Source organism: Pseudomonas salicis (assembly GCF_057128705.1).
The window spans coordinates 1-57,671 of record NZ_JBSKHU010000001.1 but is presented as its reverse complement, the minus strand read 5'-3'; the positions used below and the strand labels follow the sequence as shown (position 1 = coordinate 57,671).

Below are 57,671 nucleotides of genomic sequence, written 5' to 3'. Positions count from 1 at the left end.
CGATCCGATCGATCCAGCCACAATAAGTACGAGCGATTCGATCGCACGCCTGCATCGTGAGCTATACAGCGGGCTTCCCAAAAAGCACTTGCGTATCAAGATCGGGACTGGCGGCAACGCTGTCTCACTTGCACCAGGCGAATTCCGAGCTCAAGGCGTAAGGGTGGGCCATCACATTCCGCCGCCCGCCGAAGAGATCCGATCTCACCTTAAGTGGTTCGAAAAGGCTTACCAAATCAACCGACTACACGGGCTGGCGCCCCTATTGGCAGCTGCAGGTGCTCACCATCGTCTCCTCTGGCTGCACCCCTTCCTTGATGGAAACGGTAGGACAAGCCGCCTATTCACCGATGAATATCTTAGGGCGGGCGGCTTGAAGGGTTATGGATTGTGGTCAGCGAATCGCGGATTCGGTCGAGGTACAGACTCCTACTACACAGCCCTGCACGCTGCCGACCATATCCGTAAAGGCGATCTGGACGGCCGTGGCGCGCTCTCCGACAAAGGATTGCTCAAATTTACCGAGTACTTCATAACGACGGCGCTCGAACAGGTGCGATTTGTCAGCGCGCTTTTGGACCCTCGCACGCTTAACCGCCGTATCGATCATTACTTTCAGACGCGTCCTCACACAACGGGACCAACGGCAAGCGGAAAAGAACTGCCGAGACTACGTATTGAAGCCCTTCACCTCTACCGCGGCTTGCTTGAACTCGGCCCGATGCAACCTTCAAAAATCCAAGCTTGGCTAGGTCTGCGCGAATCCACAACGCGTGATCTACTCGACCAAATGGCAAGCGAGGGATAATCGCCTTAGGTGAAGAGATGCAGGTGTCGATGAGGCTTCCTGGGCACGCCATTATGACGCTATTTCCTGACTTGCTCTGACCTCAAGCAAGCCGCAAAGGCGGCCTGCGCATCGATTAATTACTATCCATTCCCCAGGTCATATTCTTGCGACATCAGCAGGTGAGCTGTTCGACTCTCTATCGGTTTGATAGCCTGAAGGGCTCTGCAGTTTAGGGCAAGCACGTAATTACGCGCTTCATTAGCCTTGGCCCTATCATGAGCAGAAGCCGACGCAAAACACCTGTCTGCGGTATCACTACCGCAGTTAGCGAGCATTTCGACAAACAAGTCTGGCACAGACGCTACCGCAAGGCCGTACGCCAGCGGCTCGTAAAAGACCCTGATGCAGAACCTCCTCACCTGCGTGAATTCTTCAATCCCTGGTGCATGAGAAAAGACGGAAAACGTTACTACGGGGTCAGGCGGCTGAATGAGAGGTTTCTGAGGAAGTAGTACCTGCGCTGATCGCGCACGCTGCTTGAATGCACCAGCGTGCACACCCATTCACTTACAATTTGACCGATCGATACATTCGGCTTGACCAGCAAGGCTGAGAAAGTGATCACGCTGTTAGTACCCGAACGCAGAGAGGCTTTTCCCTCGTAGCAGTAGCCCTCACTTCAGATCTAAAACCCCATCCCTATTGTGGCCAAAGCCGAGCACGCGGCTTAAACAAAAAAGCCACCCAATAGGGCGGCTTTCTACGTCAAGATTGTCAATCACCGGGCGAGCCAGGACTCGACTTCATCGCTACCGTGCTCAGCTTTCCAAGCCTTTAGAGTCTTGTGATTCCCACCCTTCGTTTCGACGATTTCGCCATTATGCGGGTTCTTGTAAACCTTGACGGTACGTGCTCGCCGAGCCACTTTCTCAACCACAACTGAAGCTCCTTTGCGAGTGGCAGCATGCGGATCAAGAATGTTGATCACATCCTTCAGGCTGCAGCCGTACTCGCCAAGCAAATCGCGCAGTTTGGCTTCAAACTCGATTTCCTTTTTCAGGCCATTGTCATTTTTCAGCGTTTCAAGCTCAGCCATTTGAGCGGCGAGTTGTTGCTCGAGCTTGCGGAATTCTGCGAGACGCGACATGTAAAGCTCCAAGTGCTTAGATAATGTCAGTGATGTTAGTTGATGCTAGGTACGGAGTCATTCAAGGTATAAGAAAAGATTTATCGTCCGACCAATGCGAGTCTGCCAGCAAAACTCAAAAGGACCTACAGTTCTTCACCTTCGGCGTCGAGGGACACGATCCACCAAGCCGTTCGTCACTGACTGTCCGGTCAGAACCTGCAGCTCGACAGTCCGACTTACCACAGCCGTCACTACACCGATTCGATGCTAGCAAGACCAGGCTAACCAATGTCCCTCTGTCTGAAGCCCATTCCTAAGCCCTTTCGTGTTCTACCCGCCTCAACGCAGGAATTTCGTGTCGTCACCGGAGGTCGTTTACAATCACCTTCCGATTCCATCAGGCGTTTCCATGAACCTTACAGACGCAGTTCTCATCTTGCTACTTGCTGCACGCATTCATGGCACTGACGAAGGCGTTCGCGCAGCGGCGAAGAGCGTGGTGAAGAAGCTCCCTCGTAGCAAGCGGGATGCAGTCTATAAAGTGATTCAGAGCAAAAGCCCGCTTCAAGTGGTGGGGTTAATCGCTCAGAATCTTGATTATTAAAATTTTCTGGTCGTGAGGCAGGCAGGGAATCAACAACTCATTCAAGGTGGTTATTGAGGATCGGGATGGTGATGGCGCGATTCGGATCCCCGACGAAGCCCTTCTAGAGTTGGGGCTTGATGTCGGCGACTCACTGCATCTGCTCGAAGATTTCATAGGCGAGACGCGGTGCATAGTTCTTTCGACAATCCCAAGATGCCCGATAGGATTGATGAGTTGGTGGAGGCCTGGGACAGCAAACCCTCAAAACTAGACTGAGCCTTCTCCCCAAATAACTATCGAGAGAGCGAAAACTGATGTCATTGTGGGCGGCAACTTTCGGCCCAGAGTGTGTCAAAACCTCGAATCAATCCCTTGCTATGATTCCCCAGGATTTCATCGCAAGGGCTGCCCATGAAGCGCTTCATTCAAGGTGAACATCGAAGTCAAAGTACCTTACTCCCCGAGAGCCTGGACGATTACGTCAGCGATACCAACCCGGTGCGCGTTGTTGATGTCTTCGTTGACGAGCTTGACCTGATCACCTTGAGTTTCGAAAGCGCCGAACCGGCTGAAACCGGTCGGCCCGGCTATCACCCTGCCGTCATGCTGAAAATCTACATTTACGGTTATCTCAACCGCATCCATTCGAGCCGGCGCCTTGAGCGCGAAACGCAGCGCAATGTCGAGCTGATGTGGCTGACGGGGCGTCTGATGCCGGATTTCAAGACCATCGCCAACTTCCGCAAAAACAACAGCAAGGCCATTCGAGGCGTGTGTCGTCAGTTCGTCGTGCTGTGCCAGCAACTGGGGCTTTTCAGCGATCATCTGGTTGCTATCGATGGCAGCAAGTTCAAGGCGCTCAACCACCGGGACCCCAACTTCACCAGCGCCAAACTGAAACGGCGGATGGAGGAAATCGAAGCGAGTATCGCGCGTTACATGGCAGCTCTTGATGCGGCTGATCGAGACGAATCCAAGCCTTCAGGCCCCACGGGTGGCGGCCTGCAAGAAAAAATCGCCTAGCTCAAGGAGCAGATGAAAGAGCTTCAGGCAATTGAAGTAACACTTGAGGCATCGCCAGACAAACAGGTCTCACTGACCGACCCGGACGCGCGCTCGATGTTGTCGGGCGGCAAGGGGATCGTGGGCTACAACGTACAGACAGCGGTTGATACCAAACACCATTTGATCGTGGCGCACGAGGTCACTAATGAAGGCCACGACCGATACCAACTCAGTTCGATGGCTGAACAGGCCCGAGAGGCGATGAAGCTTGAGTCGATATCGGTGGTGGCCGACAAGGGGTACTTCAAGAGTGAAGAAATCCTGGCGTGTCACCAAGCCGTATCACGGCGTATGTGCCCAAAGCGATGACCTCCGGAGCTAAGGCTGACGGGCGTTTCAACAATGACAAATTTGTCTATGACGGGTTGAAGGACGAGTACACATGCCCTGCCGGGGAGACGCTGATCTATCACTATTCCTACGTTGAAAAAGGCATGACGCTACGCCGTTATTGGACCCATAACTGCGAAGGCTGCGCACTGAAATCACAATGCACACCGGCACGGGAAAGGCAGTTAAGGCGCTGGGAACATGAAGAGGTACTGGAAAAAATGCAGGCCCGGCTCAATGAAGCGCCGCAGATGATGGGTATCCGTTAACGCACCGTTGAGCATCCCTTCGGGACGCTCAAACAGTGGATGGGACCGGCGCACTTCCTGACTCGGAGGCTTGCTGGGGTGGACGCCGAAATGAGCCTGAATGTGCTCGCCTATAACCTGAAACGGGTGCTGAAGATCCTGGGCACTCAAGGTCTGATGAAGGCGATGGTGGTCTGAGAGGATCGTGCTGTTACCCGCACCGTGGCCGTTGAGGCTGTTTTGATGGCCACAGCTTTCGCTGGGCAAGCCATGGCCTTGCAGACGGCGGATAGCGAGCAACAACAGCCGGCGCTTCGCGCCGACAATGTTCAGGGCTGTTTTTACACACTCTGGGCCAGAAGCGGCCACTCGCGTAATAGACTCCAGATCATGCCAGCCCAAAACCGGATGCTGAGCCATTCCAGAAGGCTGCTATCGTTGTACCCTCATAATGAAGGCAATAAGTCATGGGGCCAGTGACATGTTCCAAAGCGTCGCTCCGCATCCGCGGACCGGATCTTGATGTCGGTGAGATAACCACGCTTCTTGGGTGCCAACCAACCTTCGCGAGAACCAGAGGGGTAAGACAGCCCACGTGGCAGCCCTTTATAGCAGCTTGTAAACCACTGTTTTCGCTGAAAACACTGTGGATTACAGTGAAAAAAGGTTTACAAGCCAAGCGCCACGGGGGGGGTTGAAGACCCAACTGATCCTGCGCCCAGCCGCTGGGTAACCCTCAAGCAGGTGATTAGAGGATCGAAGCCTGTGATAATAGCCAACCGCCACCAAGAAATGTACTGACCATGGCACGAAAGCCTACCTATGTAACCCCTCCGCAGCCGAAGCTCACGCATACCTCTCCATCTCCGACTTATTGATGCAGGGGGCGAAGTAGAGATTTCATAGGCAACTGCCTGCGAACTCACCTTCCGCCCCGTAATTAAAGACAATAGTGATCGCGTCTTTTAACCAGATGCCGAAGCTACGGGAGAATAGTAGGTGCCGGCCTGATTTAAGCAAAATAATGTGAGCGACGCCTCTTCAGCTCAAGTGCATCGGCAGAAACATCAGCGAACAATTGAATTACATGTTGGGCATTTTGCCCGTACGCTCAAGCTGCAAGGATGAAGGTTCTGGAGAGTAACTATGAGTCAGGATAATGGCTATTCCAATTGGGAATCGAGGATCCAGCAGGGTCTTAATTTGTGCGATCAGATGCTGGCAAATGGGGAGGTAGGGGCAGCCCTCGCGCATCTCCGTGGCCTGGAGCTTGGTGATGAGGCGGATACTAGGGCTGTAGCCATTCAAATGCTTCATAGCGCTGGTTTGGCGGATCACGCCTATGACGAGTTCAAAAAGCTGATACTCCCGGCTGATCCCGAACCAGAAGTACTGCTACGGATGGCTCATGTTTGTGCGGACGCTGGAGCTGACGCTGACGCTATGGATTTGCTAGACAGAATTGTCCATGATGAACTCATGTTGAGCTCTCTCTATATTGCTTCCCGCATCGCCGAACGAATTGGCGATGCAAATCTGCGGGCACAATTCGAGTTGCGCATGATCACTGAACACGCTTCCGATAGTGGTGTTCGGAACTTGGCCTTGGAGCGGGCATTAGCCGACGAACGTTTCGCTGAAGCGGCAGGTCTGCTTCACCCCGATTTCATGAGCTCGCGCGAGTATCTCTATCAACTGCAGTTGCTGGCCGATTCCGATTCGCTTGATACTAAAGAAATGGTGATACTGGCTGAGCGTTCATCTGGCAAGCTAGTGCCACTAGCTATTCTTCGATACTTGATTGCAAGACATGAGGTGGTCGCTGCGATCAATGTCGCACACTTACTCGCCGGATCGGAAAAGGAGGAAGAAGTCAGGGAATTGTTGGCCGTTCTCGACGCATTTCTGCTGAGAAGAGGCTTAATTGACTTCTCGTTGGTTGAGGACAAGGTTGCGAGAATCATCAAGGAGATCGTTGGGTACTTAGCTGTCCGACCGCAGCATGGCTTCGTTCGACAGCGCCTGATAGAGTTGCTGTCGGTAGATCGTAGTGGCGACACGGGAATTCCGCTCCTCTTGAAAGTTGTCTTCGATCTTATCGAAGAAGGAGGACTTATCCTCGGACCAGACATATCTCCGGCGTCTAGTTCGATGAAAGCTCTATTAGAGAGCAGAATCCCGGAAATTTGCACGCAATGGCTTAAGGATCGTGAGCCATGCATCCCCGGCAAAACTACACTTCCACGCGAGCTGATCTCAATCGACCCAAACGTCTGTATGGCAACCATCTGCGAGATGATGAGCTCGGGGGCAGTTGCACTTGAGTCACGTCAGGACGTAGAGATCTTGAAGCACTGGCTACTTCTTGGATGCGGCATTGCGCCTCATACATCTTCGCCTGATTTCACTACTGTGTTGTTCCGGGTAGCAATGACACGACTAGGTAACGCTGGGTACCCGCAGCAGGCCAGAGACCTTTGCGAAGAGCAGCTTTCTCAATGCGGTGATTCACGATCTCGGGCCCAGGCCGCGTGGTTCAGCATGGCCGATGTCTACAGCCGCCTTCAGGACCGGCGCACCAGTTTGGTTGCTTTTGCGTGTGCTATTGCGGGTCCCAATCTGGGGCAGACACCGTCGACTAGCTTCAATGAGATCAATCTTTGGGTACGGCTGCTTAGGGAGTCTGGATTGCTCGACCATGCCTTGGAAGCTCTGGAGATATCCAACAAGGCCCTGCAGGCCCGCGGAAGCTATGACAAGCATCGACATGAGCAGCTTCATATCAGACTGACTATCGAACTTGAAATGGTTCTCCGCGACCTTCCAGCCCGAGCTGGCGAGATCCCGGATCTGCTCCTACGTACCGCCGAAGCTGGTCAAGAGGCGCTTGATCGCGGCCAGGACGGTGTTCAAGCCATGGTTCTGCTTGGCCAGCTCATGAAGATTTCCAAGACTTTCAACGTTGAGGTCCCGGCAAGCGCAGCTCAGACGATGAAGGTACTCGCTGGTCACACATTCTCATCAAAGCCGTTCGTCCAGACCTTAATGGATGGGGAGAACCCTATTCGCGACCTTTGGACGCAGTACGCATCAGTAGAACCCGCAAAGTTCGCCAACGATGCCGCATATGACTCAACGCAGTTGACCGTCGCCGCGAGAACGTTGCTGACTCTTGAACGCGATAGCATAGAGCCTGCCGAACTCTTGCTGCCGTTTGAGCTTCTAGCCGACAGAGGCGTCGCCGCTCCGGGATGGACGCGACACCCAAGCCCCCCTTCCGGGTTTAGGTCCCTTTCGCAGATTGTGGCGGTAGCTGAACATCTGAGTGAACGCGGCATAGCATTGGTGCTGGCCGCGTTCGACAACCTCGGTCAGCTATTATCCCTCAGATATGAGGGAGGCCAGCTCACTTTCGTGGAAGAGAAGGAGTTTAGCTACGACAGCTTCAAGAGCTGGTCGAAGTTGTACCCCTATGACTACTGCAAAGACGTTGGAACGCAAAGCTGGGAAAAGGAGCATGCAATGCATCAGTCCCTGGCCGAGTGCAAATGGCAGACACTTCCGGCGAGCGCGACCCTGGTCATAATGGAGTCAGAGCTACGCTCGATGCCGAGCAATCTGCTATGGACCAGCAATGGTTTTTTCGGAGCGTCTCAACCTGTTGGTGCCGCACCTTCCATGGCTTGGCTCGCAGAATCGTTCAGCCGTCGCCCTGCTGACGAGCCGCGACTGAACGCCTGGATATCCAATGCAGGTGATCCGACCCAGACCCTCAACGTTCTACTCGGTTATCTGGAGGGAGAGTTTCAGGAATACGGAGTGGCACTGGATACAAGCAACCATCCGCCCGCAACACTTGCGGGCTCAGACTTAGTAATTATAGCGGCACATGGACAGGTCTCCCCCGAAGGCAATTACTTCCATACCTTAAATGACGAGGGGTCGCTAAAGGTTCCTGCTGATGTGGTCGCGACAGCTGTTCGCGACTCACGTGTTGCGGTGTTGTTTGTATGCAGCGGTGGCCGCTCGGATAAGGTGCCGGATGCTAACACTACGAGTGGTTTGGCAAAGGAGCTTCTTTCTAATGGGTGCTCGACAGTCATCGCCTCGCCTTGGCCGATGGAAGCAATGGTCGCAGCCAGCTGGGCGCCAAAGTTCCTCAAGCACTGGAAGTCAGGCAAGACCGCGATTCAGGCCTGCCACGATGCCAACAGGGAGATTAGTGGTGATCCCTCTCGAGCCTTGGCGATGAATCTCTACGGAGATCCCTGCCAGATCTGGTCGTAGCCCAGTGGCGATAACGCTTTGGGACTTGGAAGCCGAACGATCATAAGCTACAACGATTTCACCCCAACCCTAACCAAGGACGATGGTGTCCACCAGTAAACACCTGGACACCATCGTCTTCAATGTCTGAGTTCGGAGGGTGAGTCGGACGATTATTTTCGTCGGAAAAATACTTGACCACAAAGATCATTGACTAATTGAACCGCTCAAAGATCGCCCTGGCGCTAGCGATGCTCACTGGAAGAATCCGGCGAAGCGAAGCGGTAGATCACCTTTGAAAAGCCTTCACGGGTACTTGCCATAAGCCACTTACCCTCACTTGGAAATCCATTTCAGAAGCGCACAGCCTATACATACATGGCTAGGGCTTCTATCTGACTGTCCGCAAAGGGTCGGAAGCCGCCGCTGGGCGAGTTCCGCGTAGCGGGTTTACCAGGTATGTACCGCTTGGTGAACGAGATCAGGCTCTGACTGCTTGCTTTACCCATTGTTGTAAACAGCGGAATTGGAATGAAGCAGTCAAGGAGGTGCCTTTCGGATCTCTCTCCACACAGGCGCGGCGGTCAAACCGGCTCGTTTTGCTGTTTCTTCATATAGCAAAAGTTGGTGTACCCGCCGGGGGGAAGCCAGCTGGAGGATCTACGTATTTTTCCCAACAATCCCATACTCCAGCCTAGGAATTGAGTATCCAGTTGCTTCATTGCCGGAAAAGGTCTATCCATAGGTGTCGCCCATGCGCTCACCTGCATCGGTCATCCCGCTTGCCTGCTGCGTGATTGTCAAAAGCACCCTTCCACAAATCTGCGAGCCTCAGCCATCCCAGTGGCTTCGTAACCAGCCCCCTCAACGAACCAGTGTTGCCTCCGGATCACATATGAAAAGCGCAGACCATTGGCTGAACTACCTCGTCTCCGAAGACGTTGTCCTGGCACGCTCAAAGCTGAAAGGGGATTGGGGGGTTCAGTTAGAACAAAGCGAGGGTGCCTACTTTCACTTCATCAGTGACGGCACTGCGTACGTCCAGATCGAGGGCGAACCAGAAGTCACTTTGGAAGCTGGCGACCTCGTCGTCTTCCCCCAAGGGTCACCTCACTACCTTCGCAGCGCTCCTGGTAGTAAAACGCTCCCTTTGACCGAATTTATCGGAAACACCGAAGCGAGAAATAGCAAGGACCCACACGCTACGGGGCTGCTGTGCGGTGCCTTCGGAATAGCTCGGTATCTGACAACGCCGGCGGTTAAATCTCTGCCAGCGCTTATGCACCTGCAAGCACAATCCGCCGGAGCAAGCGCCCCCTTTACGGTGACGCTCAGGCAGCTATGTGAAGAGGTTGAAAACGTCAGGATTGGCACTGAAGTTGTGGCAAGACATCTGCTCTCCACGCTGTTCGTGTACGTCATGCGGCAATGGTTTGATGCCCATCCTACGTTGGAAACAAGCTGGTTTTCTTCGTTGCAGAACCAGCAAATCGCAAGAGCATTGGCGTGTATCCATCAGAACCCCGCGGCAAGCTGGTCAATTGATACCTTGGCGCATGAGGCTGGAATGTCACGTTCCCTATTCGCCAAGCAGTTTCATGACACAGTCGGAGAAACGCCGCATTTGTATCTGACACGATGGCGTATCGGCATCGCAGTTCAACTGCTCAACCAGACAGACATCACCGTCAGCGAGCTTGCTCAACAGACGGGCTACCGTTCTGAATACTCGTTCATCCGCGCCTTTAAACAGATTCGCGGTATTACTCCCACTCAGCACCGGCTGACTCGGCTCGCCGCGAAGGCCATCCCGGTCGCACCGTGTGCGCATACAGCCCAGCTGCAAGTTCTTTCCCGGTGAACAGAAGCCTCCTCATTCCTTTATCCATCCGACGTAATACCCTGATTCAACCTAAAGACCTGGGTACGCCATCGACACCTCATTGCTTCGGGAGGAAGAGAAATTGACCTCCCGTGTGGGTAACCCGGGCAACAGATCTTTCTGAAAAAACGCCTTCTTTCACTCCAACTAGGCGATCAGCCAGCAGCTCGAATGGAACCTCCTTTACAACGTCTTTCTTCCACTCTCCCCTGCCGAGGCTGTGAAGAACTTCCTCCCCTACGGACACCATCTGTCGCCAACTGTCGTGATCAGAAACCGGGACGTTTGCCCAGTCGTCTATCCAGATAGCTTCTCGGTCGACCAGAGCCCGCGACTCAGCCACCGCGGAGCGAGCATTTCCTCCTATCACCATCACAGTGTCAAAGGCTGGGGCATTCTCTTCCGGGTCATTAAACATTTGTGCGCCGGCGACTACATCATCGAGCCGTGTGCCTGACTTTGTATCGATTCGGCGTCTGATGACTGTGGTGAAGATGTTCTTTTGCTCTGCTAACTGGACGAGATGATGCGCGACTGCCCCCTCAATGTCGCACACCAATAGACGCTTGCAGGCGAGAGGCAATTGGATGAATCCCAGCCAGGCACTGAATGCAGCGCACGGCAAGCTCGCCGCATCTGACCAGCTCACTGTTGAAGGGACTCGCATGAGGACGTTTGAGGGGACCGCCGTATACTCGGCGAATGCACTAGCTCTTTTCCAGTTCTGATGGTAGGCCACACGCCTCCCTAACCACTCCTGAGATACACCCTCAGCAACAGCTACAACTACGCCAGCGCCGTCGACACCAGGTACATGCCCCAAACGCCACTCGGCAAAAGTGCCTTCCAATGATCTCCAATCGAGAGCGTTCAAACCGACTGTCACGTTGCGTACGAGCACATCGCCGGACGCCAGCGAAGGGAGGGGCAGCTCGATCAAAAACAGGTCATCAGGATCGGCGCTGCCTTCCCAAACCCAAGCGCGATGTGTCATTGGCTCCATAGCTCACCTACCCAAAAAACCGATCACAACATTAGGTCTCTACCCTCCCCCGCATGGGTCATTAGCAACCCACAGACCAAGAGGATGGACTGATGCTCAGGGATTTAAATACAGATTAAGCATGATAGTTATCATGCATGATTCGCCAAACCGCGTACAATAGTTCGAGGCCATTCCGCGACTCGGGACACTGGCAACACATTTCCCCAGAGCGGCAAATCATTGCCCACTAGCCGGTTGGTTTTGGCTGAAAAACCGATGCGCGGACCAGGATTTGTTGAGGAAGAAAACTGGCCCACGACTTGCTTTATATGCTACTCAACATACTAGCCCTGGAGGTCAGAAATGAATGGAGTCACCGGAACCAGCAGCGTCCATCATGTTGTTCGCCACAAGGTGGAAAAAACTGAGCCTAAAACGGATGCCGATGCATTTGCAGCCGCAGCGGCTCAAGGCGCTGGGGGGATTGAACGGAATCAGGCGAACAACTCGGCAAGCGCCGAAAGCGACGAGCGAGTCAACGAAGCGTTCGCCAAAATGAAAGTCGCTATGCAGAACACTGCACCGACCACTCAAGACACAACCGACGTGACTGAAGCTGCTGGCCAAGGCAAGAAGTCGGCATCTCAACAGTTCATGGATTTCATGCACCTTACCCCGCGTGAAAAAATCAGGGCCGGCATGCTCGCAGAACTGGGAATCACCCAGGAAGAATACAACGCCATGTCTCCTGACGATAAAGCCAAGATCGACAAGAAAATTGAGGAGATGGAGAAGAAAGAGGCACAACAAAAAATTGTCGAGGCATCAACCTCTGAACCTACTTCCCATACCTCGAATTCGTCATTGAGCAGCACTAGCAGCGAGCAGTCAGCGTCGAACAGCGACCAAGACCAACAAGGCAAAGATAAGAGCCTTGCGGACCTCCTCGCGTCTTGACCACTTAGCTAAAGGACAGGCCGGCGTTGCGGCGCCAATGCATGCCGGCGATGTCTTGCCTCCCGCCCCGATCAGGAACGCTGCTGAAGCTCGGGGTGCTCACCCCAATACTGCCTGGCTACAGTGGCACCTTGGGCCATAAACGAGTCAAAAGCCTCTGGGCTGTATTTTCCGCTTTCATCTGACGTATAGAATGAATACAGATCCTGGAAAACACTGTCACCTTTCGCATTGGTGGCAACGACGCCTTTAACGAATTCATCAATAGAGAGGCCCGAACTCTTCGAGGTATTGATCTCGTCGAAGAGCTTGGCGGCAGCGTCCGACGATACGCCTACCCGCTTGAGTTGCTCGGTAAACTCTTCAAGGCTGAGGGCATTGTCGTGATCCGCGTCTCCTTGAACGAAAATCTCTGGAGCAGTTGCGACGCTCATCGGCATGCTGCTCAGCTTTCCTGAATAAGTCGACACCTCTGAAACTGAGCCATCACTTAACGTAACGACGGTTGAAGGCTGAGGCTCAGAAGGTACGCTTTTGGCCGGTGTCGACGCAGCCTGCTCGTCCGCTTTGGCAGCCGCATTGGCCGTGTACGAGGATGTGGATGTGGATGTGGATGTGGATGTGGATGTGGATGTGGATGTGGATGTGGATGAGTTGATCCCTGAAATCGTCATATTCGAACTCCCTGAGATTAGATTGCAGTCATCAGGTAATCGTCAGCGTGATGGAAATCTTGAGATAAAAATAGCCTGCGGATCGAGCACTGTACGCCGCAACCGATGAGGTTTCACACCACATTAGTGATGCGTTCACCACCTCCAGGTATTTACGCAAAGAGGTGGTGTGCGTGCACCTTTGCCACAGCGCCGGGGCAAAGTTGAGAGGAGCGCTGAGGTGATCAGAACTCTTGCGCAGTGGGACGCAGCACGATTTCGTTGATGTCAACTTCAGCCGGCTGCTCAATGGCGTAGGCAATCGCACGAGCAACAGATTCCGCCGGAATTTCAAAGTTTTTCCAGAACTCCTGCACGCTCGCGGCCGTTTCTGGGTCGGTGCTGTTGTGCTTGAGTTCCGAACGGGTAGTGCCCGGCAGAATGACGGTGGTACGAATGTTTGGACCCACCTCGGCGCGCAGGCCTTCCGAGATCGCGCTCACTGCAAATTTGGTCGCGCTGTACACCGTACCGATAGGTGCAAAGACTTTGCGGGCAGCGACAGAAGAAATGTTGATGAAATGGCCCGAATCACGTTTCTGGAAATGCGGTAGTGCAGCGGCAATGCCATAGAGGACGCCTTTGATATTGACGTCGATCATCTGGTCCCACTCGTCAACCAGCAGCTTGCTCATAGGTGACAAGGGCATGATGCCGGCGTTGTTAACCCAGACATCGATGTGCCCGAACTGGGTGATCGCCTTTTCAGCCAGAAGGTCGAGATCATCGCGATGGGTGACGTCGGTGGCTACGGCGATTGCCTGGATATTCTGGCTTTTCAAATCTGCAATGATCGCCTCCAGCTTGTCGATACGACGTGCGGCCAAAACGAGTTTGGCGCCCATGCTGCCAAGGTGGCGAGCTGTGGCCTCGCCAAGTCCGCTGCTTGCACCTGTGATGACTACGACTTTGTCTTTGATGCCGATATTGGACATGGAAAATTCTCACTAAAAAAGATCGGGTGTACGAGACAAGCCTGATGCGAGGTGGCAAAGACGGCCGGGGACCAAACGTCGAGCCAGAAAAAAGGCGCCCGCTGCAACGGGCGCCCTCGTCTTTCAATACCGACTCACAGCAGGCGCGGCTTACAGCTTGGCCAGGAACTGGTCGACGCTCAGATCGGCGTGACCGATCAGGGGGAAGGAGTAGGTCAGCGCAGCAGCATGTTCACCGCGGTTAAATTCGGCGGTGGCATCGTGAACAAACGTGACGTGGTAGCCCTCTTCGAACGCATGGCGACCGGTGCTCTCAACGCATTTGTGCGAAGTCAGGCCGCACAGAACGACTTTCTGGATGCCACGGGCTTGCAGTTTTTCCTGCATGTCGGTGCCGCGGAAAGAGTTCCACAGACGGTGTTGGCTGATGATGATGTCGCCTTCCTGAGGGCGGAGCGGCTCATAGAAATCTGCGCCCCAGGTGCCTTTCCAGAAGTACTGCTGATCACGGGTGTTTTTGTGCAGGTACGAGTGCAGGAAAGGGACGTCGTCGAAGCTGTGCTCATCCACACCATGCGGTGCATAAATGATTTGCAGGCCAGCCTTACGTGCGCCTTCAACCAGACGCATCAGGTTAGGAAGGAAGCTCACGCGCTCCATTTCGTCCTTGATGCCGTCGTGGAGCTTGCCGCCTGGCGAGAGGAAATCGTTCAGGGGGTCAATGATAACCAGGGCAGAAATGTCGCGTGGATATTCAGTACTCATCTCAATTCACCTTTTGCATTAAGAGCATCATTTAATGAGCCGACACAGGCTCGGTTTTCCGGAGACATCGACGCTCCGGAACAGTCGCTTATGCTGCATATACAACATATAAAGCTTAAAAAGGCCACACGGAGTGCTGCATATACAACTAAACGAGTAAAAAAGGTTACTGCCCGTAGAACATTTCGTTGCCGACATTCATGACAGCTGCGGCACCGCCCTCGCCCAACAAAGTTCGAGCCTGTTCCTGCGCAGCTTGCCAGGCGGGATAAACATCGTGCAGTAGCTTCGTCCCCACCTTCGTCAGCACCACCGGCCGGCGGCGCCCGCCTTCATCACTGGCCGATTCCTCGATCCAGCCACCGTCGAGCAGCAGCTTGATGTTGCGCGTGAGCGTCGAGCGATCCTGATGGGTGAAGCGCCCGATTTCCGCTCGGCTGGCCGACTTCAGGTTGAAGATCGCGACCAGCAGGGCGAACTGTGCAGAGCCAATATCGTAGGGGCGGAGCACGTCGTCATAGACGCTGGACAGCACCCTGGCGATCAGTCGCGTTCGCGAGATCATGCAGTCATTGACCATCTCATTGAGAACTGTGTCTGACATCACGAACACCTGGGCAAATACGCCGACAACAACCTATGGACTGAAATGCTGGTTCTTTCAGTTTCAGAACCGAGCTGACGATCTATAGTTGCATATGCAACACGCATTGTCAAAAGGTTTTTCATGCGGCCCTCTCCTTCCATCCAACCGTCGCCGGCGCTAGTCGGTTACGACACACGGACAGTTCGCCAACGAGGCTGGAGGGCTATCGGTCAAGCGCGTCACGGACGGCAGAAGATGTGGTTAGTAGCTTCGAGGAAAGCTTGGTCCCCAGCTTTTCTTGTACCTCAACCTGTGCTTGGGCCCATCCGTCGTATGCTGTTCTGTATTTGAGTGCACCTGTCGGTGTCAGCTGGAGCCCGAAGGAACGCTTGTCGATGACGACTCCTTCCGGCATATCCACCGTTTCAACGAAGCCTGCCGAGATCAGGGGTTTCAGGCCACGACTCAACGTGCTCCTGTCCATACCCATCAAGTCCGCAAATTCGAGATTCGCAATAGGCCCCACCTGGTGCAAACGCTGAAGAAATGAAAACTGCGGTGCGGTGACGCCATATGGGGACAGATGGGCCTCGTAGATGGCAGTCATCTGACGGGCAAGCTGCCTCACATTCGAACAAAGACACACACTGTTAATTGATTGGCTGCTCATCGTCCTCAACTACTCGAATCTGGTGGGCGCATCTTGTTGTTGAGAGGCGCCGAGGTCAACGCTTGCAATCGGCATCCACTCACTCACCCGCAACAAAGGCAGACTCTGCTGAAGTCTTCAACCGAGCTTCGATCATCAGCCAACGGGTAAGAACAAGTGCTGCGATTGCAACTGCCGATGCCACCCATGCCGCTGCTCCGAAGCCAGACTGGAAGGCGGTTCTCAACGCTGCTAAAACAGGCTCTCCAGAAGCCACGGGCAGCGTGGCAAGCAAAGCCGTCGTGTCCCCTGCGGAGAAACGTTTAGCGATCAATGCGGCGCTTGCTGATGACATTCCAAGACTCTCAGCCATTGGAAGGAATCTGATCAGCATGAAGGAAACCAATACCGCTCCCAGCGCAGCGACAGAAAACAGCAGGGACGTGAAGCGAACCGTGGAAGCAATTCCCGACCCTACCCCGGACTGATTAGGAGGAACAGCGCCCTGCACAGCCTTGGCGGTCTCTCCATTCAGGATTCCAGCGCCTGTACCAGCGACAATCATGGCGAACGCAAACGCGTAGTAGGGAGCCTGCGTGTCCGCGAGTAGCGCCATGGCGATATTTCCCATGGCAGTGATGCAAAGCCCCGCTGAAAGGATAGTCCGCGGCGTCACGGCCAGCTTCGCACCTAGCCGTGGAACCAAGAACATCGGTAACGCGAATGGCAGCATTGAAATTCCAGCGATCACGGGAGCAAAGCTGAAGGCGTTTTGCAGGTAAAGCGGCAGGTAGAAGATCATTACCTGAGCGCCCGCGGCATAACCGACCATTGCAAACGCTGCCCCGGCAAAATTGGGAGCGCGGACGATATCGAAGTTGACCATTGGGCTGGACTGGTGCTTCTCAACGATTCCGAACACCAGCAGAAGCACCAAGCCTGCAAACACCCTCCAGAGGATTCCCAGAGTGAACCAACCGACCGTATTTCCATCGATGACGGCCCAGATGAGTAAAAACAGCCCTGAACTCAATGTGAGTATCCCTAAGTAGTCCAGCCTCTTGGCATCGGGGTCTCGCGACTCAGGAATGATTTTCAGCGTTGCAACGACAAGAACGGTGCAGATGGGGACATTGATCAAGAACGCCCAGATCCAGCCAAAGGCGCTGGATATCACACCTCCCACGATTGGACCGCAGGTAATAGCCGCTCCCATGCACGCGCCCCAAAACGCATAAGCCTTGGCACGCTCCGTTCCTTGGAAGGTGTGATTGATGATAGCCATTGATGCCGTTAGCAAGAGGCTGGCACCCACACCCTGGACCGCTCGCGATAGATTCAACATCAACGGCGATACAGCTAAGCCACATGCCAGCGACGCCAATCCAAAAATGATCATGCCGATTACAGCCGATAGGCGACGGCCGACTTTGTCGCTGAACGAACCAGCAGCGATTAGCAGCGCGGCGAAAGGCAATACATAACCCGTAATGACCCACTGTAGATCAGAGAAATCGGCGTTCAGTGAAGCCGCTATCGTCGGCAGAGCCACCGCCACCACGTTGTTATCGAGCATTACCAGGCAGGAAACCATGGCGATGACGATCAGGATCATTCGGCTATTGGGTAGGTCGGAGACGGTGCTGCTCACGGTTGATTCCTTTGGGCAAATACGTTGTTAGCGGGTCAACCTGCTCGCCCTGAGGAGAACGATACGGCGTCGAAAATGATGCTAGACGGCCGGTGAAAGCAGGCAAAGATCCAGGCGAGGAAAACCACAACAGAAAAGTAGATGCATATACATCGATGCATATGCACTTATATTTCCCTTTCCAAGAGTTGTCCAGCCTCACGCTCATCGATCAGATTGCGAATTCCGGAAAGGGGCAGATGTTCAAACTCTGTGTGGCCGGCTGTGCGGCGGGCCTCAGCCCGCCGCACATAACCTGTCATCGCGTGCTTGCGGCTTGCTCAATGGCATGCACAACACCGTTCACGTCAGTGAGGAATGGAGTGTGCCCCGTATCGAGGGTGACTTCATCCTTGACAGGCGTTGAGGCGACCATACCGGCCTGAAGCCATGGGCTGACGACTTGGTCCTTGGAGGTATGGACGTAGAACTTCGGAACCGTACCGTACGCGCCTGAGGTCAATTTCACAGGGGTGGCCAACGGCCCGAGAGGCTCATCCAGGATCAGGCCGGGAATGGCCTGACGCAGCTGCGCGCTGCCATCGTTAGCGAACAGATCAGCGCGAGCGGCTTGCGCGACCGAAGCGATCCCGTGTTCCTTATCGATGTTGAGCTGAGGTCCGATTTTCGCATCCTTGTCCCCCGTTGCCAGAGACAGCAGCGAATCACCGTCCTTGGGCAGATAGGCAGCCAGGTAAACCAGCGATTGGATCTTCTTGGGCTTGGCCTCGGCAACGTCAGAGATGACGATTCCGCCGAAACTGTGGCCAACCAGGACAACCGGTGCCTTGGCACTGCTTATGGATTTCAGGACGGTGTCGCGGTACAGATCAAGACTTACCTTGTCCGGACCGGCTGGGTTCCCGACACGCCCAGGAAGCGTTGGTACGATGACTTGATAGCCGTCGGCTTTGAGGCCGGCCTCGACGCCTTGCCAGATGCCTGCGTTTTCAAAAGCGCCATGCACCAGTGCAATCGTGGGCTTGGTGTCGGCATGAGCAGTACCGAGTGTGGCAAGGCTGCTCAGTGCCAGAAGTGCTGCAAATTTCTTCATAAAAACCTCAGTGTAATTGCCCGCCTTTGGCCGACAGCAACTCGTCCGGCGCGAGAGGCGACGGATTGAAGTGTCTGGGAAAGGCAGAACGAGTAAGACAAGGCCTTCGTCTGCGAGTGAAGACGAAGGCCGTTTGTGGCCCGGCTCAGGCGATCGCGTTAACCTCTCAAACGCGCGGTAGGCACAGTGATTTCGACCTTGCCGGTCGTCACGTCATAGACCAGCCCCGTGACCGTCGCGTCGCCGGGCATATTCGGATTGGCTTTGAGTGCCGCCACGTCGATCTCGACCGATCTGTAGGGATCATCGATTGCCAGGGCTTCCAGCTTGTCCTCTTCCACGCCCATGTACTGCGCAAGCAGATGGGGCGCATGACGGAAGCAACCCGTAATACCGCACTGGGTGTGGTGCAGCACAACCAGATTCCAGCCTTCCCCGATGGCATTGCCACCGACTTTCGAGACGGTGCCGAGAATCGCCATGGTCTGGAACAGCTCAGGTGTCACGCGTCCACCCACGTTGCGGATGATCGCCGCCTCGCCCGCGTTGAGTTTGAGAACATCCATCGGATCTACGCGGGGATCCACGCAGCCAATGATCATCGTCTTCTGCGAAGGGATGATTTTGAGATCTGCGGAAAAGCCACTCTCCGCATACTCAGCATTGCGTTCGGTCAGGGTCTTGATGAAGTCCATGATTGCCTCCGTCGTTCGACTGGTGAGGGATTAGCGCGGCTGAGGCAGCTTGGTCAGCATCATTGCCTGGACCTGCTGCGGGTTCGCGGTGAACTTCTCGTGAATACCGCGCGATTGGGCGCCTGCAACGATTTCATCGTTGGTACCCGCTTCGATGGCATTCAGGGCGTCCGTCACCACTTCCAGCGGGCTCAGGCGAGGCTCAGGCAATTTGGCGCCCATCGCGGTTTCGGTTTGAACGGCGAGTACGCCAACAACTTGGGTACCCTGCCCGGCCAGTTCGGCGCGGATACTACGGTTCAGCGACAAGCCAGCGGCCTTTGAAGCGGCGTAAGTGCCGGCCATTGGCAGGCTGATCAACGAGAGCATCGAAAGCATGTTCAGAACGGCGCCGCCAGACTTCGCCAATACCGGAGTGAAGGCGCGGGTCATGGCCAGCGGGCCGAAGTAATTCACTTCCATCTCCAGACGAGCGTCATCCATGCTGGATGCCGAGATTGCGCCATCGAATGCGGCGTAGCCGGCGTTGTTGATCAGCAGCGTGACATCGTTTGCCACGCTGGCAGCGGCGGCCACCTGGTCCGCATCAGTCACATCCAATGGCAGCGGAACAAGGCGGTTGTCGCCGGCCTTCAGTAGCTCACCCAAAGAAGCCGTGTCACGTGCGGCGACATAGATTTTTGCGACGCCGCGCTTGAGCAGTTCCTCGACGAACGTGCGACCAATACCACGGTTGGCACCAGTGACCAGAGCAACAGAGTTTTCGATTTTCATGACGGTTTCCTAATATGCGATGAGTATTAATCAGTCAGGGAAACCGACTCGTCCTACACGAGCCGGTCAAACCAATTTCACTTGCCGTTGAGCTTGTCGGCGTGCAGGCGGGCGAATTCGCCAACGGTCATCGAACGACGCCCAGTGATTTTTTCGATGTTGTTGTCAGCGCCAGCCATACGGCCGTTGTGGTAGTCGCGCATCGCGCCGTCCAAGTGCTGAACGATGTACGGCGGCACGCCCATCTGGGCGATCGACTCGACGTATTCCTCGACCGGCAGATCCTGGAAGACGATCTTGCGGCCGAGCGCTTCGGACAGCTCAGCAGCCATCTGTTCGTGGTCCATTTCAACCGGACCGGACAGGTTGATGGTGGTACCGATGTGGCCTTCAGGGTTCTTCAGCAGCGCTGCAATGGCGCGTCCTTGATCGTCTGCTGCGATCGGCGAATGACGACCTTTGCCCACCGGCATACGCAAAACGCCTTGTTGCAGGAACGGGAGTTGCCATGGGTACAGCAGCCATTCCAGGAAGTAGGTCGGGCGCAGGTGAATGACCGGCACACCGGACCAGTTGAGGATCTCTTCGGCAATGTAGGTGTCGCGGCAAGAGTCACTGGTGGACTCGCGGTTAGCAGAGCGCTGGGACAAATTGAGCACCGTTTTGACCCCGGTCTCCCGCGCTGCCTGAGCGAAGTTCACCGTAGCGTTGATCAGGCCTGGTTGTACTGGCCACACAAGGTAGGCGGCGTCCACACCCTGCATCGCATCACGAACGGTGTTGATCTGGAGCAGGTCACCGACGACCACCTCAGCGCCTAATGCTTTCAGCGCATCAGAGCGCTCATCAAGCTTGTGCACCATGGCCCGGACATCGAGGCCCAGAGCGATGGATTCACGAACGGCGGCACGACCTGTGTCGCCAGTAGCACCTGTGATCAGAACTTTCTTGGACATGAGATTTAGATCCTAAAAATAAGGGTTTGGCCGTATTGGCGTCACGCGTCAGTTCGGGTTAAGTGCCGTAGCGCCTCGTCTCCGATGGAGCAAATATCGTCGTTTAACGAGGCGGCCGGTAGCCGTCGATTTGGTCTAACATCTATCTCAACTCAGCATTAATAAACCTCCTTTCATGGCATCATCCAAAACAGGAGGTGCACATCGCCCGTAGCCCGAAATTGCCTGATGGATAACGGGTGTAAGCGAATGCACCGACCTGAAGGATCTAACGAAATGGGTGGAGCACTTAAAAATGGCGCTGAAAGATATCGTTGCGTTGCGCATGTACACACGAGTGGCGCGGCTGGGCAGCTTTTCGGCTGCGGCCCGTGAAAGTGGACTTGCGCAGTCTCAGGTCTCTCGAATGATTGCCGAGCTGGAAGCCAATCTCGGCGCTCGCTTGCTGTCCCGCACCACGCGCGCCGTGGCCCCCACAGAAGCAGGCCTAGAATTTCTCATGCGCATCGAGCCCATCCTGGCGGCGGTAGACGATGCCGAAAACAGCGTTCGGGAAACCGGCGAGCTGCGCGGACTACTCCGCATCGGTATGCCCGCCACAATGGGTATGCGCGTTGTTATTCCGAGGCTCTCGGCGTTCACTGATCAGCACCCGTCTCTGCATCTGGAATTGCTGCTGGAAGACCAATGGCAGGACATGGTTAAGGAAGCCGTCGACGTCGGCATCCGGGTAGGGCAACTGCCGGATCTCTCCGGGACGGCCAAACAGATTGGCTTGATGCGACGGGCTTTGGTGGCGTCACCAAGCTACCTTGAGCGACACGGCACCCCTCAGTGCCCAAGTGACATCCAGAATCACCGAATAGTGGGCGGGCCGGCAGGGTCCCAAGTCACGTCCTGGCATCTGGAGCGCAACGGCGAACAGTCCTCCGTGCACCCCAACGCGCAGATTTCGATCAACAACACGGCAGGAGCACTGACCGCCGCCGTAGGTGGCCTGGGGATTGTTTCCACCACGTCCTGGGCGTGCGCAGCTGAGTTGAAAAGCGGAGCATTGGTGCAGGTGCTTCCTGAATGGAAAATGGCAGAACTGCCGGTTCATGCCTATTTTCCGATGGGACGAACGACCCGCTTGTCTGCCCGTGTATTCGTCGATTTTCTCGCAGCGGTGCTCGCCGAAGACCAGTAAGGTATAGAGGCGTCGCTGCATCGCTGTTCACACGGCTGATCAGCTCCGCAGCTACTGCGCCTCCATTTTGTGAAGCCCTCCAGCAGCCTCAATCGCGTTGAAAGCACGCACCGTTTGAAGAACCGTCGCGTCGGGCGTAGCGAGGCTGTATGCCATGTAAACGCCAATTTCAAGGTCGTTTAGCGGGACAACAGCTTCGAGGTCAGTGAAAGGGATGTCCGCTTTCTTGCAGAACCCGATCGCCTCTGACTCTGGCAACGCGATCATCTCAACCTCCCTCAGTTGGAAGAGGTGGAAGTTCTGATCGTTCGTCGCGGACAGAACCAACTTCGAAAAACCATGCTTAGCCAGATAATCCGATCGCGCATCGCCCCTGACAGCGCCAACTACGTACTGCTTTGCCTCCTCGATACTGGAGGCCCGAATCTCATGACCGGAGCGAAATTTGTAAAGGTGAATGGTGACCCGAGCCAGGCGCCCGACCCACTTGAACAGTTCCTCCCTTTCAGGGGTTCTGGCGATCGGGTAGATCAAGACATTAGGTTCTGCCAAGGCGAGGCTGTAAGCACGAGCCCAGGGATAGAGGCCAAAGTGAACATCCAACAGGCCTGCCTTGTTGAGAGTGTCACGCACAACTTCACTCGCTGGCCCCGACACTCGGCCATGATCGACGAAGGTATACGAGGAGTCTTCGGTAACAGCCTCGATCGTGGTGGCGAAAGCGATATGCGCCAGACTTAAACTGAACGCCAAAACGAACAGTCGAACCAGCATTTTCAATTACTCCAATCAAACGCTTACCCGATCCCGACCTTGGTCTTTGGCGCGGTACAACGCGTCATCAGCCTGTTTCAGGAGTTGGTCGAAGTGTTGCATTACGTCGTGATCGAACACGGCGACGCCAATGCTCAGCGTCACAAACTGTGAAACGCTTGAGGTTTGGTGGGGGAGCTTTCGCTCGGCCAGCACCTCTCGCATCTTCTCAGCGGTAATGAGCGCTTCATCGAGTTCTACACCAGGCAACAACACGGCGAATTCTTCGCCTCCATATCGCGCTGCAAGGTCACCTTTGCGGCGAAAAATCGTTTTGAGGACGTCTGAAACAAACCTCAGACACTCATCCCCTTTTGCATGCCCATATGTATCGTTGTAGAGCTTGAAAAAATCGACATCACACATCAAAACAGATAGCGGCGTTCCATTGATCTTCGCCAACTCGAACTCGTGCATCTTCATTTCTTCGAACTGTCGTCTGTTTGCCAGCCCCGTCAGCGCGTCACGCCTGGAGAGGTCCTCCAAACGGCGGTTCACCGCTTCCAGCTCCTGGGTACGTTCATGAACGAGGCTCGCCAACCTTTCACGGCTGTGCTGCATCGCTCGCTCGTCTGCACGTTGACGCACCAGATGCGCCTTCAGCTTTTCCTGAAGCCGATTCACCCCCTCCTTCAAAAGGCTCAGTTCATCTTCAAGCGTCGGCGGTCGATCCAGTACCAGCTCCTTACTCAACGTATCCGTTGAAAGCTGGCCAAGGTGCAGTGCGATACGCCGGACATGCTGTGTCACAGACCGGTTGAACATCGTCATGATTAAGCCCGCAAGCGCTAGCGACTGAACAAGCTGGGTCGCTACGATACTGAGTACCTCTTTCCAAAGGCGGTGCCACAAGAGCGCCTCATTACCTTCGATGATTAAATCCCCGACCACTTCCGATGCACCCTCATAGGGGTGAACCACTAGGTCACGTTTGAGCGAAGGTGCCAGTGACGAGTCGACAAACTCGGACTTGCGCTTTTCCAGGATCTCTACGGCCTTTCCTGGCCGGACGATCCTCAGCTGTACCCTGCCGAGAGGAGAAGCCCGCCCTACGCTCATGAGTTGCGAGGCGATGGCATCACGATCCATTTCCCAGACCGCTTTTGAAAGCGTTCCTTCAAATACCTCGTCGATTAGCTCAAGCTCGGCACGCATGCTGCTCAAGTTCGAATTCCACGCGAACCAAGTGCGCACGCATACAGCCGCAACGGTGAAGAACGCGCAGAATATAAGCGTCGCTAGAACGAGTCGAAGGCTCAGAGAACGCTTCACGGCCGTCGTCGACGAGGTGCCATTGAATCCCTCATCTGGGTTAGCGAGCATAGCCAGCAACCTCGCCTGGACCGCCTTGAACTCCATGCAATCGCAGAACATTGAATCCCGTCATCATCGAAATCCCTCTCACTGGAACTACAACTCAGCACCTGAAAATGTTCAGGCGCCGGTCTCTCTGAGCACCTCATTCACGTGACCTGCGAGACTCATTCGTGTAAAGCCTCAATGGGACGATCCCTACCGTGTATTTGAAAACCAGGCGTTATCAACTCCTCATAGCCGAGGGCTTGCTGATGCAGAGAAGCACGTGAAAACCGTCGAGCGCACACGCGATGGCTTCGTTGATCTGCGATAACGGGAATACAGTTGCTGGCTGACTTTTGAGTTGAGCATCGGCGTGAGATGCAGATAAAAGCTTCACCAGTTCGCCACAAGGGCCGACTCGATCTGCGCCCTCACCCCAGCACCGTGAATAGGTAGTTGATTGCGTGACCTGGTTCAGCAACTCAAGAAAATCGTGCCCACTTCCAAGTGCAACTACCTCATCGGACGAGACGACGAGCCGTTTCGCCCAAGTAAGGCGATTGCGGGGAAGCAACACCCGGTCCCCGATTTTGAAGTGACCAGCAGCACATCCCACAGCCTGTATCGTCCCTACCCCCCAGCTCCCCGGCACACAGGGAAGCGCTGGGAGTGGAGACCGCTGTCCGCTTAGGAACTGCAAGTCATAGTGGCTGATGTGCGAGAAGTCCATGCTGACCAGTAACTCGGAACCCCAGGGCATTGATGGCTCTGGCATCTCGACTACAGCGATGGCGCCTGCTGGTGCTAGGTAGGCGTAATTGAGAACGGCGCGCATTAGAAGTGCTCCTGGCGCGCAGTCAACGAATCAGAGACCTCAGTTGAACTTGAACGCGATAAGTCGCGTGACGACCTGGTTATCGAGGAGCGACAAACTGAAAATGCCGAGGGTTCGCAAAATACCCAAGGACGAAAACCAACCGACCTTTTCACGATCATGATTAACTTCCCAGGCGTTGGCATTTCGGGTGACGGACGATCAATCTGCATCAGACGTCGTTAGCTACGCCGGCGAAAGATACCCAGCATTAGCCTCCGACAAAGTCGACTTGACCCAGCGGCCAGCATCATCAATGAGGACTTCCTCACGGTTCTCGCGCAGCGCTTTGAGGGTCAGCTCTACAACCGTGTCTGGACTCGTCTTAGGCGCCTGAACACCGGCGGCCATATCCGTATCGATATAACCAGGGTGCACCCCCATGACGAAGGTTTTCTGATCGCGAAGCTCGTTACGCAGACCGTTAGTCAGGGACCATTGACCAGCCTTCGAGCTGCTGTACGGGCCGGACTCCTCGATATTCAGCCAACTTAGAACGGAGAGGATGTTGATCATCGCCCCTCCTCCTCGCTTGGCCAGGACCGGTGCGAACGCCCGTGCCATGCGGAGGGTGCCGATGGTGTTGATTTCAAAATGTTGGCGGAGGCTGCTGATACTGTCATCCGCGAGCAATGCGCCGTATTTCAGGTAGCCCGCGTTATTGATGAGCAGATCGATATCGGGACATTGGATGGCTGCCCTGGAGACGCTCACTGGGTCGGTGATATCCAATTCTACAGGCACTGCTCTGGAGATATCCAAAGCCCTCACGTCGCGAGCGCCGGCGTAGACTTTCGCTGCACCGCCTTCGAGTAGGGCATTCACAAAGGCCCTGCCTAAGCCCCTGTTTGCGCCCGTCACCAGTACCGTTTTCCCCCAAAGATCCATGGTGTTTCTGCCTTATTATCCTGATTCGACCGGAGTGAGTAGATCGTGAAAAGCACGCGTCGAGCCGCTTCGCCTACTTTGGGCTGTCTGAAACACAAAGCGTTTCCTGCCACCTGCACATGAAATTGGCCTCAGTGCGTAACAGGGAAATCAACAGCAATATCCATGACAAACGTCATGCTTAAACGATTATTCGAGCATGATAGCCATACTGCCATTCGTCAACTATTTTCCCTGACTTTTTGACAGACCGATCCTGGGCTTCCTTCTGCCAAAGCTTTATAAAAAGGCTAGGAATAGACTCAACGATATCAAGCAGCTTCGCCGCCGGCGCAGATCACCTGCTGACCTTGTCGATAAACGCTTGAAGCAGGTTCTGGCCAAACTGCCATTCGCCCAATCCACTCTGGCCATTTATGTGTCCTAGATTTCCGACTGAGCACAGATCGCTCCTCCACTGCTCAGCTTTGGTCATGGCATAACCATTTGTGTCGTAAGGATCGTCGGTGCTGCACACGATGAGGGATGGAAAACGTAAAGGGTTGACCGGGACCTTAGTGAAGCTTGGCGTTGTCTCGACAAAACCTTCTGTTGCAGGGTCAGGCACTGCAACCAAAAATGCTCCTGCTGCGGCAAGCGACGACTTCTGTTGCCAAAATGCAACCAGGAGACATCCCAAACTGTGGGCAACCAGAACGGGTGGACGGTCACAGGCACCTACTGCCAATTCCAAGGCTGCGATCCAGTCGTCCAGATCTGGAGCATCCCAGCTTTCAGGTTGCAGCCGCCTAGTGGACGGATATGTCTCTTGCCATCTCGACTGCCAGTGGGTCGGGCCGGAGCCGCCAAAACCAGGAATGATGATTAGATCTACCATGCTGCGCTGCCTATTCCGTAGAGAGTTCGCTGTGACTTATGAGCGGCTGCTGAACAGCGATGAAGCTCAACAACGCCCTGCCTGAAATTTCTTCCAAAACACTTTCGAGAAAACGATCCGGCATCATCCGCAGGCCCCTCCCCCTTTGTGCAATCCCTATCAGACCAAGCAGTACGATCGTCATACTTTCGCAGCGATTGCATGATGGGTATACTGTTTAAATTAACGACCTTATTTGCGAGCTTTGGAGGGGTGTATGCGATATCCGGCTGAGGAAACCGCAGAAAAGCATCAACGAATTCTTGAGCAGGCATCTGTCCTGTTCCGTGAGCGGGGCTTCTACGGCGTCAGCGTCAGTGAAGTCATGAAGGCGACCGGGCTCACACACGGTGCGTTCTACAATCATTTCGAATCCAAGGATGATTTAATCGCCAAAACCATTGGTGACGCATCCTCTAAAGCCTTGGCCTCGATGAAGGAAGCAGAACACACCCCGGAAGCGATGCAGGAGTACGTTCAGAACTACCTGACCGAATGGCATCGGGACGACCCGGGTATGGGATGCTTGATGACCGCCCTTGCTTCTGAAGTTGCCAGAGAGCCCTCTGTCCAACCTGCGTTTACCCGGCACCTCAAGGGTGTGCTTGCCAGTCTCATGGCGCCTTTTGCGAAATCAAAAAAACGCAACGTTCGACGCGACGCGATCCACAAAATCTCCACGATGGTGGGAGCGATCGTTCTCGCGCGCGCGGTTGACGACCCAGTATTGTCGGAGGAGATCCTGCGGGAAGTGCGCAACTCGCTGGATTAACGAAACCCGACGCCAGACAGGGATGTCACTCTCTACCAACCGGTCACGGACGGCATGGATCCCTGCATAGCTCGTCGTGAGACGCGGGGGTTACTGACCGCCACGCGCCTCTCGCAAAATTTCATCCGACAGCCTTTCGTTGTTCACCGCCCGGGCCAACGTCAACGCCCCCACCATGTTCACGACCATCCGAATTGACTCTGCTCTAGGCTCCGGCGAATCCAGCTCCGCATACAGTGGTGCCAGATGATCCAAGACAGCCTCCAGATGTTCGGTGAACGCAACCTTTCCTACCGGCTGACGCCCGATCTCTGATCCCAGGGCAGCCATGAAACAGCCCGCACCCACATCATCCCGATGCTCTTCGCTCAGGTAGCTTTGCAGGTAAGACACCAGCGCTTTTTCTGGTTGCTCACCGGCTTCGAGTTGCTCTTTGTTACTCTCTGATGCGTACGTAAGGCAGCTCTCGATCAAATCATCCTTGGATCTGAAGTAGTTGTAGAACCCTCCGTGGGTCAACCCGGTAGCCTTCATAACGTCGCTTACGCTCACGCTCACGAAGCCATGGCGTCTAAACAGGATGGAAGCCTGGTGGAGTATCTGCTGACGCCTTTCGGCGATTTGCTCTGCTGAGTAACGCATTCATTTCTCGGTAAATGACAGACATCAAGCATTATACATATCATGCTTGATGACTCATTGCACGGCGACTCTACGAGTGGTGACAGCTGCATCTTGAAGACTCCACCAAGTCAGAAGATTATGGGTAAACCTCGCACGTTGACCCGGATACGCCTGACGACGGAGCTTAAAAAGCGCTCGCTTGCGCAAGCGAATGTGCCCAGCAGCAGTCAGGGCGGATGCTCCTGCTCACTTCCGATCAGTCACGAACACTGACAGCCATGACCAAGCGGAGCTTGTTCTCCCGCAGGTTGCGCGCAAAATTCTCTGCCATTTTTCCGAAGCGATCGCCCATTACCAGCTTCAACGTAGGCCCTTGATTCGCAGCCTGCATCGCTGGTAACTGGAACCGATCAAACCATTGGATGAGTTGCTGTGTAACGTCTCGCCAGATCTTGATCTCAAGGCCTGCTTCGTGAAGTGCAGAACGCGTCTGTTCCTCCGTCAGCAGGACACTGTCCTCGGCCTTCTCAGCCCAAGGAACCGGATATGTCGGGGCATGGCCTTCATCACCGGCAAGCACGTCGAAGAAACCGAACTGGCCGCCTGGTTTAAGTACCCGCCTGATTTCTTCATACACCCGCCCCCTGTCCGCGATGTTCATCACCACATGCTGGGTGTAGACGACATCGAAGCTCTGATCCTCAAGGTCCAGGTCCAACAGGTTGCCAACTCGATATTCTAGACGGTCATTCATACCGCTTCGGTCCGCGAGAAGGTTTGCCACCGTGACGAATGACTCGGTCAGGTCTACACCTGTCACGTGGCAGCGGTACTTTTCGGCGGCGTATCGCGATGGGCCGCCCAGGCCAGAACCGGCGTCCAATACGTTCGACCCCGCAGTCAAAGCAAGCAGTTCAAAGAAGTCGGCCGTGGTCTTAAGCCCTCCGCTATGAAACTGATCGATCCCAGCGAGTTGATCGCTTGTGATTGGACCATCGCCCAACTCCTCAAGGAGCCTCTCCACCCTTGCAACCAAATCCAGAGACTCGGTGCGGCCTTCGTAATGTCTACGAGCCGCTTCAGTCTTGTCGCTCACAACCAGTACTCCTATGCGTAGTAAAAGATCACCCAGAAGTCAGCGGGCAGGTTGCTCCAGCAGTAGCGCCAGCGGCGATAGCGGACCCACGGGGATAAATTCAAAGGTCATGAGGCCGGCTCTGTCCAACGGCATCTTGGCAAACATGTCCCGAGCCTCCGCGACATCTGTAACGTTGAGGACGAAAACCACTCCGCTTTTGTCCGTGCGCACGTTCCATTGCTCAATCTTGCCGGCGAGACTGAGCTTTACTGTCTCGCGAACCTCCTCGGGGAGCACAGCGCTGACCGCTTCGGGCGTGGCTGTGGCCGTGAGCGATCCAATTGCGATGATCTTAGTAGTGGGTACCTTCGGCAACTGCTGTGCGGCAGATGCCAGACTCGGAGTCATATATCCTCCCAGAGCGATAGTCCCTATGAATACGGACTGCTGGAGACGCTGGAACAACGCCCTGGTGAGTTTGCCTGTGCCATTCATGTTGTGACTTCCAATGAAATAGTCGGGGTTTGCGGTCATTCAAGCGCGGTTTTCTCAGACGTCGGCTACCGCACTCCGCGCCGATTTGAGCTTTCGCTCTGGAGCAGAGGGAGGGGCAGCTCTCAGGCACGCCCCTTCGCTAACCAACCCACAACCACAACACCCGCTGGGACCATTCCTTGTCGGCCTAGGCGACAAGGGTCAATGAACTGCGAACTCAGAAATAGAGCACGAATAGCATTATGACCATCATCAAAAACACTTTCCATCGCCACTTGTGACAACTTCGGTATTGATTGCGCCACCGCGGCCCGCTGGCGTTCGCCGAGCTATCCTCCAGGCGTTCATCCACCGACATAGGACATCTCGATACGGTCCGAAGCCCGCGCCATTTGAGGACGCATCTCGCTTCTGCGCAGTTCGGAATAGCGGTTGGATCGTCCACGCCAGATGCTGGCAATCTCCCCGGAGATCACCTGATCCGACATGCCACCACGGATCAGAGCGCGCAAATCATGACCAACTGACGCAAAAAGACAGAGGTAGAGTTTTCCGTCAGCAGCCAGGCGAGCCCGCGTACATGAGCTGCAAAAAGCGCCGGTTACGCTGGCGATGAAACCAACCTCTCCACCACCGTCTGCGTAAGCCCAGCGTTGTGCAGTTTCACCCTCAGCACTTGGCTCAAGCGGCACTAAGGGAAACTCATGATTGATCTGGGAAATGATCTGCTCAGACGGCATGACCTCACCCATATTCCAGCCATTGGACGTCCCCACATCCATGTACTCGATAAAGCGCAGGATGATGCCGCTTGATCTGAAGTACCGGGCCATCGGCAGAATTTCCTGCTCGTTGGTACCGCGCTTCACCACCATGTTGATCTTGAGGGGGGTCAGACCTGCCGCCTGGGCTTGTTCGATTCCATCCAGCACGCTTGCGAGTGCATAGCCCGTGTCATTCATTCGTTGAAACAGTAGGTCGTCCAGCGCATCTAGGCTGACCGTCACCCTTGATAATCCAGCGTCACGCAGCCCCTTTGCTTTGCGTGCGAGAAGAGAGCCGTTGGTGGTCAACGTGAGGTCCAATGGCTTACCGGACGGAGTCCGAATAGAGGCCAGCCTTTCGATCAAAAACTCGATGTTTTTCCGAATCAACGGCTCGCCACCGGTAAGCCGAATTTTCTCGACACCCTGACTCACAAAGAGCCGGGCGAGGCGCTCGATCTCTTCAAACGAAAGTAACGCGCCACTGGGAAGGTAAGCATGATCTCGGCCATAAACCTCCCGCGGCATGCAGTACACGCAGCGAAAGTTGCACCGGTCCGTCAGCGATATTCGTAGGTCGCGCAAAGGGCGCCCACGCTGGTCCAGAATGGAAGGGCCAGACGTGTGGGCAAGCTTCATGTTGGAGACCGTCATTAAGTCAATGAGCGGGATGGTGTCCAAGGTGTTCAGCATTCAGGTATCTGCCGTCAGGGCTTGGGATGGCCTCCAGGTCATCCAAGGCGTGCACACCGAATACGCCGGAAAGCAGCGCGGTATCCCTTACCGCGCTGAAAGTCTCCGCCGTGCCGTGCGGTGATCACTTTGACGTCAGCGATCACTGGCTAAACGAGGGCCGGAGGATGAGCCCTTTCGGATGATCTCCGGAGGTGTGAACACACTCAGGGGCGGCAGTGGTCCATCGTATTTCTCGATACCGACAAGGCAGCTGTTTGCCGAAGGCCCCTGGGCCAGGCTAGATGTGCCGATGTCGTTGGTTACCGCATTAGGGTTACCGTGGATCTCAAGGCTGAGCGGATCTGAAACATCCAGGATGTCGTACCACGCCCCGGTGGCAATCTGAATGACACCCGGTCTCAAATCATCTGACAGGATCGCACCCGCCAGAAACGAACCGCGATCGTTGAAGACCCGAACGATGTCGCCGTGCTGTATGCCCTTAGCGCGTGCATCGGTAGTGTTCATCCGCAGGGGTTCGCGGTCTTTGATCTTCGACTCTTGACTGGTCACGCCGTGGTCAAACTGGCTGTGCAGCCGAGTTGCAGGTTGGTTCGACAGTAAGTGGAATGGGTAGGTTTTCGCGAGCGGACTGCCTAACCACTCGCTCTTTTCATACCACGCAGGATGCCCTATGCAATCCGCATAACCGAAGTCTGCAATGGTTTGCGAAAAGATCTCGATCTTTCCGGAGGGCGTATTCAGCGGGTGTTTGTCTGGGTCAGCCCTGAAGCGCTCCAGTACCTGATCGCTGTCCTTCAGTAACGGCTTAAGATCGATCGGAGGCCCTTCGCGGAACTCTTCGAAACTAGGAAGGGTGACCCCGGCGCCGGCCGCGTTCTTCTGGGTGACGTCGTAAAGGTGCTTCACCCATTGGCTCGCATCCCTTCCCTCGGTGAACTGGTCGTAGAAACCAAGGCGTTGAGCGAGTCCCGAGAAAATCGAGTAATCATCACGCGAGTCCAGGAACGGGCTGAGTGACTGCCGCATTGGGGTCAACCAGTTGTCCATGCTCCCGCCCGCGAAGTCATCACGCTCTAATGGGGAAGTGCTTGGAAACACGATGTCGGCAAACCGTGCAGTCGTGGTCCAGTTGATCTCATGCGTAATGATCGTTTTGGGGTGGCTCCAGGCACGCCTGAAGCGGTTGATGTCTTGGTGATGGTGAAATGGATTGCCGCCGACCCAATAAATCAGCTCGATATCTGGATAGGTCAGGTCTTTGCCGTTGTAAGTGAACTTCCCGCCGGGGGACTCCAGCATATCCGTCACTCGCGCGAGCGGTATGAAGTCTGTCACCGCATTCTTGCCTTGTGGCAGGGAGCCAACGGAGAAAGGCACCATACGTCTTTGCATCGTGCTCATCTTTCCGACGCCGGCGCCCATGAGCAACCCACCGCCCGGTAGGCCGATGTAGCCCAGCGCTGACGCGAGAGCGATACCGGCCCAATAGGTCTGCTCGCCGTGTTCTGCACGTTGGATGGAAAATGACAGGCCGATCATGCACCGATCAGCGGCCATGAGTCTGGCAAGCCGCACGATGTCCTGAGCGGGTATCTCTGACTTCTGCTCGGCCCAGGCAGCATCTTTGGGGATGCCGTCGGTTTTACCCATGACATAGTCAGAAAACACGTCGAATCCGACGCAATGACGGCTAACGAAATCCTTGTCGTAGATATCATCGTCGATAAGGGTGTGAACCATCGCCAGCATGATTGCCACGTCGCTGTTTGGGCGACATGGGAGCCATTGCGCACGCACCTTGGGATGGATGTCATCACGGATTGGGCTGATGTTGATCACATCGATACCAGCATCCGCAATGGCGCCAAAATGAGCTGACGCGTCATGAGCGCCCGTGCCTCCAGGATTGACCTGCATATTGCGGGTCGCTGCGCCTCCGAAGTAGACGATCCTTTTGCAGTGTTTGGCGACCTCCTGCGTGGTCGAAACCTCCATCCCCGCCTGGAACGCGTTGATGCCGAATATGTGTGGGATAAGTACTTCAGCCGCGGCATAGGAGTAAGTGTCCACCGAATCGGTATAACCGCCGAACCCTCGCAGGAAGCGATGCACCTGGCTCTGCGCATGGTGGAATCGACCAGCGCTAGCCCACCCGTAGGAACCCCCGTATATGGAGCGATTGCCCTTGCTGTCCCGGGCGGCGGCCAACGCCTCTGCTGCGATGTCCAGCGCCTCCTCCCAACTGACGGCTATGAAAGGCTCTTTACCTCGCTGGGAGGTATCGCTATTACGGCGATTTTCGTAGTAGCCCTGGCGGATCATGGGCTGGGAAACTCGGCAACTATCATCATGGGTTGAGGCCAGTGATCGCCCGAGCGCCGAAGGCTCACTATCTTCCGGCACCGGAGAGATAGTGATATTGCCATCAGCCTCTTGGCGAGCGTAGTAATTGCCCCAGTGGGTTGCCGTCAGACGTGGAGTTGTGGCGCTTTTCATTTATCGCTCCCGTTAAGCTGGATAGCTTTTTCTTAGTGGCGGTAAACAGCTCCTTTTTTAGGCGCAAACGACCGCGATCGAACGGGACGGATACGATCGACGGTTGGCCCAATCATTGGGCCCAGTACGTCAGCAGGGAAAAGAGTGGATAGCCAGAGTCAGCGTGCGGTTACGCCTATAGTGATAAAAACAACGTCCCGGCAGCGACCACTCAATCATCGCTACCCCTTTGTCGAAGCTGTCTCGATGAAGACCGCTCTTGATGACGGTCGATCACGCCACAGCTGTGAGAAGAGTCAACGCCCCTTCCCCATTGGGTCTCCAATGGCGGTGCAACACCAAACGGAGACGACGAACCACGCCTAATGCATAACAGACAGTGGAGCAGTGACCGGCGTTGGATGCAGGCCACGTTGTGCTCTACAAATCCAGCACGAAGCGGCTAATGTCTTGAATCAGAGCGTAGGACTCAGGGTCGGGACAGGCAACGTCAAATGCTCCAACTAAAATGACAAATCGTCTTTATTTGGGAAGCCTATGAACAACGCGGACCATTGGCTCAAATACCTGATCGCGGAAGGTTTCGTCATCGCACAGTCGAAGGTCAAAGGGGACTGGGGCATCGAAATGGACCAGCGTGATGGTACATATTTCCACTTTCTTGCTCAGGGAACGGCGTACTTTTCTCTCGATGGCGGGCCGCAAATCAGACTTGAGCCCGGTGACGTTGTGGTGCTTCCTCAGGGAGCGACTCACCAGATGCGCAGCTCGCCGCAGAGCAAGGTTGAGTCGCTCGGCGAGTTCGTGGAAAGCATGAAGACGCTTTACAGCAAGGACCCTGACGCAACCATCGTGGTTTGTGGCTCTTTCGGGATTGACCGGTATATGGTGATGCCGGCGATAAAATCCTTGCCGCCCTCCATCCATCTGCGGGCCGGATCGAGTGGCGCGACGACGCCGACCGCCGACCTGCTAAAACAACTACAAAGCGAAGTGGAGAATGCCAGGATCGGCAGCAAGATGGTGGTGAGGAATCTTCTCTCAAACCTTTTCATCTACATCCTCAGGCAGTGGTCCGAGTCCGAAAAAGCTCACGTAGGCTCCTGGTTTTTTGCCATGCAGAATCGCCACATTGCGAAGGCGCTCGCATGCATTCATCAGAAGCCGGAAAATGACTGGAGTCTCGATAACCTCGCGAGCGAAGCCGGTATTTCACGCTCGTTATTTGCCGAGCAATTCCGAGAATCTGTGGGCGAAACGCCGTACAGCTACCTGACACGTTGGCGACTCGGCATAGCCGCTCAGCTTCTTGCCCAAACCGATTTGAGCATCGACGAAATTGCGCAAAAAACCGGGTACCGATCCGAGTACTCATTCAATCGAGCATTCAAGAAAGCCAGAGGTCGGACACCGACCAAAGAGCGTGAGCGCCGGCAATCACCTGAGAATGGCCCGCCTATCGGGATTGTTTAGCGACGCTGGCCTTTCATTTGGTTTTGGCGCGGGACTTTAGCGCGGCAAATCCGTCGATGACTGAACCCAGAGCGCTCATGGCCGGGAGCAAAGCGTCAGCGATCGCCACTGCCTTCGCTGTAGGTCGCACTCCTCTCCCTTCTCTTACGAACAGCCGATCGTCAAAGCAATTGCGCAAACGGACCAGTGAAGCACTGACGGCTGGTTGTCCCACACTCAGGTGCTCGGCGGCGCGAGAAACATTCAGCTCGCGAAAGACAACCATGAAAACCACCAGGAGGTTCATATCCACCTTCATCAGGTTTTTCTCGTACATGTGCATCGCTTTTTCTCATCTCCACCATTTTGAATACTGAGCCGTCGTAGTACCTAGGACGGTCGTTTACGGCTACCCGCATCTAAACTCGGCCGTGAAGTTTCGGCGATGAACGCCCTATTCTTGATCCGTTTTCTGAATGCTCAGGCCGTGATCGTCTGGAATACATTCTCTCCACCTGCCTTGGAAATCACGAATTGAACGGCTTGAATGCGGGTATCATCATTAATGATGATCATCATGCTTGATCAGTGTCAGTCGCAGTGCGAATCAGCGTCCCGCCTACCCATAGCTTTGACAGCTATAGCCTTACAGATAGGGGCTTTTTTACGCTTGACTGGTGTGAGAACACTCCAGTAGATTTGATTGATGGCATATACCAATAATCGGCTATTCGAGCGACTTATCGCTTAACCTGGAGCATCACTTGATGAGAATTCTGATCGTGGGAGCCGGCGCTACCGGCGGCATAATCGGGGCACATCTGATTAACGCTGGCCGCGACGTGACCTTTTTGGTTCGGGAGCAAAGAGCTGCTCTGCTGGCGCGAGATGGACTTCAGGTCTTGAGTGCAAACGGCAACATTGAGCTGGCACCCCAGACGGTCACTGCCTCATCGATCCAAAGCTCGTATGACATTGTTCTGCTCGCCGTTAAGGCGTATGCCGTTGAAGGAGCTTTGGAAGACATGGCGCCCGCGGTAGGTCCTGAAACCGTGATCCTTCCGCTGCTCAACGGCATGCTCCACATGGATCTCATCGCCGATCGTTTTGGAAAAGACCGGTTACTGGGCTGCGCCTGCAAGGTGGCGACCAGCCTGGATGAAAAAGGCAGGATCGTGCAGCAAGGTTCATTCTTTGATCTCGCTTATGGAGAGCTGAATGGAAGCTCTTCGGCCAGACTTGACCAGGTGGATGCATTCTTCCGAGACGCACAGTTCACGACGCGCATATCTTCAACAATTCTTCGAGACATGTGGGAGAAATGGGTTCTGCTTTCGTCTATGGGAAGCATCAACTGCTTGATGAGGGGGAGCATCGGCGAGGTGGCCGCAGCGAAAGGCGGCATCGAATTCGCTAACACTGTCATCGACGAAGTAGTGTCAGTGGTAAAGGCAACCGGCGTCGCGCCTAGTGACGATTTTCTCGTCGAGGCCCGCCGCCTGCTCACACTGCGGGACTCTCAGCAGACGTCGTCCATGTATCGCGATCTGGTAGCGGGACGCCCGATCGAAGCAGACCAGATTGTGGGCGACTTGCTCGCGAGAGCCACCCGTGCGGGCATCGATACACCGTGCCTGGCGATAGCTTACGCAAACTTGCAGGTCTACCAGAGCCAACAGCTGTAATACGCACCGAGAGCGTCACCAAAGGCAGCACACTATCTCGTACATGTGCTGCCTCTCACGATTTAGCCCAGCTCTCGAAGTCGGAATGAATGGCGGGCAGCAATCAAAACACCCGCCAAGCGAGCAACGTCATCATCGGTCGTCCGCCAAGACGAAAGGCTCAATCTGAATGCTGCTTTTCCGCCCCAGGATGACATGCCGAACCAGACCTCACCCGAGTTGTGCGCCCAGGCTTGAACCGCCTGAGTCTCAGCATCGGTCTCGCCTCTAACGAGCACTTGATTCAAAACAACTCGGTTTATGACTTCAAAACCTTCGGCTCTCAGCGTTTCGGCAAGCCTGCTGGCTTGGGAGCAGTGCTGCTCGACCATTTCTGCTACGCCTTTGCGACCAAGCGTTCTCAACGCCGCCCAGACTGGAACTCCGCGCGCACGGCGAGAAAAGTCGAGCGTGAGATTCTTCTGCGCATTCATGCTGCCTGAAGCATAAACGGCGTCGCTGTTTAGCGTCTCGGCCAAACTGGTTGCATCCCTACAAATCGCCATCGCGCAATCGTAGGGCGTGTTCAACCACTTGTGCCCATCCACCGTCCAGCTGTCTGCATCTTCGCAGCCAGCGGTGTAGTGACGAAGCTTCTCCGACGCCCGAGCCCACAACCCAAACGCACCGTCGATGTGTACCCAAGCCCCAGCTGCACGTGCCTTAGGAATGATTTCATTGAAAGGATCAAATTCCCCCGTGTTGACCTCACCGGCCTGCAAGCACAGGATCGTACGTTCATCCAGCTCAGGCATGCGCGCTGGGTCAATTCTTCCAAATTCATCCACGGGAGCCACAAGCAAACGAGAGGCGCCGAATCCCAGCACCCTCAACGCCTTCAAGATCGTGATATGACTTTTCTCCGATACCACCACTCGAATTTCTGGAGCACCAAAGACGCCATTCTCATCGGGATTCCACCCGGCGCGGATCAGTAACGCGCGACGTGCAGCAGTAAGACACGTGAGGCTGCACACACTTGCCGACGTGCCAAATCCGACAGCGCTTTCGCGGGGGAGATCCAGAATGTCGAGCATCCACTTTCCTGCGATCTCTTCGATAGCCGCGCTTGCAGGGGCGGTCATATTGGTGCCGGCGCCATTATCCCACGCTAGCATCAAGCGCTCTGCGGCGGCGGCGACAGGCAACGCAGCACCCACCACAAAACCAAAGTACCTTGGGCCGTTTGTGGCGACGGTTGCAGGTGACCCGACCTCATCGAGCAATGCGATAGTCGTTGATTCAGGAGTACCATCTTCAGGCAGCGGCTCGTCAAACGCAGATAGACGGTCCAGGGCCGATTGGGCCGGGAACACTCGCCGCGAATCGATGCCAGCAATGTAGGTTTGAGCCCGCGCATCCGCGTCTCGGACTAATTCTGCTTCGTTATTTTTCATAACCAGTCACCTGCTAAAAAAACCCCTTGCTAACGCATCGGGGCCGGTTATCAACTCAGCGCCCGACGCATCTCGTGCAAGATCTCGCCTGACAATTCTCCATCCTCTACGGCCCTGGCCAGGATGATTGCCCCCACCATCCCAGAAAGGGTTCGTATTGCGCCGGCTCTGCTGACGTCCGAACTCACCGCCCTATCTGCCGCCATCAGTCCTTTCAGCACACCCTCTATGTGATGGGTAAACACAGGCTGTATGGACGGCTCGTGCGCAGCATCCGAACCTAGAGCGGCGATCATGCACCCGGTGCCTACCGCATCTCGGTGCCATTCACTGACATAGTCAAGGATGTGCGAAGCCATGGACTCTGTACCCTCCCCGACCTCCGCCATCTTCTTCAGCGACTTCGCCGAGGCATCGTGGAGGCATTCGTTTATCAGGGCTTCTTTCGAATCAAAGTGGTGATAGAAAGCACCTTGGGTCAGGCCACTCGCTTTCATGATCTGGCCGACGCTGACGCTTTCAAAACCATGTTCGCGAAACAGGACGGAGGCCACTTCAAGAATTCGGCGGTGCCTTTCTGCGGTCTCCTCTGCTGGGTAACGCATAAAAATCTTCTCCAAGTGGATCAGGGGGGGGTTGACACCAAGCAGTACGATCATCATGCTTGACCCATCGAAACATGATGACCGTACTGCTTTAACGAATCATAACATGACGATCGTAATGCTTCACCTGATTTGCTAACGCCCTACAACCTTTGTCTATTACCCTGGAGAAGATGATGAAAACCTATCTGGTTACTGGCGCCACCGGCGCGACGGGTGCACCGGCTGTCCAACAACTGCTGGAAAAAGGCCACCGTGTAAATGCGTTTGTGCATCGTGAAGATGAGCGCTCGCAAAAACTGAAGGACCTGGGCGCGACCATTTTCGTTGGCGACGCACTGAAGCTCAAAGAACTGCGTCCCGCCATGAAAGGCGTTGACGGTGCCTATTTCTGCTACCCATTGACCAACGGTCTGGTCGAAGCAGCGGCGATCTTTGCCCAGGCGGCGAAGGAAGAAAACGTCAAGATTGTCGTCAACATGTCCCATAAACAATCGCGCCCTGATGCTCGCAGCCAAGCGACCCTGAATCATTGGCTGTCCGAGCAGGTGTTCAACTGGTCTGGCGTACCGACCACTCACCTGCGTGTGACGTTCTTTGCTCAGTGGATGCTGTACACCGCTGCTCTGATCCGCGAGGGCCGCTATCTGACGCCTTTCGACGCCGACAGCCGTTTTGCACCTATCGCCGCGTCTGATATTTCCAAGATCATCGTTGGTATCCTGATCAATCCAGAAGCCCATGCGAACAAGGCTTACCCGATCCACGGTCCAATCGAGTACAGCCATCAAGAACTCGCTGACGTGCTCGCCAAAACCCTGGGGAAAGAGGTTCGTTTCGAACAAGTCTCCCCAGACGAGTTTGTGAAAATCCTCGGCTGGGACGGTGATCCTTCTTACGCTGCACACTTCACCGCAGTGAAGGTCGATCAGCAGGAGAAGCGCCTGGAAGGCCTGGACAATACTGGTGCTGAAATCATCGGCGGCCCACTGCAAACGCCTGCTGAATTCATCGAGCAGCACCGTCACCTGCTGGCTTAAACCAGCTGACCAGCGCCTTGGTAAGATCCACAGGTCTTCCAAGGCGTTTTTGTCTTAATTACTTCAGTTGTGCTCCTAGATCCTGCATCGAGCGCACAAGAACGTGTTTAGCTGAGCAATATCATTAGTATCACTCTCCATCCCAGTAATCGACAGCATCACGCTCTCTCGCAACTACTGAGAATCTAGATAGCCCTTCCGTCGCATTGGCACTGTCCATCACCATATATTTATCCGAATCAGGATATTCACAAATATCGGGTGACTCCTGCGTACTGATAGCTAAATAACGTAGCTCACTGTCGCTGGTATTGATGATTTGATGCGCGGTGTCCGGACCACCCGGCGGACAAGCAATGACATCGCCTGGACCCACAGGGAAGCGCTCAGCCCCTATTCGGATCTCACCCGCTCCATGCAAAATATAGAACATTTCTTCGTTGACCCGGTGACTATGAAACGGGCTTGAGCGCATGTCAGGCTCAAGAGCGATCAGCCGTGAGCCGAGCTTGCGCGAGCCCAACATCCTTCCGAGACGAGCATGCTTTTGACGGTATTTTGATGCGGATTCGCCAGAAGGAATAAACGGCTCAAGCAAGGTAACAAGCTCTACTTTATTCAGATTTAATATTGCAGGGTGCATAATAATCCTCACTCACAACTCGTTTTAAAACTCTTATCAACTATTATTCTCGCGCTTCTGAACTGACATTCTAGACGAGCCTAAGGAGCAATCACGCCCCCGAAAAATAAAGACTATTTGTCAGTTTTTTTGGATTTTTTGCAATTGCGCTCTTTGTGACAGCGCGGCAAATTGAAGGGTTAATCTGACAGCAATTAACTCCCCTACTGATCAGGCTTATGAGCAGCTCACAGCTGCTAGAGTGATCCCAAGGCGTCACCCCATGCTCCTGTTGCCTGTTCAGACAGGCTAATCTGCGGTGACTGTCCAGCCCTGGGGGAGATTTTGTATGCCGAACAAAAATGCGCCTTCATCACTGGAAGGCTGGAATCAGCGCTGGAAAATTTGCGGGCAACGAGTGGTATGCCGATCCTGCGGTGCCAAGCAATGTCCCGACATCGACGGTGAGCCCTTCCCCCATTTCGAGACTTGCCCTGCTCTCGATCATGCAGCTCTTTTTCCTTGGGCTGATCTTAACCGTATCCTGCGCGCGGATTTGGCACCGATCCGACGCAAGCTTCACTGAGCAGACCGTTCCCTCATCCCCTCCCTCATCGCGCTGATCCTCTCTCCTTCTGAGCCTTCAAACCTAGCGATTCCCTGACGCGGGCGCTCATCAAGCTTGCGGGCGGCTGTCCACAACTGCGCCGAGACGGCCAAGATCGCACCATAGAATTACAAACATCATTTTCATTGATTATCCAAATCGGGGGATCGAAATTGCTTACCAAGCATGATGGTCATAATGTTACGTCCAGAGCGCGCCATCCCCCGGGAGCGTCTATTCCCTAGCTTGCCGCCGTTCAAGAACTGCCCAAACCCAGTTCCTGAGCGTCTAGAGCCAGCCTTTAGCTAGCCAATTAATCCGACTTCTGAAGAGAAACTATGAAAACTGTTCATCACCTCAATACCCGCATCCGCCCTCTCGCCGGTGCCGTGGCGATGGCAATGGCTGGCCTGCTGGCCCTGAACCTGTCTGGCTGCGATGACGCCAGTGGAAAAGCCGCTGATTCAGCGGTTGCCGCTGGCGCTGTGGTGTCCGCCGCGACGGTCGTGCAGAAGGCCGTTGTCGAAACCCAGGAGTTTTCCGGCCGCATGGAGGCCATTGAGCGCGTCGACATTCGTGCCCGAGTCCCTGGTTTCATCACCAGCGTCAACATCACGCCCGGTACCATCGTCAAGAAAGGCGAGGTGCTCTTCGTCATCGATCCCCGCCCTTATCAAGCCGAAGCTGATCGTACTGAAGCCGCTGCGGCTGCCGCACGAGCGAAGGTCGAGCTGGCGCGTATCGAGCTGACCCGTTCCCAGAAGCTGATCGGCGAAAAAGCCATCGCACAGCGTGAGCTGGACGAAAACCTGTCCAACTTCAAGCAGCTGGAAGCCAGCGCCCGTGCTGCCGCAGCCGAGTCTGACAATGCCAAACTCAACCTGAGCTATACCCGCGTGACCTCGCCCATCGATGGCCGCGTCGGTAAGGCCGATATCACGCTGGGCAACCTGGTCGACACCAGCGCCGTGCTTACCAAGGTGGTGTCCGACGACAAGATCTACGCCTCCTTCGACGGTGACGAAGACACCTACCTGCGCGTTGGTGCTGCTCACCACAGCGGCAAGGATGTAGACGTCAGGGTTGGCCTGGCCAACGAGCAAGGCTTCCCCCACGAAGGCAAGCTCGAATTCGTCGACAACCAGCTCGACCCGCAAACCGGGGGCGTGCGCATGCGTGCCATCTTCATCAACGCCGACAAGACCCTGGCGCCTGGCCTCTTCGCCCGCGTGCAATTGCTGGGTGGCACCAATGGCGGCAATGAAACCCAGGCCATCTTGATCAACGAACGCGCGATCAGCACTGATCAGGATCGCAAATTCGTCTTCGTAGTTGATGCTCAAGGCAAAGCCGAATATCGCCAGGTCACCCTCGGTAACACCGTCGATGGCCTGCGTGTCGTTCGAAGCGGCTTGAAAGCTGGCGAGCAAATTGTGGTTAACGGTCTGGTGCGGGTGATGCCGGGTGCACCACTGGCACCACACATGGTTTCGATGGATTTCAATCCTGATGAACCGGTTGCCCAGACCACTCCCGAAACCAAACCTGACGCTAAATCCAAGGGTTGATCGATCATGAAATTTTCGAAATTCTTCATCGACAAGCCCATCTTCGCGGCGGTGCTGTCGATCATCATCTTCGTGGCAGGGCTCATCGCGCTGTTCACACTCCCTGTCGCTGAGTACCCGGACGTCGTTCCACCCGCGGTGCAGATCCGCGCGCAATACCCGGGTGCTGACGCCAGGGTCATTGCCGAGACGGTTGCTACGCCGCTGGAACAAGAGGTCAACGGCGTCGACAACATGCTGTACATGTCCTCGCAATCCACTGCCGACGGCAACCTGCTGCTGACCGTGACATTCAAGATCGGCACCAAGGTTTCGCAAGCCGAAACGGACGTGGAGAACCGCGTGCAACGGGCCTTGCCACACCTTCCTGAAGAAGTTCGTCAGATCGGCGTGACGACCATCAAATCGTCGCCCAGCCTGACCATGGTGGTGCACCTGACCTCGCCGGACGGTCGTTACGATGACCAGTACCTGCGCAACTACGCCACGATCAACGTCAAGGACCAGCTCGACCGTATTGCCGGCATTGGCCAGGTGCAGTTGAACGGCTCGGGCGACTACGCCATGCGTATCTGGCTCGACCCGGTGAAAATCGCCGCGCGCAACATGACTACCATTGACGTCACTGACGCGATTCGTGAGCAGAACGTGCAAGTGGCCGGCGGCGCAATTGGTCAGTCGCCCTCGAAAGGCAGCGACTTCCAGCTTTCCGTTAAAACCCAAGGTCGCCTGCAAACTCCTGAAGAGTTCGGCAACATCATCGTGCGCACCGGTGCCGATGGCGCCCTGACCCGCCTGCGTGACGTCGCTCGCATCGAATTGGGTGCCAACGCCTACAACCTGCGTGCCCGTCTCAACAACCAACCGGCTGTGGCTCTGGTCATCTTCGAAGCGCCAAACGCCAACGCGCTGCAAATGGCCAGCGATATTCGCGACCGCATGGAGCAGCTGAAGGCCGACTTCCCACCAGGAATGGAATACAACATCGTCTATGACACCACACGCTTCGTGCAGGACTCAATCAACGCGGTGATTCACACCCTGCTTGAGGCCATCGCGCTGGTTGTGCTGGTGGTGATTATCTTCCTGCAAACCTGGCGTGCCTCGCTGATCCCGTTGCTCGCTGTTCCGGTCTCGGTGGTCGGCACCTTTGCCGTCATGCTCGGTTTCGGTTTCTCGATCAACACCCTGTCTCTGTTCGGCCTGGTGCTGGCCATCGGTATCGTCGTCGACGACGCCATCGTCGTGGTCGAAAACGTCGAACGGAATATCGCCAGCGGCCTGTCGCCTCGTGAAGCCACTATCCAGGCCATGAAGGAAGTGAGCGGCCCGATCATCGCCATCGCGCTGGTGCTCTGCGCCGTGTTCGTGCCGATCGCTTTCGTGCCTGGCTTGTCCGGTGAGTTCTACAAGCAGTTCGCGCTGACCATCGCCATCTCCACCGTTATCTCGGCATTCAGCTCCCTGACCCTGGCCCCAGCGTTGTCAGCTGTACTGCTCCAAGCGCATGACGCGCCAAAAGATGCCCTGACCCGCGTCATCGACAAGCTCTTCGGTCGGTTCTTCCGGGCGTTCAACCGCTTCTTCGGGCGCTCGTCCGAGCGTTATGAAATGGGCGTCAAAGGCACCCTCAAACGCAAGTCCAGCTCCATCGCCATCTACCTGCTGCTGGCGGCCTGTGCCGGGCTGATGTTCAAGCTGGTGCCTGCGGGCTTCGTGCCGCTGCAAGACAAAGGCTACCTGATCGGTATCGCGCAACTGCCGACCGCTTCTTCGCTGGACCGTACCGACGCCATCATCCAGCGCATGGGTGCAATTGCGACCGCAACACCGGGCGTACGCCATGCAGTTCAGTTCCCGGGCCTTTCGGTCAACGACTTCACCGCATCGTCCAGCGCCGGTATCCAGTTCAGCAACCTGCAAAGCTTCGATCAACGCACCTCCAAAGATATGAGCGCTGGTGCCATCGCCGGTGAGTTGAACAAACGCATGGGTGCGATTGAAGACTCGTTCATCCTCGTCGTACCACCGGCTCCGGTGGATGGTCTGGGCACCCTCGGCGGCTTCAAGCTGATGGTCGAAGATCGCGGAAACGTCGGCTATGACGCGCTGAACAAAGCGACCCAGGAACTCCAGGCGCGGGCTCGCAAAGCACCTGAACTGGCGGGTGTCTTCACCGGCTTTCAGATCAACGTGCCGCAGATTTACGCCGACATTGATCGCGATAAGGCCAAGCAGTTGAATGTGCCTCTGCAAACGATCTACCAGACGCTGCAAGTCAACCTCGGTTCGGTGTACGTCAACGACTTCAACCGCTTCGGTCGTACCTACCAGGTGCGGGTGCAGGCCGATGAGCAGTTCCGCAACCACGTGGAAGACCTGAAAAAGCTGAAGATCCGCAGCACCAATGGCGACATGATCCCCCTCGCCTCGTTGATGCGCGTTTCCAACACCTACGGTCCGGAACGCGTGCAACGCTACAACGCGTACGTATCGGCAGACCTCAACGGCAGCCCTGCTCCTGGCTATTCGTCCGGGCAGGCACAAGCGGCCATCGAGCGTCTGGCAAAAGAAGTGCTGCCAAAAGGCATCACCTACGAGTTCACCGACCTTGCGTATCAGGACATCCTGGCCGGCAACACCATGTTCTATGTATTCCCGCTGTGTGTGCTGCTGGTGTTCCTGGTGCTCGCCGCGCAGTACGAAAGCTGGACCTTGCCACTGGCCGTGATTCTGATCGTTCCGATGTCGATCCTCTGTGCACTGCTGGGCGTGAAGCTGACCGGCGGCGACAACAACGTTTTCACCCAGATCGCGCTGTTCGTACTCGTGGGACTCGCCTCCAAAAACGCAATCTTGATCGTCGAGTTCGCTCGCGAACTTGAGCACCACGGCCGCACAACGGTGCAAGCCGCGCTGGAGTCTTGCCGCCTGCGTCTGCGTCCGATCCTGATGACCTCGATCGCATTCATCATGGGCGTACTGCCCCTGGTGTTCTCACACGGTCCTGGTTCGGAAATGCGCCATGCAATGGGTGTGGCCGTGTTCGGCGGCATGCTCGGCGTGACCTTCTTTGGACTGTTCCTGACACCTGTTTTCTACGTGCTGATGCGCTCGCTGGCCAAGTTCCTTAGCAGCAGCAAAACCACCACTCCGATGGTCGTTCCTCACGCTCTCGAAGAGACTCATTAATATGAACGCCAATATCTTCATCAAACGTACCGGTGCAGTTCTCATAGCGTTGGCACTGGCCGCCTGTTCTGCACCCGAGTTCAAACAACCGGAAATCGATGTACCACACGCGTTCAAGGAAGCTTCGGATACGCCTGTGACCGCGCCAGATGGTACCCGCTGGCAGACCGCGAAGGCTGCTGAAGCGCAGCCTCGCGGAGAGTGGTGGCTGGCCTTCAATGATCCAGCGTTGACCGCTCTGATCAACGAAGCAGCGAAGAGCAACAACAACTTGGCTGAAGCGACTGCACGTCTGAAGCAGGCCCGTGCCATCGCTGGCATCGCCGAAGCGGATCGGATTCCGCAGATCGGGCTCAGCGCCGGCGCGCAAAGAAACCGTGAATCGCCCAACAGCCTGCCTGGCGGCAGTGCTGTAGGAGCCCACACGACCTATCAGGCCAGCCTGACGGCCAGTTATGAGGTTGACCTGTTCGGCCGAGTGTCGTCCAACGTCAACGCTGCCAACTCGGACGCGGCTGCCAGCGAAGCCAGTTACCGCTCGGTGTTGCTGTCGCTGCAAGCGGACGTCGCGCAAACCTATTTCCGGCTGCGCGAAACCGATGCAGAGCTGGCCACCCTGAATGAGACCGTACGCTTGCGGGAACAAACCGTACACGTCACGCAGAGCCGGTTCGATCTGGGTGATGTCGGTGAGTTCGATCTGTCGCGAGCCAAGACAGAATTGTCGACGGCCCGCGCTGAAGCGGTCGCCCTGCAACAGCAGAGAACGACCAATGAGCATGCGCTCGCTGTCCTGTTGGGCAAGCCAGCATCGAATTTCTCCGCCAGCAGTCAGCCGCTCAACGACATTGCTTCGCTGCCGCAGATCCCAACAGGTATGCCGTCGACCCTGCTTCAGCGTCGTCCAGACATCGTTATCGCGCAGCATGAGATGGAAGCGGCGAACTCGCGTATTGGCGTTGCTCGTGCCGCGATGTTCCCGGCGCTCAACCTCAATGGTGGGATTGGTGGCGTCGGCACCTCGGTCGCGGACATCTTCAACTGGAGCAGTCGCTCCTGGGTTCTGGGTGCGCTGATGTCGATGCCAATCATCGATGGCGGCCGCAACAAAAACAATGTGAAACGCAGTGAGGCTGCTCTGGAAGAGTCGGTCGCCACATACCGTCAACAGGTGCTGGTGGCGTTTGCCGAAGTCGAGGACAACCTGGCTGGCCTGCGCATTCTCGCGAATCAGGCGCAGCAGACCGACGAGGCTGTGGTCTCGGCCCGCCGTTCGGCGGAATTGGCCCAGATGCTCTACGAAGCCGGTCGCACAGGCTATTTGGACCTCCTGGAGGCGCAACGCAACCTGACAACGGTGGAGCGCAGCGCGGTGCAATTGCGGGGTAGCCGTGCGATCACCACCGTAGCTTTAGTCCGCGCACTTGGCGGTGGATGGGATGGGCAGTCCGAAGTGAAAGCTTCGGCAACTCCCGTCGTCAGCCGCTGACAGTACAAAGTCGGGGTTTACCAAAACGGCCGAGACTTGCCAACGCAAGACCGGCCGTTTTTACTCGTCCAGCGTAACGTAATTGAAGATCCCTCTTGATGATTGAGGATCCACGGGATTAAGTGACGCGTGTTTGGTATCAAGACAGAGAAACTCTAGGTGCTCCTTGAGCGAGCATTCTCGGCATGGATCACTGAGGAGGTGATATCTCTCAGATTCGATACGTGAGAGTCCTACAAAAACCTCCCTGCCTTCAGCATCCTCCCCCAGAACCAGCGAGCGCTCCAGCGACGCCCTGATTCCTTCTGTCAGCTCTAGCATCTACCGATCTCGACTGAATTTGAGGCATAGATACCGCGGTCAAACTCCAAATTCAAGGATCAATCCGGCCATTCATAAGCCAGTTCCAACGAGGGCAGTTGAAGCGCCCGAAGAGTTATCGGCATTGCTTCGTTGCCTCCGCTCCTGACGGTTACACGGGACGAAGGCGACCGGCGGGTAATCCAATCTTTGAGCATATTGCGCGAGAATGCTGTGCAGGCGCAGGATGATGACGGCCAGCGATCTAACAGCTGCGCTCTATAATTTTTACAAAGGCAGCAAACCAGGAGAGGAAGTTAGAAAGCTATCCAGGGAGCGACCAACTCCAAGACGTTAAGGTGAATGTCATTTCGAATTTATTGCGCGGGGTGCGTGATGAGCAATGCAGATCATTGGCTTCAATACCTCGTGGCGGAAGGGATCGTCGTCGCGCAGTTCAGGGTAAAAGGAGACTGGGGTGTCTTCATCAAAGAGCGAGAAGGTACCTACTTTCATTTCGTAGCTGAAGGTAGTCTCCACTTCAGCCTCGACGACGGCACGCAAATGGTGCTCCAGGCCGGAGACCTCGTCGTTCTGCCTCAGGGCGCTGCCCATCTAATGCGCAGCGCGCCAGGTAGCCACGTGGTGTCACTCGGTGAATTCATCCGACAAAGCCGATCTTTCTATAGCGAAGATTCGGATGCGACGGTTGTCATTTGCGGATCTCTTGGCATTGATCGGCACATGGTGATGCCGGCAATCCGCTCCCTTCCTCCGGCTCTCCATCTAAAGGCTTACCCACAGAGCGCTTCGACACCCATCGCGGACACGCTGAAGCAATTGCGCGGAGAAGTGGACGGCGGAAAACTCGGCAGCCAAACAATCGTTAGAAATCTGCTATCGGCCTTATTTATCTATGTCTTGAGGCAATGGTCGGAAACCGAGAAAGCCCAGGCTGGCACCTGGTTCTCAGCCATGCAGAATCCACGCATTGCCAAAGCGCTAGCCTGTATTCACCACCGGCCAGCTCACGCCTGGACAATCGACATGCTTGCCCAAGAGGCCGGCCAGTCGAGGTCTTTGTTCGCCAAGGAGTTCCGAGATGCGGTGGGAGAGACCCCTCATTCGTATTTGACTCGATGGCGCCTAGGCATAGCCGCGCAGTTGCTGGTGCAGACGTCGCTGAGCGTGGCCGCCATCGCTGACAAGGTGGGTTATCAGTCGGAGTATTCGTTCAACCGCGCCTTTAAGCAGGCCCGTGGACGCACACCGACAAAAGAGCGAGAGATGCGTGAGGTCAGGCCAGTCGAAGCCCCGCTGGTGCCGGCATAGCATATGCGTTTGCGGAGCAATGAAACGGCTACTGCGCTTCCAGCCGGATTGGCACGGTGTTTTTTGCACAATATCGGTGGTCGAGGATTTACATCGCTAACTGACAGGCCGCTACCGGCCAGAAGCGGACTCCGGTGACAGGTCTCAACATTCCTAATCGATGATGGTCATAGAAGTCGCTCACTTGTCTCCATCAGATAATCGATGAAGAGCCGAACCCGCATTGGGACCTGCCTGCCAAACGCGTGAAGGGCATGGATCGAGGTGGTTGCCATTAGCTCATTTGCCAATACACGGGTAAGCGTTCCGCGCTCTATTTCATTGCGGAGTGCGAATGCGGGCAATTGAACAATTCCAACGCCTTCCATGGCGGCTTGAATCAGCGTGACTGCATCATCTGTGTCGAAGCAGCCATCAGGCAAGTAACTGCGCCCATCAGCGAATATGAAGGGGTAAGGGCGCCCTGCGAGCAGGTACCTAAGGCATGCATGGTCTTGAAGATCCGCAACGTTTTCGGGATGACCCCGATTGGCCAGGTAACCAGGTGACGCCACCAAGAGGTATGAAATGTCTGCCAGGTGCCGCCCAATCAATCCCGTATCGTCGAGATTGCCGATGCGTATGGCCAAATCATATCCCTCACGGATCATATCCACATTGCGGTCAGTCACCGTGACCTCAAGTTTGATGTTAGGGCTCTTTTCAGAAAATTCTTTCACCCACTTCGAAACCAACGCCCTGCCAACCAACACAGGCACCGTTATCCGCAAAAGCCCTTTGGCTGACCCTGCGGATTGCACAACATCTTCCGCGCTTTCGATACCTTGAAGCAGAGGCGCTACAAAGTCGTAATAGACGCTTCCCTCCGCTGTAAGACTCAGCGTTCGCGTAGACCGTTGCAGCAACCTGACGCCCAGTCGCTTTTCCAGCCGAGCCACGCTTTTGGAAACTGCGGACGGACTCGCGCCCAATATCCTTCCAGCGCCACTGAATGATCCTGAGTCAACGGTGCGTACAAAAGCAGCGAGACCGGCAGTTTTTTCAACGATGGTGACCATTCAAGAACTCCAGGCACAAATGAAACGATTATTTGGCGGATGGTGCAAAAAAAAAGCCCGATTAGGATATCTAAAACCTTAAATCGGAGTGGCGCGAATGAACAAGCTAGACGGGAAAGTGGTTGTTATAACGGGTGGTGCCCAGGGATTAGGCGAATCTCATTCCAGGCTCTTCGCAGAGCTGGGCGCTCACGTCGTTATCACCGATGTAGAGACCGGTGCAGGCTTCAAACTCGCGCAAGAGCTGACGGGCATGGGGTATGTCGCAAATTTCCAAGAGCTGGACGTAAGCGATGAGGCCAACTGGGAACGGGTCGTCGAGCAGGTTCTCGGCCAGCATCGTCGTATCGACGTTCTCGTGAATAACGCAGGGATCTACCTGCGCACCCCGCTTGAAGAAATCAGCGCCCAGCAGTTCGACAAGGTGATGGCAATCAACGTAAAAGGCACGTTTTTAGGGTGCAAAGCGGTCGCGCCTGTCATGCGTGCCCAAGGCGGCGGTGTAATCGTCAACACCGGCTCAATCGCGGCAATGGTCGCCAACCTAGATGGTGAGGTCGCCTATTGCGCCAGCAAGGGCGCCATCAAGATGCTTACCAAAGCCGTCGCCTCCGATCTCGCTAAAGACAACATTCGGGTCAACTCCGTGCACCCCGGTGTCGTCAAGACGCCCATGGCCGCAGACTTTTTTAAAGATCCAGACCTTGCCCGGCAACTGCTGGGGACAACGCTCATGGAGCGTGCTGCTGCCCCTGCTGAAATTTCACAAGCGATTGCATTCCTTAGCTGCGACTCAGCTTCTTTCATGACTGGTTCCGACCTCGTCGTTGACGGTGGATTCACGGCGGTGTGATCCGCACTTGACCCTGTTCATCCCTTTGGCTGGGAAACCAGCCTTTTTTAATACCCTTATCGAGAGAGACATACATGAACGATCTGACCGGCAAAGTAGCCATCGTAACTGGTGCATCAAAAGGTATTGGCGCGGCCATTGCCAAGGCGTTGGCATCCGCAGGCGCCGCCGTCACTGTCAACTATGCGTCAAGCAAGTCTGGTGCCGACCGCACAGTGGCTGAGATTCTGAAGAATGGTGGCAAAGCAATCGCGGTTCAGGGTGATGTTGGATCATCTGCTGATGTAAAAAGAATGTTCGAAGAAACTCAAGCCGAATTTGGCACTCCCTCTGTGCTTGTCAACAACGCTGCAACCTTCGAATTTGAACCGTTTGAAAACGTGTCGGAGGAGGAGTTTCACAAGGAATACAACACCAATGTTCTGGGTCCAATACTGACCATTCAGCAAGCGCTGAAGCACTTTCCCAAGACAGGCGGCAGCGTGATCAACATCAGCTCTATCTCAAGCAAGAATCCTGTCCCTACAGCGGTGCTCTACTCCTCAACAAAAGGAGCTATCGACGCGCTGTCTGCCGGTTTGGCCAAGGAACTAGGGCCGCGAAATATTCGAGTGAATGTCGTTGCTCCAGGCGGCACTGAAACCGAGGGAACAGAGCGTATCGGCTTGGTCGGCAGCGAACAGCAACAGATCATGGCTGCTGCAACACCGCTGGGGCGTTTCGGCCAGCCAGAAGATATTGCTCCGACGGTCGTGTTTCTAGCTTCTGACGATTCTGCCTGGCTAACGGGCGAGCGCATCAATGCCTCTGGTGGTTTGCGTTAACCGGTAACGGATCGCGAAACCTTCCCAGATCAGCGTCTCCTTTCCTCGACGAGCAACTCGAAATCTCCTCATTCGTTTTTCAAATAAATGAAAGTTGTCGTCGAGGGCTACATACCGAACCTTGTTTTAGGGACCCTGTCGTGACTGTTCACACTAGGAAACAAAAGATGTCGCTTCAACTCAAACTCGACGCCGTGAAACATGACTTTGAATCCAAAGTTCCAGCTCAAGCCCTTGCCGTGATGGAGAAGTCTACCCAGGATCTCGTGGCCTCCAAACAGGCACAGCGCGCGCTTAGAAGCGGCGATAATGCTCCCGCTTTCACTCTGGCTGACTCCGATGGAAACACGGTCATATCTGAGGATCTGCTCTTAAAAGGCCCGTTGGTCATCACATTCTACCGAGGCGTGTGGTGTCCTTATTGCAACCTGGAACTTCAAGCGCTCGAAGCCTTGCGCAGCGAAATTGAATCGCGAGGCGCGACGCTCGTTGCCATCTCCCAGCAGACACCCGGTAACAGCAGAGCTTCGCGCCGTGACAACGCTGTTTCCTTTCCAATTCTGATCGACCAGGGCGGGGTCTTGGCTGACGCATTCGGAATTCGCTGGGCGCTACAGGGCGAAATCAAAGCGCTGTATGAGCAGTTCGGCGTTAATCTCCAGACATTCAACGGCGAGTCAAGCTGGACGCTGCCAATGCCTGCCCGATATGTGATCGATACGCAAGGCGTTATTGCATATTCCGAAGTCAATCCGGACTACACCCAGCGCCCTGAGCCCGTTGAGTTGCTCCCGGTTCTGGATGCCTTGGCCGCAAATATGGTCGTTGGCAAGACCTCGGCAGGTGCGCTGTGAAGCTGTACTACCATGCAGGGGCATGTTCAACCTCTAACCTCATCGCGCTGGAAGAAGCCGAACTGAGCTATGAGGCAATTCCGGTGGACCTCTCGGACTCCCACAGTCCGATTACTGCGCGGGTAAAAGAGTTGAATCCGATGGTCCAGCTCCCTGTACTGGTGCTGGATGATGGGACGGCTCTCACCCAGAATGTTGCAATTCTTCCCTACATTGCAGATCTTGCTCCCGAAAAATCTCTGTTCCCTCCACGGGGCAGGCTTGAGCGCGTACAGGCGGAAAGCTGGTTGTCATTTATCGCGGCAGATCTGCACACCGCGTTCGCTACAGAGTATGCATGGACCCTGATCTGGGACAGAAACTCTCCGGAATGGGAAAACGCACAACAATTTTGGATGCAGCGGCTCAATCGGAGACTGAAAGTGCTGGATGATCGACTTGCACACCATGATTTCATCGCGGGGTCGAATTTCACCGTAATCGATGCCTATGCATTGATTGTCCTCAACTGGGCGGAGCCAACGGGTTTTTCAATATCGTCTTATGAAAATATTGTGCGATACCTGAAACGCTTGAATGAGAGACCAGCAGTTCAGCGGGTCATGGACCGTGAGGGGTTATCCGGTTGATTCAGCAATTTAAACACAATCGTGCGCAGCCTCTGATGAGCATGCTTCATGAGTGATCGGCTTGCCGCGCTGCGCCTGTTTGCGCGGGTCGCTCGGACTGGGAGTTTTTCGGCTGCCGGAAGAGAGCTGGGCCTGTCACAACCTTCCGCCTCAAGAGTTATGTCGAATCTGGAAAAGGACGTAGGTGCAATTCTTCTCGCTCGTTCAACGCGCGCGGTGACGCTGACAGAAGCCGGGAAGCTTTATCTAGAGAAGATAGAACCCATACTGCTGGCGATGGACGATGCCGATCACGCTGTTCGGGGGAACGGAGAACTCAGCGGGCACCTGAGAGTGGGTGTCGCCACAAGCTTCGCGATACGGGAAGTAATTCCACGCATGCGGCGCTTTCTGGACGACCATCCAAGACTGCGAATTGATTTCGTTCTAACTGACCAGATCCAGGACATGATCTCGGAGGCGATTGATGTCGCTTTGCGATTCGGGCCCCTTGACGACTCTAATGCCGTTGCGCGATTGATCGGTCGCCCTGAAAGATTTCTGGCCGCCTCTCCCGGCTATCTCAAGCGGTTCGGAGTACCCAAGTCGCCGGGGGATCTGGCCAAACACTCAATCATAATGGGGCCATCGGGTTTCGCTCGGGAAGCCTGGGTCTTCCACCGAGATGGACGTAGCACGACTGTTCGGGTGGAAGGTAAGGTATCGGTAACTGTCAATGAGGCAGCTACCGCAGCGGCTTTAGCAGACTTGGGAATTATTTCGACGGGGTCTTGGGGATGTCGCTCAGAGATTGAGAGCGGCCTTCTCGTGAAAGTGCTCGCGGATTGGGAAATAGGTTTCAAATCAGTCCATGCGGTGTATCCACCAGGCCAACCTATTAAGCCTTCGGCACGTGCGTTGATTGATTTTCTTCACGAGGAATTGAATCACTAGGTTTCGCCGGATGACACGTGAACGCCACAAAATGCACACAGATCCGCCTATCGTGTTACGCGCAGCGAGCGCCTCAGATCTGCCACTCGTTTTCAAACTGGAGCGTGAATACATTGCCCGCTTCGAACCTAAGTCAATGAAGCGATGGCAAGTAGGAATCGACCGGCATCTGGAACAATGGGTGTCCAACTTAACACGGATGTTCGTTGCGGAATTCGCTGCAAAAGCGGTCGGGTATTGCTTCTGGGAGATCAATGGTGATGAGGCCGTACTAGCTTCTATCAGCGTTTTAACAGACTACAGATTACGCGGTGTTGGTGCATCTCTGCTCAGGCGCTTTGAAGACGACGCCATGAGACATGGGAAAAAGCTGCTCATACTTGGTGTGGTTAAACAAAATCCCGCTAGATACCTGTACGAGTCGGCTGGCTACGTATTCGCTCGCCAAGACGAGACATATTGCTACTACGAAAAAGTCATCCTCGCTGCCCAAACTACCGCACTTAGCGCTGAATTTTAACGCATAGATACTGGCACTCCTGTTACCTACAGCATCATCCGACGCACTCTAAAAATTATGGAGTTACGAAGTGATTAGTGAAAGAAAGACCCCTCGTTCAAAAGGGGTAGCGATGACCGTGATGATACTGATGGCGCTCACCGCTCTTGGCGCGCAGGCGTCAATGCGGTGTGAGAACGGCATAGCGTCTGAAGGCGACTCCACTGAGCAGGTACTCCGAAAATGCGGCGCTCCGACTAGTCGGGAGCAGACAGGTATGATTGAAGACAGGCGGGTCTTGGATCGTCGGGAATTCATAGGATCTGAGGAATGGGTATATGGGCCCCGAGGCGGTATGTACCAATACCTCAGATTCGAAGGTTCAAAGCTGGTAAGAATTCGTAGCCAACGGTGATCTTGCATAAAAGAGCTATCGGCATTGCTAGGTTATGTCCGCTTTGGGTCGAAAGCGGCCTCTGGGCAAATTCCCCGTGGCGAATGACTTAGGCTGTATACCGATCCGCCAACTTTGCCAAAGTAACTGCATTCTCATCCATTTGCTTCTTACTGACCGAGGAAACCGGCCATAGGCCGTTCGCGCCTCAAGTACCTCCTAATATCCACGAGTACATCATCAGAACCGGCAAATCTCACCTACTTGCGCAGAACTTGCGTCAAATAGGTTTGTCCTCGGTTTCATCAATGAACTTCAGGATGCTGACGCCACCGCGCAGGATGTCGTCGGCGATGGCCTTGCGGGCCTTCGCTGGTTTTTTATCTCGCAGCGCGTCCATCAACACCAAATGTTCGTCGGCACCGATATAGGAGTTGTGGCCGAAGGTGTAGAAGAGGTTCAGGATCGGCCCCATGGAGACCCACAGGCCCTCGATCTGAGCGGTGAGCATGTCCATGCCCGAAAGCCTGTAGAGAGTGAAATGAAACTCACGGTTGTGATGCATGGCGGCCAGCGCATCGTTCTTTCGATCGGCTTCCTCGAACAGATTGTGCAGCTCCAGAAGCCTGTTCAGGTCGGCGTCGGTCACATGATGGGTCGCCATTTCAGCGGCCAGCCCTTCCAGCGCAATGCGGATGGTACGGACCTCCAGATAGCGCGCCCTGGTCAATGCCGGCACCGTGGCAAACCGGCCAGAGCGAAGCTCCAGACCGCGCTCACTCACCAGCCTCAAACACGCTTCACGCACCGGTGTGACGCTGGTGCCCAGTCGCTCAGCAAGATCCTGCATGACCAACCGTTCCCCCGGCTTGAAATTCCCGGCGATCAGCCCTTCGCGAATCGAAAAGTATGCCCGAGCCGAGAGGTTGCCTTGCTCCAAGGGTTGAATCTGCACAGTTAGCTCCTGATGGTTTCGGTCCCGGATGGCGGCACAACGGCTTGCGCACCCATACGCGATAAGGCGCCACTTATAACATATAGGCACTGAGGTGCCGATGGTTACGCAGCGCCGAAGTCGGCTGCAATCCCGTCTTCGGCGCATCGCGACATGAGCCGCTAAACCAAGGTTTTCAAGACGTCCTCTATCACCCCAAGGGACTCATCCAGTATCTCCCGGGTGTGTGCCGTCGATAGGTACAGGCGCTTGAGTTGCATCGGCTGGAAGATGTGACGCTTCTCGATCAGACGCTGACGAAATGCCACATCACGCGCGTCATCGTTGCGCAGCAGATCGGTGTACTGCTGGTACGGCCCCTCGAAAAAATACAGCAGCCAGGCCGAACCATAACCGGCGCTTTGTGCCGGAATGCCCAGGCGTTGCACGATGATGTCCAGCTGTGCGCGCATGTAACCGCCCAAGGCGAACAGCTTCTCGTACGTCCCGGGACGCGCCAGTTCTTCGAGGGTGGCCTGCACCGCCGCCAGCGTTGAAGGGGTGCCATTGCAGGTGCCGCCCATGAAGACGCCCCTGGGACCGGTCAAACCGATCAAGTGCATCAACTCACTTTTCCCGGCAATGAACCCCACGGGATAGCCCGACGAAGCCGCCTTGCCGAACGTGGCCAAATCCGGTGTCACCCCAACGATCGACTGATAGCCGCCCAGCGCGTGCCTGAAACCGGTGATCACTTCATCGAAGATCAGCACAACGCCATGGTCGCGTGTCAGGCTGCGCAGGTCTTTAAGAAAAGCGTCCGTCGCCGCCACCGCCCCCATGTTGTGAGCGATGGGCTCGACGATAATCGCGGCCACCTCCCCCGGATGAGCCTTGAGGTATCGCTCGACCGCTTCGGCATCGTTGTACGGAAGAACAGCCGTGTACTCGGCGGCCGCGTGGAGGATGCCATCGGACATCGGATCGAATTGACCGATCCTGTCTCTGGCGGTCTGGCCGTTCATGGCGACATAATCGTGCCAGCCGTGGTATCCACCTTGAAACTTGATGATCCGTGTGCGCCCCGTGGCCGCACGCGCCAGGCGCAGCGCGTGATAGGTCGCCTCCGAGCCGCTGTTGCAAAACGCAATCTGCTCGGCGCAGGGAATGTGACGGACCAGCGTCTCCGCCACTTCGACTTCCAGGTCGGTGATGCCTGCGCCCATCAGGTCCATGCGCTGTGCAACTTCGAAAACCCGATCACGGATTGCCGGATGCCCGTGCCCCAGGACATGGGCGCCGAATCCGCAATGAAAGTCCGTGTGGCGATGACCGTCGGCGTCGAAGAGATACGCCCCTTCTGCGCGAACGAACGCATAGGGTTGTCCAAGCTTGCGGCTGGG

The 57,671-nt window shown here is 55.3% G+C and carries 51 protein-coding genes and 2 pseudogenes (1 of these 53 running past the window's edge); 24 read left to right on the top strand and 29 right to left on the bottom strand.

What is annotated here, in order from left to right:
- Nucleotides 1-808: the 3' portion of a Fic family protein gene (locus ACWKWE_RS00265; RefSeq protein ID WP_483849220.1), read on the top strand. Its footprint begins 293 nt before the window's first position; 808 of the gene's 1,101 nt are visible here — the last part of the coding sequence; its start codon lies off the left edge, out of view; it ends in the stop codon at nt 806-808.
- A gap of 760 nt (nt 809-1,568) precedes the next feature.
- On the opposite strand, the gene ACWKWE_RS00260 is transcribed toward ACWKWE_RS00265, so the two are convergent.
- Complete coding sequence (locus tag ACWKWE_RS00260) at nt 1,569-1,937, bottom strand: histone-like nucleoid-structuring protein, MvaT/MvaU family (RefSeq protein ID WP_483849219.1); 369 nt, start codon at nt 1,935-1,937, stop codon at nt 1,569-1,571.
- A 391-nt stretch (nt 1,938-2,328) separates the two neighbouring features.
- Here ACWKWE_RS00260 and ACWKWE_RS00255 point away from each other — a divergent pair, with 391 nt between their 5' ends.
- The 5 genes and pseudogenes from ACWKWE_RS00255 (at nt 2,329) to ACWKWE_RS00235 (ending at nt 10,275) form a co-directional block, all read left to right on the top strand.
- Nucleotides 2,329-2,523 carry a DUF7740 domain-containing protein gene (locus ACWKWE_RS00255; protein WP_483849218.1) on the top strand — a complete coding sequence of 65 codons (195 nt, stop codon included), beginning with the start codon at nt 2,329-2,331 and terminating at the stop codon, nt 2,521-2,523.
- 28 nt (nt 2,524-2,551) lie between these two features.
- Nucleotides 2,552-2,781 (top strand): annotated as a pseudogene (locus ACWKWE_RS00250) (AbrB/MazE/SpoVT family DNA-binding domain-containing protein).
- Between the two features lie 135 nt (nt 2,782-2,916).
- A pseudogene (locus ACWKWE_RS00245) lies at nt 2,917-4,346 on the top strand (IS1182 family transposase).
- A gap of 948 nt (nt 4,347-5,294) precedes the next feature.
- Nucleotides 5,295-8,435: a CHAT domain-containing protein gene (locus tag ACWKWE_RS00240; RefSeq protein WP_483849217.1), complete on the top strand. Its 3,141-nt coding sequence runs from the start codon at nt 5,295-5,297 to the stop codon at nt 8,433-8,435.
- 874 nt (nt 8,436-9,309) lie between these two features.
- Complete coding sequence (locus ACWKWE_RS00235; protein ID WP_483849216.1) at nt 9,310-10,275, top strand: AraC family transcriptional regulator; 966 nt, start codon at nt 9,310-9,312, stop codon at nt 10,273-10,275.
- Between the two features lie 79 nt (nt 10,276-10,354).
- Here ACWKWE_RS00235 and ACWKWE_RS00230 read toward each other — a convergent pair whose 3' ends face one another.
- Nucleotides 10,355-11,290, bottom strand: coding sequence for an alcohol dehydrogenase catalytic domain-containing protein (locus ACWKWE_RS00230; RefSeq protein WP_483849215.1), 936 nt, complete (start codon nt 11,288-11,290; stop codon nt 10,355-10,357).
- Nucleotides 11,291-11,644: 354 nt separating this feature from the next.
- Here ACWKWE_RS00230 and ACWKWE_RS00225 point away from each other — a divergent pair, with 354 nt between their 5' ends.
- Nucleotides 11,645-12,238, top strand: coding sequence for a hypothetical protein (locus ACWKWE_RS00225; RefSeq protein ID WP_483849214.1), 594 nt, complete (start codon nt 11,645-11,647; stop codon nt 12,236-12,238).
- A gap of 71 nt (nt 12,239-12,309) precedes the next feature.
- Here the strand turns inward: ACWKWE_RS00225 and ACWKWE_RS00220 are convergent, their stop codons facing one another.
- On the bottom strand, nt 12,310-12,678 hold the full coding sequence (locus tag ACWKWE_RS00220) for an EF-hand domain-containing protein (protein WP_483849213.1): 369 nt from the start codon (nt 12,676-12,678) through the stop codon (nt 12,310-12,312).
- Nucleotides 12,679-12,772: 94 nt separating this feature from the next.
- On the opposite strand from ACWKWE_RS00220, the gene ACWKWE_RS00215 reads away from it, so the two are divergent.
- Nucleotides 12,773-13,021 carry a hypothetical protein gene (locus tag ACWKWE_RS00215; protein WP_483849212.1) on the top strand — a complete coding sequence of 83 codons (249 nt, stop codon included), beginning with the start codon at nt 12,773-12,775 and terminating at the stop codon, nt 13,019-13,021.
- A 115-nt stretch (nt 13,022-13,136) separates the two neighbouring features.
- On the opposite strand, the gene ACWKWE_RS00210 is transcribed toward ACWKWE_RS00215, so the two are convergent.
- The 9 genes from ACWKWE_RS00210 to ACWKWE_RS00170 form a co-directional block, all read right to left on the bottom strand.
- Nucleotides 13,137-13,886 (bottom strand): SDR family oxidoreductase, encoded by a 750-nt coding sequence (locus ACWKWE_RS00210; RefSeq protein ID WP_483849211.1) that lies wholly within the window; start codon nt 13,884-13,886, stop codon nt 13,137-13,139.
- Nucleotides 13,887-14,036: 150 nt separating this feature from the next.
- Nucleotides 14,037-14,651 carry a cysteine hydrolase family protein gene (locus ACWKWE_RS00205; protein WP_483849210.1) on the bottom strand — a complete coding sequence of 205 codons (615 nt, stop codon included), beginning with the start codon at nt 14,649-14,651 and terminating at the stop codon, nt 14,037-14,039.
- 166 nt (nt 14,652-14,817) lie between these two features.
- Nucleotides 14,818-15,255, bottom strand: coding sequence for a MarR family winged helix-turn-helix transcriptional regulator (locus ACWKWE_RS00200; protein ID WP_401144613.1), 438 nt, complete (start codon nt 15,253-15,255; stop codon nt 14,818-14,820).
- 205 nt (nt 15,256-15,460) lie between these two features.
- Nucleotides 15,461-15,844, bottom strand: coding sequence for a MarR family winged helix-turn-helix transcriptional regulator (locus ACWKWE_RS00195; RefSeq protein ID WP_483849209.1), 384 nt, complete (start codon nt 15,842-15,844; stop codon nt 15,461-15,463).
- A gap of 142 nt (nt 15,845-15,986) precedes the next feature.
- Nucleotides 15,987-17,537, bottom strand: a complete 1,551-nt coding sequence (locus ACWKWE_RS00190; RefSeq protein ID WP_483849208.1) for an MFS transporter — start codon at nt 17,535-17,537, stop codon at nt 15,987-15,989.
- 298 nt (nt 17,538-17,835) lie between these two features.
- The gene (locus tag ACWKWE_RS00185) at nt 17,836-18,630 is read right to left on the bottom strand and encodes an alpha/beta fold hydrolase (protein WP_483849207.1); all 795 of its coding nucleotides are present in this window, start codon (nt 18,628-18,630) and stop codon (nt 17,836-17,838) included.
- A 158-nt stretch (nt 18,631-18,788) separates the two neighbouring features.
- Nucleotides 18,789-19,325 (bottom strand): carbonic anhydrase, encoded by a 537-nt coding sequence (locus tag ACWKWE_RS00180; RefSeq protein WP_483849206.1) that lies wholly within the window; start codon nt 19,323-19,325, stop codon nt 18,789-18,791.
- A gap of 30 nt (nt 19,326-19,355) precedes the next feature.
- On the bottom strand, nt 19,356-20,099 hold the full coding sequence (locus tag ACWKWE_RS00175) for an SDR family NAD(P)-dependent oxidoreductase (RefSeq protein ID WP_483849205.1): 744 nt from the start codon (nt 20,097-20,099) through the stop codon (nt 19,356-19,358).
- 77 nt (nt 20,100-20,176) lie between these two features.
- Entirely contained in the window at nt 20,177-21,055 is an 879-nt protein-coding gene (locus tag ACWKWE_RS00170) for an NmrA family NAD(P)-binding protein (protein WP_483849204.1), read from the bottom strand.
- Between the two features lie 295 nt (nt 21,056-21,350).
- Here ACWKWE_RS00170 and ACWKWE_RS00165 point away from each other — a divergent pair, with 295 nt between their 5' ends.
- Complete coding sequence (locus tag ACWKWE_RS00165) at nt 21,351-22,244, top strand: LysR family transcriptional regulator (protein WP_483849203.1); 894 nt, start codon at nt 21,351-21,353, stop codon at nt 22,242-22,244.
- Nucleotides 22,245-22,295: 51 nt separating this feature from the next.
- Here the strand turns inward: ACWKWE_RS00165 and ACWKWE_RS00160 are convergent, their stop codons facing one another.
- The 5 genes from ACWKWE_RS00160 to ACWKWE_RS00140 form a co-directional block, all read right to left on the bottom strand.
- A complete protein-coding gene (locus tag ACWKWE_RS00160; RefSeq protein WP_483849202.1) occupies nt 22,296-23,018 on the bottom strand; it encodes a substrate-binding periplasmic protein in 723 nt (240 codons plus the stop codon).
- Nucleotides 23,019-23,033: 15 nt separating this feature from the next.
- Nucleotides 23,034-24,212, bottom strand: coding sequence for a GGDEF domain-containing protein (locus ACWKWE_RS00155; RefSeq protein WP_483849957.1), 1,179 nt, complete (start codon nt 24,210-24,212; stop codon nt 23,034-23,036).
- Between the two features lie 385 nt (nt 24,213-24,597).
- Nucleotides 24,598-25,116 carry an alcohol dehydrogenase catalytic domain-containing protein gene (locus ACWKWE_RS00150; protein ID WP_483849956.1) on the bottom strand — a complete coding sequence of 173 codons (519 nt, stop codon included), beginning with the start codon at nt 25,114-25,116 and terminating at the stop codon, nt 24,598-24,600.
- Between the two features lie 300 nt (nt 25,117-25,416).
- Nucleotides 25,417-26,118, bottom strand: a complete 702-nt coding sequence (locus ACWKWE_RS00145; RefSeq protein ID WP_483849201.1) for an SDR family oxidoreductase — start codon at nt 26,116-26,118, stop codon at nt 25,417-25,419.
- Nucleotides 26,119-26,455: 337 nt separating this feature from the next.
- Nucleotides 26,456-26,995, bottom strand: coding sequence for an RBBP9/YdeN family alpha/beta hydrolase (locus tag ACWKWE_RS00140; protein ID WP_483849200.1), 540 nt, complete (start codon nt 26,993-26,995; stop codon nt 26,456-26,458).
- Between the two features lie 256 nt (nt 26,996-27,251).
- Between ACWKWE_RS00140 and ACWKWE_RS00135 the strand changes: the two genes are divergently transcribed.
- Nucleotides 27,252-27,806, top strand: coding sequence for a TetR/AcrR family transcriptional regulator (locus ACWKWE_RS00135; protein ID WP_401144593.1), 555 nt, complete (start codon nt 27,252-27,254; stop codon nt 27,804-27,806).
- Nucleotides 27,807-27,896: 90 nt separating this feature from the next.
- On the opposite strand, the gene ACWKWE_RS00130 is transcribed toward ACWKWE_RS00135, so the two are convergent.
- From ACWKWE_RS00130 to ACWKWE_RS00110, 5 genes are all read right to left on the bottom strand, one after another.
- Nucleotides 27,897-28,448 carry a TetR/AcrR family transcriptional regulator gene (locus tag ACWKWE_RS00130; protein ID WP_483849199.1) on the bottom strand — a complete coding sequence of 184 codons (552 nt, stop codon included), beginning with the start codon at nt 28,446-28,448 and terminating at the stop codon, nt 27,897-27,899.
- A gap of 238 nt (nt 28,449-28,686) precedes the next feature.
- Nucleotides 28,687-29,526 carry a class I SAM-dependent methyltransferase gene (locus tag ACWKWE_RS00125; protein WP_483849198.1) on the bottom strand — a complete coding sequence of 280 codons (840 nt, stop codon included), beginning with the start codon at nt 29,524-29,526 and terminating at the stop codon, nt 28,687-28,689.
- 39 nt (nt 29,527-29,565) lie between these two features.
- Complete coding sequence (locus ACWKWE_RS00120; RefSeq protein WP_483849197.1) at nt 29,566-29,916, bottom strand: hypothetical protein; 351 nt, start codon at nt 29,914-29,916, stop codon at nt 29,566-29,568.
- Nucleotides 29,917-30,347: 431 nt separating this feature from the next.
- Nucleotides 30,348-31,460: a GTP 3',8-cyclase MoaA gene (moaA, locus tag ACWKWE_RS00115; RefSeq protein ID WP_483849196.1), complete on the bottom strand. Its 1,113-nt coding sequence runs from the start codon at nt 31,458-31,460 to the stop codon at nt 30,348-30,350.
- A 135-nt stretch (nt 31,461-31,595) separates the two neighbouring features.
- Nucleotides 31,596-33,962, bottom strand: coding sequence for a molybdopterin-dependent oxidoreductase (locus ACWKWE_RS00110; protein WP_483849195.1), 2,367 nt, complete (start codon nt 33,960-33,962; stop codon nt 31,596-31,598).
- A 537-nt stretch (nt 33,963-34,499) separates the two neighbouring features.
- On the opposite strand from ACWKWE_RS00110, the gene ACWKWE_RS00105 reads away from it, so the two are divergent.
- The gene (locus ACWKWE_RS00105) at nt 34,500-35,435 is read left to right on the top strand and encodes an AraC family transcriptional regulator (protein WP_483849194.1); all 936 of its coding nucleotides are present in this window, start codon (nt 34,500-34,502) and stop codon (nt 35,433-35,435) included.
- A 13-nt stretch (nt 35,436-35,448) separates the two neighbouring features.
- Here the strand turns inward: ACWKWE_RS00105 and ACWKWE_RS00100 are convergent, their stop codons facing one another.
- Complete coding sequence (locus ACWKWE_RS00100; RefSeq protein WP_483849193.1) at nt 35,449-35,751, bottom strand: LysR family transcriptional regulator; 303 nt, start codon at nt 35,749-35,751, stop codon at nt 35,449-35,451.
- Nucleotides 35,752-36,181: 430 nt separating this feature from the next.
- Between ACWKWE_RS00100 and ACWKWE_RS00095 the strand changes: the two genes are divergently transcribed.
- Nucleotides 36,182-37,099 (top strand): ketopantoate reductase family protein, encoded by a 918-nt coding sequence (locus ACWKWE_RS00095; protein WP_483849192.1) that lies wholly within the window; start codon nt 36,182-36,184, stop codon nt 37,097-37,099.
- 62 nt (nt 37,100-37,161) lie between these two features.
- Here ACWKWE_RS00095 and ACWKWE_RS00090 read toward each other — a convergent pair whose 3' ends face one another.
- Together ACWKWE_RS00090 and ACWKWE_RS00085 are read right to left on the bottom strand one after the other, a co-directional pair.
- A complete protein-coding gene (locus ACWKWE_RS00090) occupies nt 37,162-38,535 on the bottom strand; it encodes a pyridoxal phosphate-dependent decarboxylase family protein (protein ID WP_483849191.1) in 1,374 nt (457 codons plus the stop codon).
- A gap of 50 nt (nt 38,536-38,585) precedes the next feature.
- Nucleotides 38,586-39,197 (bottom strand): TetR/AcrR family transcriptional regulator, encoded by a 612-nt coding sequence (locus ACWKWE_RS00085; protein ID WP_483849190.1) that lies wholly within the window; start codon nt 39,195-39,197, stop codon nt 38,586-38,588.
- Nucleotides 39,198-39,316: 119 nt separating this feature from the next.
- Here ACWKWE_RS00085 and ACWKWE_RS00080 point away from each other — a divergent pair, with 119 nt between their 5' ends.
- Entirely contained in the window at nt 39,317-40,180 is an 864-nt protein-coding gene (locus ACWKWE_RS00080) for an NmrA family NAD(P)-binding protein (RefSeq protein ID WP_483849189.1), read from the top strand.
- Between the two features lie 130 nt (nt 40,181-40,310).
- On the opposite strand, the gene ACWKWE_RS00075 is transcribed toward ACWKWE_RS00080, so the two are convergent.
- The gene (locus ACWKWE_RS00075) at nt 40,311-40,823 is read right to left on the bottom strand and encodes a cupin domain-containing protein (protein ID WP_483849955.1); all 513 of its coding nucleotides are present in this window, start codon (nt 40,821-40,823) and stop codon (nt 40,311-40,313) included.
- Between the two features lie 924 nt (nt 40,824-41,747).
- On the opposite strand from ACWKWE_RS00075, the gene ACWKWE_RS00070 reads away from it, so the two are divergent.
- From ACWKWE_RS00070 to ACWKWE_RS00055, 4 genes are all read left to right on the top strand, one after another.
- Nucleotides 41,748-42,977: an efflux RND transporter periplasmic adaptor subunit gene (locus tag ACWKWE_RS00070; RefSeq protein ID WP_483849188.1), complete on the top strand. Its 1,230-nt coding sequence runs from the start codon at nt 41,748-41,750 to the stop codon at nt 42,975-42,977.
- Nucleotides 42,978-42,983: 6 nt separating this feature from the next.
- On the top strand, nt 42,984-46,169 hold the full coding sequence (locus ACWKWE_RS00065; RefSeq protein ID WP_483849187.1) for an efflux RND transporter permease subunit: 3,186 nt from the start codon (nt 42,984-42,986) through the stop codon (nt 46,167-46,169).
- 1 nt (nt 46,170) lies between these two features.
- Complete coding sequence (locus ACWKWE_RS00060) at nt 46,171-47,658, top strand: efflux transporter outer membrane subunit (RefSeq protein ID WP_483849186.1); 1,488 nt, start codon at nt 46,171-46,173, stop codon at nt 47,656-47,658.
- A 696-nt stretch (nt 47,659-48,354) separates the two neighbouring features.
- On the top strand, nt 48,355-49,290 hold the full coding sequence (locus ACWKWE_RS00055; protein ID WP_483849185.1) for an AraC family transcriptional regulator: 936 nt from the start codon (nt 48,355-48,357) through the stop codon (nt 49,288-49,290).
- Nucleotides 49,291-49,457: 167 nt separating this feature from the next.
- Here ACWKWE_RS00055 and ACWKWE_RS00050 read toward each other — a convergent pair whose 3' ends face one another.
- Complete coding sequence (locus ACWKWE_RS00050) at nt 49,458-50,348, bottom strand: LysR family transcriptional regulator (protein WP_341962610.1); 891 nt, start codon at nt 50,346-50,348, stop codon at nt 49,458-49,460.
- A gap of 97 nt (nt 50,349-50,445) precedes the next feature.
- On the opposite strand from ACWKWE_RS00050, the gene ACWKWE_RS00045 reads away from it, so the two are divergent.
- The 7 genes from ACWKWE_RS00045 to ACWKWE_RS00015 all read left to right on the top strand — a co-directional run bounded on the left by ACWKWE_RS00045 (nt 50,446) and on the right by ACWKWE_RS00015 (nt 55,355).
- Nucleotides 50,446-51,201: an SDR family NAD(P)-dependent oxidoreductase gene (locus ACWKWE_RS00045; protein WP_483849184.1), complete on the top strand. Its 756-nt coding sequence runs from the start codon at nt 50,446-50,448 to the stop codon at nt 51,199-51,201.
- Between the two features lie 74 nt (nt 51,202-51,275).
- The gene (locus ACWKWE_RS00040) at nt 51,276-52,025 is read left to right on the top strand and encodes an SDR family NAD(P)-dependent oxidoreductase (protein WP_483849183.1); all 750 of its coding nucleotides are present in this window, start codon (nt 51,276-51,278) and stop codon (nt 52,023-52,025) included.
- Between the two features lie 167 nt (nt 52,026-52,192).
- Entirely contained in the window at nt 52,193-52,879 is a 687-nt protein-coding gene (locus ACWKWE_RS00035) for a peroxiredoxin-like family protein (RefSeq protein ID WP_483849182.1), read from the top strand.
- The gene (locus ACWKWE_RS00030; RefSeq protein ID WP_483849181.1) at nt 52,876-53,508 is read left to right on the top strand and encodes a glutathione binding-like protein; all 633 of its coding nucleotides are present in this window, start codon (nt 52,876-52,878) and stop codon (nt 53,506-53,508) included. The genes ACWKWE_RS00035 and ACWKWE_RS00030 overlap by 4 nt, the downstream gene beginning before the upstream one ends.
- Before the next feature lie 48 nt (nt 53,509-53,556).
- On the top strand, nt 53,557-54,441 hold the full coding sequence (locus tag ACWKWE_RS00025; RefSeq protein WP_483849180.1) for a LysR family transcriptional regulator: 885 nt from the start codon (nt 53,557-53,559) through the stop codon (nt 54,439-54,441).
- Nucleotides 54,442-54,451: 10 nt separating this feature from the next.
- Entirely contained in the window at nt 54,452-54,961 is a 510-nt protein-coding gene (locus tag ACWKWE_RS00020) for an N-acetyltransferase family protein (protein ID WP_483849179.1), read from the top strand.
- Nucleotides 54,962-55,073: 112 nt separating this feature from the next.
- Nucleotides 55,074-55,355, top strand: a complete 282-nt coding sequence (locus tag ACWKWE_RS00015) for a DUF2845 domain-containing protein (protein ID WP_483849178.1) — start codon at nt 55,074-55,076, stop codon at nt 55,353-55,355.
- A gap of 259 nt (nt 55,356-55,614) precedes the next feature.
- Here the strand turns inward: ACWKWE_RS00015 and ACWKWE_RS00010 are convergent, their stop codons facing one another.
- Both ACWKWE_RS00010 and ACWKWE_RS00005 read right to left on the bottom strand, forming a co-directional pair.
- Nucleotides 55,615-56,289, bottom strand: a complete 675-nt coding sequence (locus tag ACWKWE_RS00010) for a GntR family transcriptional regulator (RefSeq protein ID WP_483849177.1) — start codon at nt 56,287-56,289, stop codon at nt 55,615-55,617.
- Between the two features lie 161 nt (nt 56,290-56,450).
- Nucleotides 56,451-57,671 (bottom strand): aspartate aminotransferase family protein (locus tag ACWKWE_RS00005; RefSeq protein ID WP_483849176.1); only part of this gene is annotated, 1,221 nt, incomplete at its 5' end.

Excerpts from the sequence above, each read along its gene's own strand:
- ACWKWE_RS00195 (WP_483849209.1), bottom strand. The coding sequence starts at position 15,844 with ATGACTGCCATCTACGAGGCCCATCTGTCCCCATATGGCGTCACCGCA.
- ACWKWE_RS00085 (WP_483849190.1), bottom strand. The coding sequence starts at position 39,197 with ATGATGATCGTACTGCTTGGTGTCAACCCCCCCCTGATCCACTTGGAG.
- ACWKWE_RS00015 (WP_483849178.1), top strand. The coding sequence starts at position 55,074 with ATGACCGTGATGATACTGATGGCGCTCACCGCTCTTGGCGCGCAGGCG.
- ACWKWE_RS00040 (WP_483849183.1), top strand. The coding sequence starts at position 51,276 with ATGAACGATCTGACCGGCAAAGTAGCCATCGTAACTGGTGCATCAAAA.
- ACWKWE_RS00220 (WP_483849213.1), bottom strand. The coding sequence starts at position 12,678 with ATGCCGATGAGCGTCGCAACTGCTCCAGAGATTTTCGTTCAAGGAGAC.
- ACWKWE_RS00185 (WP_483849207.1), bottom strand. The coding sequence starts at position 18,630 with ATGAAGAAATTTGCAGCACTTCTGGCACTGAGCAGCCTTGCCACACTC.
- ACWKWE_RS00035 (WP_483849182.1), top strand. The coding sequence starts at position 52,193 with ATGTCGCTTCAACTCAAACTCGACGCCGTGAAACATGACTTTGAATCC.
- ACWKWE_RS00080 (WP_483849189.1), top strand. The coding sequence starts at position 39,317 with ATGAAAACCTATCTGGTTACTGGCGCCACCGGCGCGACGGGTGCACCG.
- ACWKWE_RS00225 (WP_483849214.1), top strand. The coding sequence starts at position 11,645 with ATGAATGGAGTCACCGGAACCAGCAGCGTCCATCATGTTGTTCGCCAC.
- ACWKWE_RS00165 (WP_483849203.1), top strand. The coding sequence starts at position 21,351 with ATGGCGCTGAAAGATATCGTTGCGTTGCGCATGTACACACGAGTGGCG.
- ACWKWE_RS00180 (WP_483849206.1), bottom strand. The coding sequence starts at position 19,325 with ATGGACTTCATCAAGACCCTGACCGAACGCAATGCTGAGTATGCGGAG.
- ACWKWE_RS00100 (WP_483849193.1), bottom strand. The coding sequence starts at position 35,751 with ATGTACGAGAAAAACCTGATGAAGGTGGATATGAACCTCCTGGTGGTT.
- ACWKWE_RS00110 (WP_483849195.1), bottom strand. The coding sequence starts at position 33,962 with ATGAAAAGCGCCACAACTCCACGTCTGACGGCAACCCACTGGGGCAAT.
- ACWKWE_RS00155 (WP_483849957.1), bottom strand. The coding sequence starts at position 24,212 with ATGCGTGCCGAGCTTGAGCTAATCGACGAGGTATTTGAAGGAACGCTT.
- ACWKWE_RS00130 (WP_483849199.1), bottom strand. The coding sequence starts at position 28,448 with ATGCGTTACTCAGCAGAGCAAATCGCCGAAAGGCGTCAGCAGATACTC.
- ACWKWE_RS00260 (WP_483849219.1), bottom strand. The coding sequence starts at position 1,937 with ATGTCGCGTCTCGCAGAATTCCGCAAGCTCGAGCAACAACTCGCCGCT.
- ACWKWE_RS00020 (WP_483849179.1), top strand. The coding sequence starts at position 54,452 with ATGACACGTGAACGCCACAAAATGCACACAGATCCGCCTATCGTGTTA.
- ACWKWE_RS00060 (WP_483849186.1), top strand. The coding sequence starts at position 46,171 with ATGAACGCCAATATCTTCATCAAACGTACCGGTGCAGTTCTCATAGCG.
- ACWKWE_RS00045 (WP_483849184.1), top strand. The coding sequence starts at position 50,446 with ATGAACAAGCTAGACGGGAAAGTGGTTGTTATAACGGGTGGTGCCCAG.
- ACWKWE_RS00090 (WP_483849191.1), bottom strand. The coding sequence starts at position 38,535 with ATGAAAAATAACGAAGCAGAATTAGTCCGAGACGCGGATGCGCGGGCT.
- ACWKWE_RS00145 (WP_483849201.1), bottom strand. The coding sequence starts at position 26,118 with ATGGATCTTTGGGGGAAAACGGTACTGGTGACGGGCGCAAACAGGGGC.
- moaA (WP_483849196.1), bottom strand. The coding sequence starts at position 31,460 with ATGCTGAACACCTTGGACACCATCCCGCTCATTGACTTAATGACGGTC.
- ACWKWE_RS00135 (WP_401144593.1), top strand. The coding sequence starts at position 27,252 with ATGCGATATCCGGCTGAGGAAACCGCAGAAAAGCATCAACGAATTCTT.
- ACWKWE_RS00140 (WP_483849200.1), bottom strand. The coding sequence starts at position 26,995 with ATGGTAGATCTAATCATCATTCCTGGTTTTGGCGGCTCCGGCCCGACC.
- ACWKWE_RS00050 (WP_341962610.1), bottom strand. The coding sequence starts at position 50,348 with ATGGTCACCATCGTTGAAAAAACTGCCGGTCTCGCTGCTTTTGTACGC.
- ACWKWE_RS00095 (WP_483849192.1), top strand. The coding sequence starts at position 36,182 with ATGAGAATTCTGATCGTGGGAGCCGGCGCTACCGGCGGCATAATCGGG.
- ACWKWE_RS00200 (WP_401144613.1), bottom strand. The coding sequence starts at position 15,255 with ATGTCAGACACAGTTCTCAATGAGATGGTCAATGACTGCATGATCTCG.
- ACWKWE_RS00210 (WP_483849211.1), bottom strand. The coding sequence starts at position 13,886 with ATGTCCAATATCGGCATCAAAGACAAAGTCGTAGTCATCACAGGTGCA.
- ACWKWE_RS00240 (WP_483849217.1), top strand. The coding sequence starts at position 5,295 with ATGAGTCAGGATAATGGCTATTCCAATTGGGAATCGAGGATCCAGCAG.
- ACWKWE_RS00065 (WP_483849187.1), top strand. The coding sequence starts at position 42,984 with ATGAAATTTTCGAAATTCTTCATCGACAAGCCCATCTTCGCGGCGGTG.
- ACWKWE_RS00255 (WP_483849218.1), top strand. The coding sequence starts at position 2,329 with ATGAACCTTACAGACGCAGTTCTCATCTTGCTACTTGCTGCACGCATT.
- ACWKWE_RS00230 (WP_483849215.1), bottom strand. The coding sequence starts at position 11,290 with ATGACACATCGCGCTTGGGTTTGGGAAGGCAGCGCCGATCCTGATGAC.
- ACWKWE_RS00075 (WP_483849955.1), bottom strand. The coding sequence starts at position 40,823 with ATGCACCCTGCAATATTAAATCTGAATAAAGTAGAGCTTGTTACCTTG.
- ACWKWE_RS00025 (WP_483849180.1), top strand. The coding sequence starts at position 53,557 with ATGAGTGATCGGCTTGCCGCGCTGCGCCTGTTTGCGCGGGTCGCTCGG.
- ACWKWE_RS00105 (WP_483849194.1), top strand. The coding sequence starts at position 34,500 with ATGAACAACGCGGACCATTGGCTCAAATACCTGATCGCGGAAGGTTTC.
- ACWKWE_RS00055 (WP_483849185.1), top strand. The coding sequence starts at position 48,355 with ATGAGCAATGCAGATCATTGGCTTCAATACCTCGTGGCGGAAGGGATC.
- ACWKWE_RS00120 (WP_483849197.1), bottom strand. The coding sequence starts at position 29,916 with ATGACTCCGAGTCTGGCATCTGCCGCACAGCAGTTGCCGAAGGTACCC.
- ACWKWE_RS00150 (WP_483849956.1), bottom strand. The coding sequence starts at position 25,116 with ATGCCCTGGGGTTCCGAGTTACTGGTCAGCATGGACTTCTCGCACATC.
- ACWKWE_RS00205 (WP_483849210.1), bottom strand. The coding sequence starts at position 14,651 with ATGAGTACTGAATATCCACGCGACATTTCTGCCCTGGTTATCATTGAC.
- ACWKWE_RS00175 (WP_483849205.1), bottom strand. The coding sequence starts at position 20,099 with ATGAAAATCGAAAACTCTGTTGCTCTGGTCACTGGTGCCAACCGTGGT.
- ACWKWE_RS00160 (WP_483849202.1), bottom strand. The coding sequence starts at position 23,018 with ATGCTGGTTCGACTGTTCGTTTTGGCGTTCAGTTTAAGTCTGGCGCAT.
- ACWKWE_RS00070 (WP_483849188.1), top strand. The coding sequence starts at position 41,748 with ATGAAAACTGTTCATCACCTCAATACCCGCATCCGCCCTCTCGCCGGT.
- ACWKWE_RS00170 (WP_483849204.1), bottom strand. The coding sequence starts at position 21,055 with ATGTCCAAGAAAGTTCTGATCACAGGTGCTACTGGCGACACAGGTCGT.
- ACWKWE_RS00235 (WP_483849216.1), top strand. The coding sequence starts at position 9,310 with ATGAAAAGCGCAGACCATTGGCTGAACTACCTCGTCTCCGAAGACGTT.